The organism is Ruegeria sp. CDSA021 (genome assembly GCF_059612325.1).
This window is the reverse complement of the sequence record NZ_JBXWQJ010000012.1, coordinates 1-55,548: the sequence shown is the minus strand read 5'-3', so window position 1 is coordinate 55,548 and position 55,548 is coordinate 1. Positions and strand designations below refer to the sequence as shown.

The window sequence follows — 55,548 nt, the reverse complement described above, 5'->3', positions numbered from 1 at the left end:
GGCCTCGTTGCCGATTACGAAATCCAGCTCATTCTCGATCAGCAGCAGGAAATCGACCCGGTGACGTTCCACGCAAAACGGGTCGGAAATGGCGATACCGGCCTTGCCGCCGCCTTTGTGACAGGCTCGTGCAGCTTCAAGAAACGCGGCTTTGCCTTTTTCCTTATCGAACAAGTAGCCTTCGAGGAACATGATCTGGCTGTTGCCAGCGACGTCATCTGATACGTCCTGCGAGGACAGTTCGGACGAAATCCCCAAATAGGTGTTCATCGACCGCTCGCCATCGGGCGACACAAAGATCATCGAGCGCGAGGTCGGCAGTTCTCCACCCGGAACCGGCGGGTTCACGAAATCAACGCCGTCTTCGTTCATCGCATCCGCATAAAAACGACCCAATGCGTCATCATGCACCCGACCGATGAAGGCGGAATCCAGCCCCAGCGCACCGGCACCCGCGATCGTGTTCGCCACAGACCCACCTGGGGTCTGCACGCGACCTTCCATCGAAGCATACAGCACCTCGCCACGCTCCTGCTCAATCAGCTGCATGATGCCTTTTTCAATGCCCATCAGCTCCAGGAAACTGTCATCGGCCTGGGAAATCACGTCTACAACGGCATTCCCGATGCCAGTCAGTTGGTAAGTTTTCATAAGGTTTTGTCCTCGAATTGACAGAGATCACGGATGATGCAGGTCGGGCATTGCGGCTTGCGCGCCTTGCAATGGTACCGGCCTTGCAGGATCAGCCAGTGATGCGCATGGAGTTGAAAGTCAGCAGGTATGTTGTCTTCGATGGCGCGCTCGACCGTGTCCACATCCTTGCCGGGGCAAATGCCGGTGCGATTGCCGACGCGAAAGATGTGTGTGTCCACCGCTTGCGCGGGTTGCCGCCACCACATGTTCAGAACCACATTGGCCGTCTTGCGCCCCACACCCGGCAGCGATTGCAACGCGGCACGGGAATTGGGCACCTCGCCATTGTAATCCTCGACCAGAATACGGCTGAGTTTGATGACGTTCTTCGCCTTCTGCCGGAACAGGCCGATGGTTTTGATATGTTCGATCAGACCTTCTTCGCCCAGATCCAGCATCTTTTGCGGCGTGTCGGCGATTTTGAACAGCTCGCGCGTGGCTTTGTTGACGCCGGCATCGGTTGCCTGCGCCGACAGTGCCACGGCCACGACCAGAGTATAGACGTTCACATGCTCCAGCTCGCCCTTGGGTTCGGGGTCGGCCTCCTGAAAGCGCGTGAAAATCTCGCGGATCGTATGATAGTCGAGTTGCTTAGCCATCCCGGCCTTAATGCCGTCCGCCGAGCCGTGACACAAGCCCTAAGCCAATGCGCAAGTTCCGGGTCGCTTGGGCGTGGCGTGCGCGCTATGGTTTTGTCAGGAAATGAGGTAGAACCATGAACGTCCAGACCCCAGAAAGCGGATACCATTACAACGTCATGCGTCGGGCGATCGACCTGATTGATCAGAGCGGCGAGGGTCTCGGCCTTGATGAATTGGCCCGTCAGATGGATATGAGCCCGGCCCATTTCCAGCGCCTGTTCTCGCGTTGGACTGGGGTGTCGCCGAAACGGTACCAACAATACCTGACACTGGGGCACGCAAAGGCATTGCTGCGCGAACGGTTCACGACCTTGGAAACGGCGCACAACGTGGGTCTGTCCGGCAGCGGCCGTCTGCACGATCTGTTCCTGAAGTGGGAATCCATGAGCCCCGGCGAATACGCCCGTAAGGGCGCAGGCCTGACGATCTATTGGGGTTGGTTCGAATGCCCGTTTGGCCCTGCACTTGTCATGGGCACCGACAAGGGCATCTGCGGCATGGCCTTCGGGGCCGAGACCGGCGAAGAGGCCGCGATGGAGGACATGATCTCGCGCTGGCCGAAAGCTGAATTTGTCGAGGATCCGATGCGCTTGCGCCCTTGGGTGCTCAGTGCTTTTGGCGCCGCCAGTGACCGGCTGGAGCCAACGCCGCTTTATCTGATCGGATCACCCCTGCAGATCAAAGTTTGGGAAGCGCTGATGCACATTCCGTCGGGGCAGGTCACCACCTACTCAGAGATCGCGCAGCGCGTGGGCTCACCACAAGCCGTGCGCGCCGTTGGAACGGCGGTTGGGCGAAACCCGGTCAGCTGGCTGATCCCCTGCCACCGAGCGCTGCGCAAGTCGGGTGGTTTGGGCGGCTACCACTGGGGTCTGCCGGTCAAACGCGCCATGCTGGCCTTTGAAGCGGCGCAGGCAGATGCCTGATTGACAGATGACCTGACCGCTGCGAAAAGGCATCGCAGGTTCGGGTCCCCTGCCGTTCGCGGCCTTTGGCTTTGGTGAAACCCGGTTTGAAGAACATCTGTTGCCCATTTCTGGCGCGCGGATGGAAATGCGAACCCCGTCCAGACTTCGCGCCCGTTCAAGGAAACGAGGCACATGATGACACGAATCCAAACCGTTGCTCCGGTTGACGAACTGAAAGCGCAAGCCAAACGCCTGCGGGACATACTGAAGGCGACAGGTGTTGCGCTGTCGCACAGCGCCGCATTGGAACTGCTGGCCCATCAGCATGGCGTACGAGACTGGAACACATTGAATGCAATGGCCGGGAACCGGATGCACTTGCGTGTAGGCGACAGGGTCGAAGGGCGCTATCTGGGTCAGGTGTACACAGCGGAAATCCGCGGTATAACTATGCTGGGCGATGGTGCTCGTCGCCGGGTTACCCTGCACTTCGATACGCCGGTTGATGTGGTACGCTTCGATAGCTTCTCTGCTTTTCGACAGCGCGTTACCGGAGAGATTGGCTGGGACGGTCGATCCCTACGGCACACTTCCGATGGGGAACCCCAACTTGTGGTACGGCCTGTATAATACACTAAGGGCGAGGCGCATGAGTCGCCTCGCCCAATCCGCGCAACTCGCCGGGAAGCTTATTCCGCAGCCCAGCCGCCGACGGCTTTGACTTCAAGGAAGTCTTCCAGACCGAAAACACCGCCTTCACGCCCGTTACCGGATTGTTTCATGCCCCCGAACGGAGAGCCCGCGCTGCGTGACTGGCCATTCATCTCGACCATGCCCGACCGTAGAACCCGCGCCATGCGATTGGCGCGCGCGCCATCCTGGGTCTGAACGTAGTTGGTCAGGCCATAAGGCGTGTCATTGGCGATCTCGACCGCCTCCTCTTCGGTGTCGAAAGGGATCATGGTCAGGACCGGGCCAAAAATTTCTTCGCGCGCGATCGTCATCTGGTTGTTCGCATCGGCAAAGACCGTAGGGCGGACATAGTAGCCTTTGTTCAGCCCCTCAGGTCGTCCAGTGCCGCCAGCGACCAGACGCGCGCCTTCATCAATGCCTTTCTGGATCAGGTCTTGGATCTTGGTCCACTGGACCTCATTCACCACTGGGCCGATATGGCGGCCTTCTTCGGCGGCTGGACCGACCTTGACCATGTTGGCCACTTCAGTCGCCGTTTCCACCGCCTTGTCATAGATCGGGCGCTGCACCAGCATCCGGCTGGGGGCGTTACAGCTTTGGCCGGTGTTTTGCATCATGTGCAGCACGCCGCGCTTGACCGCTTTCTCGTCTGCGTCCTCGAAGACCACATTCGCACCTTTTCCGCCCAATTCCAGATGCACTTTCTTGAGCGTATCGGCAGCGTTCTTCGAAATCGCGGTGCCCGCGCGGGTCGAGCCGGTAAAGCTGACCATATCTACATCCGGGTGGCCGGACAGCTGAGAGCCAACGCCTACCCCGTCGCCATTCACCAGATTGAACACGCCGGGCGGGAAGCCTGCTTCGTCCATCATCTCGGCAAAGATCATCGCGTTCAGCGGGCTTTGTTCTGATGGTTTCAGCACCATAGTGCAGCCTGCAATCGCTGCCGCACCGACCTTGAGCGTGATCTGGTTCATCGGCCAGTTCCACGGCGTAATCAAAGCGGCAACGCCAACCGCCTCATGGATGATCCGGTCATTCGGCGCGTGATCACCCAGCGGGCGTTCAAATTCAAACGCTTTGGCTGCGCGGATGAAGTTCTTCAGGTGGTAGATACCTGCGCCCGCCTGTGCCGAGCGCGCCAGATCGATCGGGGCGCCCATCTCAAGCGACATTGCCTGCGCCAGATCTTCGGACCGGGCCGCATAAAGATCGACCAGTTTTTCCACCAGCGCGATGCGGGTCTCCACCGGGGTTTCCATCCAGCCGGGCAGGGCGGCCTTGGCAGCCGTAACAGCTGCATTGGTATCGGCTTCAGCGCCAAGCGAAATCACCGCGCAGGGCTCTTCGGTCGAGGGGTTGATGACTTGGAAATCATTGGGCCGCGATGGAGCGACCCACTGACCGTTAATATAGAAATCCCGCTTTTCGATCATCATGAGCCCTCCTGAAGGTTCAGCATTCATCCGGCTGTTCGCGCACACTCTGTCATCCATACCTGGATCGGGCAATAGTGGATTTGATCAAATTATTTTCTCGAGGTGTCCACGAATTCCGTATCCTTGGGCGAGGTGGATGGTTTAACCTTCGCTCAAAGTGATTAGGTTCCCAGCAACCGACTCAGGTTTTTCACAGGAAAGGAGATGCCCCATGGGTTTGCGCATCAACGACACCGTCCCGAATTTCACAGCAGAAACGGATCAGGGCACCGTTCAGTTTCACGATTGGATTGGCGACAGCTGGGCCATTCTGTTCTCGCACCCAAAGGACTTCACCCCTGTTTGCACCACCGAGTTTTCGGCTGTTGCACAGCTGAATGACGAATGGGCCGCACGCAACACCAAAGTGATCGGCGTGTCGGTCGACGGTGTCGAGGACCACAAGAAGTGGAAGAAAGACATCGAAGAATACGGCAAGGCCAATCCCGGCTTTCCGATTATCGCCGATGACGGCCTGGCCGTGTCGAAAGCTTTCGACATGCTGCCTGCCGAAGCCTATCTGCCCGATGGCCGCACACCGGCTGACAGCGCCACCGTGCGTTCGGTCTTTATCATCGGTCCGGACAAGCAACTGAAACTGTCGATGACTTACCCAATGACCGTGGGCCGGAACTTTGCTGAAATCCTGCGCGCGCTGGACGGGCTGCAAATGTCGGCCAAAGGCGTTGCGACACCGGCCAACTGGGTGCCGGGCGAAGACGTTATCATCCCGCCGGCCGTGTCGAACGAAGACGCCAAAGCCAAGTTTGGCGAGTTCGAGACAATCTTCCCCTATCTGCGCAAAACCAAAGCGCCGTCCTAAGACGGTTGCCGGGTTGGGGGGCTGTCTGCCCCCCAATCACGCCTTTCTGCGCGATTCCCCCCCCGAAGGTATTTTTTGGCCAGATGAAGCAGGTGGTTGCTGCGGACAGGGTGATCCGCAGAAAACCTAATGTAAGCTGAATTCTGTCGATTAATCAGAATGCCCCCGCACCTGAAGCGCGGGGGCAAATAGGGGAAGGAAAACCGGAGAGAAACCTAACCCCCATGTGATCAAAACTTGTAACGAAGTCCGAAATTGACGCTGAACGTATCCAGGTTATCTTCGACCGTTCCCGTCAATGCTCCATTCGGGGCCAACCGTTCCGACGAAACGTCAAAGGCCCGTGCATAGCGGGCGTCCACGGTAAAGGCGGTTGACGGGTTGATGTCATAGGCCACGCCCGCGATCAGCTGAGCGGCAAAAGTGGTGTCGCTGTCATCCAATGCCACACCGGGTCCGTAGGCAAAATCCAGATCCGAATAGGTGGCGCCCAGACCAAAACCCGCAAACGGAGTCAGCGCACCAGCCTGTTTGAAGTCGAACAGCACGTTGGCGAAGAGCGAGGTTTGCGAAACATCGCCGGAAATGTTGCCTTCTGGTGCTGGACCATTGCCCGAGAAATTTACCCCATCCACATCACTTTCGCGGTACGACAGTTCCAGTTCGACGCGCGTTCCGACCGTGTCATTGGACCACTGCGGGATCTCTTTACCGATGGCCACACCCAGTCCAAAGCCTGCATCAAAACCCGTATCGACCGATTGCGGCGCGCCACCGATCGTGCCCGTAAGGTTGCTGTCTTGCAGTTGGCTGTAGCCGATGAAGCCCTGAACATAGGTGCCATCACCCAGGCTCTGTGCGGTTGCTGCGGTTGTGCCCAGCATCAGGGCGGCGGAGGTCAGGATGAAACGACTAACCATGATCATGCCCTTTGTTCCAAAACGCTTCCCGGTGTAGATCGTGTGTCTGGCGTTGCGGGGAAAGGGTTTGGATGCTCACATCGGGTCACTCTATCTTGGGACCGCGTGACAGAATAAATCGTTTCGCCGAACTGTTGTCGCTGAACGTCAAGCCGTCGATTTCTGGTATGCGCGTGGACGTGCTATTATGTTGGAAGGGCGTTGTTCTACAGGCGATGGCCATCGGGATTTCACTGTACTTTGCAGGAGAGAACCATGGCGTTTACAGATTGGTACGTTGAAGGAGAAAGCTTTGGCAACTGCAATTGCGGTTATGCCTGTCCTTGCCAATTCGAAGAACTACCCACCCACGGAAACTGCCGGGGCTTCGAAGTGCTTGAGATTGGCAACGGGTATTTCGGTGACACAGATCTCAGTGGTACCAAGGCAGCGCTGATCTATGCCTGGCCGGGGCCGATTTTCGAGGGTGGCGGAGAAATGCAGGTGATCGTTGATCCTGCGGCGAGCCCGGCGCAACGCGCTGCGCTTGAAAAGGTCTTTCACGGTGAAGAAACAGAAGAGATGGCAACACATTGGTACGTGTTTCGTGCCATGTGCGAGAAGGTGCACGAAACGCTTTACCTGCCGATTGATTTTGAAATGGACTTGGAAGAGCGCACCGCCCACGTGTCCATCGGCGATGTGCTAAGCTCGACTGGGCGTCCCATTGAAGCCCCTCATGGCGGAGGACCGCATCGCGTGCGTATCGATATTCCCGGCGGTATCGAGTTTTCTTTGGCCGAGATCGGCAGTGCCACCACGCGCGCAGATGCGGCGATCAAGCTGGATTTGAAAGACAGCTATGGTCAGTGGCATGTCCTGAAACATGGGCCGAGCGGCGTCGCACATTAAACAGCATCAAGCGGCTCTCTTCAGCAAGTTTGGATGTACATGCCAATTTGGAACCTTCAGGTCTGCTTTCAGCATTCCGACCTCAAAAGGTCTGAGGACCGGCAGCACAGTCGGCCCGTAACCGTCCGCGCCGCGGGACAGGTTCGGAAACAGGTTGAACAACCTGCGCAGGGTGGCAGGTGCCATCGCACTGAGGGTGGTTTCGCCGGGATAGAAGGATTCGGACCAGACCCCCTCGACACTCACCAGCTCATGCTGATCAAAGAGGATGTGAATATACTCAACCCCCTGCGCAGGCAGGTCCTGCACAATGCTTTGCCCATTGATCAATGCCTTCGCCGGGGCCAGCATCACGGTCTCGCCATGCATCAGTTCCATCATGGCTGAGGTAACGGCGACCCGATGTTGCGGCGACACTAACAGATCGCGCTTGGGGCTGTTCGGCCCGAAACAGCCCGCTTTGAAGCGTACAGGGCACAGATGCGGAGAGGAGCGCAGCTCTTGCGCCGACAGATGCCGTCGACCGATCCAGCGCACCGGACGGATGTGCCCATCTGAGGATATGACCGGATCTCCGGGCACCAGCCCTTCCACCCGGCACTGTCCCGTAGGGGTCAGGATCAGTGACCCCTTGGTGAAGCACACGAAAGAGGGCAGGCTCTGGTACGGGGTAGAAGGCGCGGTGCCGTCAAAGCTGGTATCCTCGATGGTGTCATTCAGCGCCGCCTGACCCGAGGTGACGATGATGTAACGCGGGTTGGTGAACTGAATCAGGGTGAAACTGACCGGAGCGCCATCGACCGTACCAGTATATGTCTCGAACGTGCTGAAATTCTGAGAAGAGGCAGTAAAGCCCGGCAATCCGGAAAGATCCAATTGGGTGCTGTCGGGGTCAGGATCGTGCAAGATGGCGTCGTTATCCGTGATTTCAACAGAATACGCTGCCGTGATGTCGACGTCGCGCGTGCTGAACGGGTCCGCGCTGATTTCATAAACGGTAATCGAAGCCACGGTTGCACAACATCCCTGAGAGCGACAAAATCACCCTTAAGGTTGTGCTAATACGTTTAAGAAACGTTAATAGTTGATTTACCAAAGCCAGAGTGTGGGGGCTGCGTTTGGTCGCCCTGCACAAAAGAAAGGCCCCGGGCAACGCCGGGGCCTTTCGAGTTCAGCAAGAGGGGCAGATTACTCTGCGCTTTCCTCTTTCTTTTCTTTCTTCTCGGGAACGATCTCTTCGCCGGTTTCCTGATCGACAACTTTCATCGACAGGCGCACCTTGCCGCGATCGTCAAAGCCCAGAAGCTTGACCTTCACTTCCTGACCTTCCTTCAGAACATCTGACGGATGGTTCAGGCGGCGGTTTTCGATCTGGGATACGTGGACCAGACCGTCGCGTTTGCCAAAGAAGTTCACGAAGGCGCCGAAATCGACGATCTTGACCACTTTACCGGTGTAGACCTGACCTTCTTCCGGCTCTGCCACGATCGAATAGATCATGTCGTATGCCTTCTGGATCGATTCACCATCGGGCGAGGCGATCTTGATGACGCCGTCATCGTTGATGTCGACCTTGGCACCCGAGGTTTCCACGATCTCGCGGATGACCTTGCCGCCCGAACCGATCACTTCACGGATCTTGTCGGTTGGGATGTTCATGGTCTCGATGCGCGGCGCGTGGACCGAGAATTCGTTGGTCTCGGACAGGGCTTTGCCCATCTCGCCCAGGATGTGCATCCGGCCGTCCTTGGCTTGCGCCAGGGCTTTCTCCATGATCTCGGGCGTGATGCCTGCAACCTTGATGTCCATCTGCAGCGAGGTGATGCCGTTTTCGGTACCCGCAACCTTGAAGTCCATGTCGCCCAGGTGGTCTTCATCACCCAGAATGTCCGACAGGATGGCATAGTCGCCGTCATCTTCCAGGATCAGACCCATGGCCACACCGGCAACGGGTGCCTTCAGCGGAACACCCGCATCCATCATCGACAGCGAGCCGCCGCAGACCGACGCCATCGAGCTTGATCCGTTGGATTCGGTGATCTCGGACACGATGCGGATCGTGTAGGGGAAGTCGGTTGCCGCAGGCAGAACCGCCTGCAGGGCGCGCCATGCCAGCTTGCCGTGACCGATCTCACGACGGCCCGGGCCCATGACCCGGCCAACTTCACCAACCGAATACGGAGGGAAGTTGTAGTGCAGCAGGAAGTTCGATTTGAAGTTGCCGTGCAGCGCGTCGATGAACTGTTCGTCGTCGCCGGTGCCCAGCGTGGTCACGGCCAGTGCCTGTGTTTCACCACGGGTGAACAGGGCCGAACCATGGGTCCGCGGCAGCATCGAGGTCTCTGCAACGATCGAACGGATGTCGGTGGTCGAACGACCGTCGATCCGCTTGCCGCCCTTGACGACGTCGCCGCGCAGAATGCCAGCTTCCAGTTTCTTCATTGCCGAACCGAGGTTGCCGTCTTCCAGCTGCTCTTCGGTCAGTGCTTCCTTGATCGCCTCACGGGCAGCGGCAACAGCGGCGGTGCGCTCTTGCTTGTCGGTGATCGCGAAGGCGGCGCGCATCTGTTCTTCACCGGCGGCCTTCACGGCTGCAGACAGTTCGGAATAGTCGGGTGCCTGGAAGTCGAACGGCTCTTTCGCGGCGTCTTCGGCCAGCGAGATGATCAGGTCGATGACCGGCTGAATCTGCTCGTGTGCGAATTTGACCGCACCCAGCATTTCCGCCTCGGACAGCTCGTAAGCTTCCGATTCAACCATCATCACAGCGTCTTTGGTGCCGGCAACAACCAGATCCAGACGCTGTTCGGGGTTCAGGCGCAGGTCCTGCATGTCGTCGACGGTCGGGTTCAGGACGTAATCACCATCCTCAAAGCCAACGCGGCAACCGGCGATCGGGCCCATGAACGGCGCGCCGGACAAGGTCAGCGCAGCCGATGCTGCGATCATCGCAACCATGTCGGGGTCGTTGACTAGATCGTGGGACAGCACGGTGCACATCACCAGAACTTCGTTTTTGAAGCCGTCAACGAACAGCGGGCGGATCGGACGGTCGATCAGACGCGCGGTCAGTGTCTCTTTCTCGGTCGGGCGCGCCTCGCGCTTGAAGAAGCCACCCGGAACCTTACCGGCGGCATAGTATTTTTCCTGATAATGGACGGTCAGCGGGAAAAAGTCCTGACCCGGCTTTTGAGCCCGCGCAAAGGTCACGTTTGCCATGACGCTGGTTTCGCCCAGCGTGGCAATCACGCTGCCGTCGGCCTGACGGGCAACTTTGCCGGTTTCCAGTGTGAGCGTCTCTTCGCCCCACTGCATCGATTTCTTTGTTACATCAAACATATGCGTATCCTAGAAGGGAGCACTCCCGGCCCTCCGGGTCTCCCGTTTGAATGGCGGCCCCATTGCCGCCGACCCCACTTTATCTTCCATTCGAGTGCCAGGGTCAGGGCACAACGTCTCAGATACCGCGCGCATACATGAGAATGCGTTGAAAGGAAAGAGGTCTAGCTTAACGCTGGGATGGTTTCCCCACTCAGAAAGATCGCTCGCGGGACTTCCGTAGTGAGCGGATGTCCGTTGCTGTTTCAGGACCCGGTTGCGGACTGGTCGCCCGCAAAGTTGCATCGCCGCGGTGTTTCAGAAACGCCAGAGCGCAAACCGACCAGATCCAAGAGTTCAGCCAAAGCAGAGCCGCACTTGCCGCTGTTCCCTTCAGTACAAGGTCTAAATCGAAATCCGGCAGAGACTGAGTCAGGATGATCGAGATAACGGAAATGAAGATAGGCAGAAGCGCAAAAAGCGCTGTCAAAAGTCCGAAATAAAACTGAAGCAAGATCGAGAAGAAAAAAACGCAGAACAACGGGATGAAACTGCGGCCAAAGCCGTAAAAAATCCACGGCTCGGTGCGCCGAAACCCGCTTCTTGTGCGGCGCTGGCCATAGGGACGGCCATCGCGGCACTGACGGCCGCATAGATGATGTACAAAACAATGGCTGTGCTGCCGAAGGTAAGCAGAACAAACGAAGTCTGAACTGAGTCCGCAGCATCTTTTACCGCTGTCAATGAGATTGGCAGATCAAGCTTCCAGAGGGAAAAAACCGCCGAGGCAACACTCACCACTATACTCAGAGCGCCCAACACGATCAGGGAAAACACTCCGTATTTTAAAGCATTCAGAATGAGTATCTTTAGGTCAGTGCGACGCGTGTCCCCTTTGATTGCAAGGGCGGCCCGTATACCAAACAGGGTAATTATGGCAGAGTTGACCGGTTCGCTCAGGGTATCTGCATAATCGGCTGTAATGGTGTCCAAAAGCGACCAGACAATCGATGAAAGGAAATAGGTAACGATTACCGGAACGATCATCCGCAAAAAAACGCCGAATGATACGGGGACAGCTCTTAGGATGGCGAACATAAAATGGGTTCGAAAACTATGTATGCAATGGTCAGGTACAGTGACTTGACGTTTGAAACGTGAACTTTTCGAAAAGAGTGTTTCAGTAAGCTCTACTTATTGGAGAGAGATGTGCAAGGAGTATTCTGGAGGGTTGTGCGATCTGGAATCAGGACAGATCAATCACATAGCTAAAGTTGAATGCAATTGAAGAAATAGCAAGGTTGTATAAGCTCTTACGAACAAGCCCGCGGTCGAAATGACGGAAAAGCGCCAAGGGGGTAACTATCTCATAACCGTCCGCCGACCGAATACCTTGGCGTTTGCAAATAGCGAACAGAAGGGCAATCGAATGGCACAAACAAAGAAGATGCTGGATCCGGACCCTCGGATTTACGACTTCGAAACAGAATATGAACTGGGGCAGGACAACGTCCGGCCATTTGGTCTGGATATTCACAACCCGGTTTTTCTGATCTCAAGTATTTTGATCTTTGCTTTCGTTCTGATCGCATTGGCCAACCAAGAGGCGACGGCCACGTTCTTTGGCTGGCTCCGGCCCTGGCTAACCAGTACGTTTGACTGGTTTCTGGTTCTTTCGGTTGATGCAATCACGCTGTTTTGCCTGGTTCTGATTATTCTGCCGGTGGGCAGTGTTCGGATCGGTGGCAAGGATGCCAAGCCTGACTATTCCTATGCCGGATGGATCGCGATGATGTTCGCCGCCGGTATTGGTATCGGTCTGCTGTTCTTTGGCGTGATGGAGCCGGTCTATTACAACTTTGCCGAAGACGGGAATGCGCGGCCCTTGGGTATTGATATTGCAGTTCCGGGCAATGAATACATCGGCGTCGTCGGCACAATCCATCACTGGGGCCTGGAAGGATGGGCGGTCTATGCCGCTGTGGGCCTGAGCCTTGCGATTTTCGCCTATAACCTGAACCTGCCACTGACCCTGCGCTCGGCCTTTTATCCGATCCTTGGAGAGCGGGTCTGGGGCTGGTGGGGCCACGCCATCGACACGCTTGCGGTGTTTGCGACGTTGTTTGGCCTGACGACCTCTCTGGGTCTTGGGGCGCAGCAAGTTGCGGCGGGGTTAAACGAAGTGTTTGGCATCGAACCCAGCCCGACCGTGACAGTCCTGCTAATCATCGGCATCACACTGATCGCGCTTGGCTCGGTCCTGATGGGAATGGATGCGGGCGTCAAACGGCTAAGCGAGATCAACATGATCATGGCCGTGGGCCTGTTCATCTTTGTGATCGTCGTTACCGGCGTCGGCACAGCCATCGCGCGGTACTTCAACGTGATGGTGGATTACGTGACGCATCTTCCGGCCTTGTCCAACCCATTCGGGCGGGAAGACACGAGCTATTTCCACGGCTGGACGACCTTCTACTGGGCCTGGTGGATCGCATGGTCGCCGTTTGTGGGCATGTTCATCGCCCGCATTTCCAAGGGCCGCACGGTGCGTGAGTTCATCCTCTGCGCATTGTTGGCGCCAACGGCTGTCTGCGCACTGTGGATGTCGACCTTCGGCGGTGCCGCCATCGACATGCTGAATGTAGGCGGAGCGGAAGGTGTCCGCGCCACAGTGATCGACAGCTATGCCCCCGAGGGCGCGCTGTTTGGTTTCCTGAAAGAGCTGCCGCTTTACGGCATCGTGGCCCCGATCGCACTGGTTCTGATCGTGATCTTCTTTGTTACATCGTCCGACTCGGGTTCGCTGGTGATCGACACGATCACGGCAGGCGGTAAGATGGACGCTCCGGTTGTACAGCGCGTATTCTGGTGCACGCTCGAAGGTTTGGTGGCCATCGCCCTGCTGCTTGGGGGTGGTCTGTCCGCTCTGCAAGGTGCAGCGGTTTCAACAGGGATACCGTTTACACTGGTGGTCCTGATGATGTGCTACTGCTTGTGGCTGGCATTGAAGTCAGAGAAAGCGAAAATGTAGAATTGGGTGTGTTTCAACGACCCAAACGCCCACCGAACGGTGGGCGTTTTTTTGGGTTCTGTCGAGTGCGCATAAGGAACGGTGACTTTCACGGCTATATATACGCTCACCAGTATGAAAAAAGCTGCGTTAGGCGGCGCTGTGTTTGTGGCCAAGCGTTGGAAACCCAAGCTTTATGATACCGTTGAAACAGGGAAGTATCCAACTTTGCCTTAGGCAGAGAACCTTGCCCGCATTTTCAAGTATTCTCGGGCTGAGCTATTGCGTTGACGTTGAATCCTCTGAATAGGACTTTCACTGCAAAATAAACTGCTTTGAACCACTTTGGGAGGAACAAGTGTCAATTGTTGATGTTCTGGCTGCGCGCCTGATTGAAGATGTCAAATCCAATGACCTGTCAGGCAACTTCCTGATGCTTGGGCGGCAGGACTGGGTGGGCGCGCGCCGTTCGGCATCCGCAGACTTGTTCAGGGAAACCTTGCAGAAACACTTGCCCGGCGTGACCGAAGCCGATCTTTGCAACTCGGAGGATGGTTACTCGGAAACCTTCTTTCGGAAACTGGGGTTCTCTGAAGTGGACTCTTTGGATTATTCGGACTTCGAAGGTGCGAGCATTGTTCAGGATCTCGCCGGGGATTTGCCTGACACTCTGGTTGGTAGATTCGACGTCATTTATGATGGTGGCACCTGCGAGCACGTTTTCGACTTGCCGACCGCCTACCGGAACATTGACACGATGCTTAAGCCCGGTGGGGTGTTTATTGCACACTCTCCTTCGAACAATTGGATCAATCACGGCTTTTATCAGATTTGCCCAGAGATCGTGTATGGCTTCTGGGTCAATGCGATGAACTACGAGGCTCTGAAATGTGTGTGGCAACCGTTAAGGCCATATGCCGCGCGTAATGTGGTGAAAATGACGGACCCCAACAAGACAAAGAAACGTCCGCGCCCGCTTGGATCGTTTAATCCCGGATTGCCGGTGCTTTTGGATTATGTGGTCCGAAAACCGTTTGCTGATACAGGGAAACCCGCCAGCGTGTCGCAAAGTGACTATGCCACGCGTTGGGAAAAACACGCTGATAGCTAACAGCGGTGCGTCTCGATAGAGCTTCCTTGGCGTTCAATGGTTTTCCAACCGTTGTGGCACGTTCTGAGGGGTATGAAATCTTGATCCCAGTTCAGGTTAAATGCGCATGCCCTGCTGAAGCAGATCGTACCATGCCGCGTAGCAATTGAGGTTCTGTGTTGTCGTTTTTTGATTTCTGTGGAGTGTGCATAAGTCGGGGTGGTTTTCACGGTATTTTGACTGGACTTACGCGTTCGCCAATACGAACAAAGCCGCGTCGGGCTGACGCTATTGTTGTGGCCGGGCGATGGGGGACCAAGCGATAGGACGCTATTGTAACGGGGAAGTTCCCAACTTAATAACGACGTAAGACGAAATGAACTCAATGGTTTGTTTGGTTTTGAACACCACGGGTCAAGAGTGTTAGGATTGAATATTGGTTGCGATTAATTTTACCACGTTGCTGCAAAATGGTTCGCAGACTGTCGTTGATGCCGATGGTGATGTTGTTGTCGTAACTGCAACCTTCACAAGCGACTTCTTCGTCAATGGTTCCGGCGACGTACAATCCGACGACGCGGTGGATACCAATCCGGATTCGTTCACCCTGACCTTCTCGAAACCGGTCAAGAATTTCACTTTCACGGTTGGTGATGTGAACTCGAACGGGTTTGGCGGCGGTTTCAACGACCAAATCACAGTTCAGTCAACGCTTGACGGGTCGCCTGTTGTAACAAATCTGAATTTTGGAACCAGTGGAACAACCGCTGTGTACGAAGCGCCCTTTGGCACGAACGTGACGGAAACCGTGACAGTTCCAGGTCCACTTGATCAGATCACGCTCACCAATTTTGACCCGGATCAGCAGCATGGCTGGTTGTTTTTGACGACCGGCGACATTGGCGATGTCGTGTGCTTCACCAATGGTACGCAGATCGAGACTGACGATGGCCCGAAATCAGTCGAGGATCTTGTCCCCGGCGATAGGGTATTAACCCGCGACAACGGATATCAACCGCTGCGTTGGATCGGCAGGAAAGAAGTCTCGACAGATCGGCTTCGCAAAAACGAAAAGCTGCGCCCTGTGCGCATTAAGGCAGGTGCATTGTCTTCTGGTCTGCCATGCCGGGATCTGGTTGTGTCCCGCCAACACAGAATGCTCGCCGTGTCCGAAATTGCGAGACGCATGTTCGGAGCTTTAGAAATCCTGGTTCCGGCCCATAAGCTTACTGAGCTTCCAGGCGTCGAAGTCGAAGATCCGGTTCAGCCAATAACGTATTATCATCTTCTGTTCGATGGCCACGAAATCATCTACGCGGAAGGGACACCTACAGAGAGCATGCATACTGGACCAGAAGCGATGAAAACATTGCCTCCGGAAGCCTTGGAAGAAATCTTCCAGCTGTTTCCCGAGTTGGCTGAACGTGGTGCTCAGGAAAAGCTTGCAAGGTTTACACCAAAGGGGCGGCAACAGAGAAGTTTTATTGCCCGCCTCGAAAAGAACAACCGGCCGTTTGTCGCCACGGTCTGATTTGATTGGCCGGCATAGCCGATGTTGGTTTTGCGCTGTCATGCAGTTTGACCCGCAAGAAATGCGGGAATGCAACGCCAGGATTCAAATCCCCTTAAAAAGGAAAACACCCGCCAAAATGGCGGGCGTTCAAGTCAGATTATCCGGGTCTGAGGACCCGTAAAAATCGCAAAAGCGCTTAGCGGCGGATGCCCAGCTTTTTGATCAGGTCCTGGTAACGCGCTTCTTCTTTGCCCTTCAGGTAGTCCAGCAGCTTACGGCGCTGAGCAACCATTTTCAGCAGACCGCGACGACCGTGGTTGTCTTTTTTGTGGGTCTTGAAGTGCTCGGTCAGGGTGTTGATGCGCGAGGTCAGGATTGCAACCTGGACTTCAGGCGAACCGGTGTCGCCGTCCTTGGTTGCGAATTCTTTCATGACGCGTGCTTTATCAGCGGCAGTAATCGACATCGGGGTCTCCTTTATGGGTTAGAGTTGATGGCGCAGGCCGGGATGTCGTCCAGCACAGGCCCATGGAGAAAACCGCACCGATTCCGATGCGGATGGGCGCGTATAGGCGCATTTTTGTCAAATGGCAAAGGGAATCTACGGCTTCAGACCATGTGGCCGTATTGCGCAAGTTGCGCTTCTGTAATCAGTTGAATATCGGCGATGGTCATCCCCTCGGCTCCGTATACCTGCGCTACGTCCTGACCGTTGATGATCACGCGTGTCAGATTGGCGTTGTCGGTGTCGGGTTCCACTTCAATCTCGGGGGTGGTCTCATCCTCCCAGGTAACGAGCAGCTTGTCCTCACCGGGCTGGAAGCCCATGACGGTGACTTCTTCGTCACCCGGGCTCAATACGATGTCATCTGCGCCCTGACCGCCGGTCACCACATCCCCTGAGCCCGCTACAATGGTATCATCCCCATCCCCGCCGTTCAGGAAATCCTTTTCGGCAACGCCCTCTTCGATGCCGAACACAAAGTCGTCCCCGTCGCCGCCAAAGATCGCATCTTCGCCTGCGCCGCCTGACAGGACGTCATCCCCAAAGCCGCCCTGCAATGCGTCGTCATCGGCCCCGCCTGCCAGTGTATCGTCCCCCTGACCGCCATAAAGCTCATCTTCGCCATCGCCCCCGTCCAGAGTGTCGTCGCCAAAATGCCCGAACAGAGCGTCATCGCCCGTGTCGCCAAACAGCAGGTCGTCATCCGCTTCGCCATGCAGGACATCGTCGTCCTGTCCGCCATAGATGGTATCCATCCCGTCGCCACCATGCAGAACGTCATCCCCTTTTCCGCCTTGGATCGTATCGTCACCGCCATAGCCGTTGATCTGATCCACGCCGTCCTCTCCGGTAATGACATCGGGATCGTCATCTCCTGCAATCACCAGATCGCCTTCGAATTCCGAAATCACGATACCAGTGGACAGGGGTGTGACCTCGGTTTCGACGGGGTCTTCGACATTTTCGCCGATATCCAGAAATTCTCCGGTTTCTGCGTCATCTTCGGGGATGTCATCTGACACGTCCTCGTCTTCGATCAGCATGTCGCTCATCGCGTACGCTGCACCGCCAATGGCGGCCAGTCCGATCAATCCGGCCAGAAACATGACACCCCTCCAATAGCAGAATGCTCCGAGGGTGAATGTTTCATGCTGCGGGCAGCGACGTCAAAGGCAAGTTGTTGAAATGGTTAATACTTTGTCACCATCGCTCAGGCTTCTGGGTGTAGGCGATGTAAAGGGGATGCTTGGGGTGGCCGTCTTTGGTCAGACCCAGATGGAACAGTGGTTGACCCGTATTGCGCAACAGCTGTTCAACTGCCGGGCCACGGTCCAGATGCGCACCATGGGTGCCCCAGGCGGCGATGACCTGATCGGCCCAATTCACACCGTCCAGAATGGCTGCGTCATTCGCAGGCCCGACTGGGTCGGCAGCGGCACGCATCTTGCGCGGGTCGGTGTCGCGCCAGGCAAAGATGTTGGTAACCTGAAACGCGCCAAAACCCAACGCCCGCGCACGCCGTTCGCAGCGTTCCACCGTAGGGTCGTTCTGCACCTCGGTCGCGGTCGAGGGGTTCAGCATCACAAACAATGCCTTCCGCCCCGCCGCATCCCAGACGCGGGTCAGGCTATAGCGGTACTTTTCGCAATCGGAATAGATGGCGGTCGAGGGCGCGTCGCCCTTGGTATGCGTTCGGGTGATCATGCCACCCGCCTAACACGTGGTTCAGGCGACGAACACCCGGCTGGGGTGCAACTCGCCCGATTTGTAGATGCCCACTGCCACCGCCTTGCCATCCAGCGAGGCCCAGGCTTCATCGCCGTATTCGACGTCTGACGCCAATACCATACCCGGATTGCCGTTGCGCAAACGGGTGGCGCCCTCGGCAGTGCACTTCAGCTCGGGCAGGTCCGACAAGCCGGTTTCCAGAGGGTGCAGATACGCGTCCAGCGCGGTGGTCTTGGCCATCTCGTCGATCTGTTCGATGGTCATGCCATCTTCGGCCTCGAAAGGGCCGGACCAGACGCGGCGCAGTTCCTTGACGTGGCCGTGACATCCCAATGCCTCACCCAGATCGCGCGCAATCGAGCGCACATAGCCACCCTTGCCGCAAGTCATTTCCAACACCACGTGATCTTCATCGGGGCGGTCGACAAGGACCAGTTCCTCGACCCAAAGGGGCCGGGCGGTTAGTTCCACATCTTCGCCGTCGCGGGCCAGCTTGTAGGCGCGCTGACCGTTAACTTTTACCGCCGAGAACTTTGGCGGGACCTGCATGATGTCGCCCAGAAACGGGGTTAGCGCTGCTTTGATGTCCTCATCCGTAGGGCGCGCATCGCCTTGTGCGATCACTTCGCCCTCGGCATCGTCGGTATTGGTGGCCTGACCCAGCCGCACAGTGAACGTGTAGGCTTTCAGCGCATCGGTGATGTAAGGAACGGTCTTTGTCGCCTCGCCCAGGGCCACGGCCAGAACGCCAGTCGCCTCAGGATCCAATGTGCCCGCATGGCCCGCCTTTTTGGCGTCCATCGCCCAACGCACCTTATTGACCACGGCGGTCGAAGTCATGCCCGCAGGCTTGTCCACCACCAGCCAACCGGAAATGTCACGACCCTTGCGTTTACGTCCCATCTTGCACCTTGCCCTTTGCTGAGGCGCGCGAGTTAGCGGATCATACCCGCCCTGTCAATTTGCAGGCATATCCTCGACTACGCCGACGATGGGCCCCAACGAGAATCCCAGATCCGAGCGGTTACTCGCCCGGTCAAACATCCGCGAGATATTGCCATCCAGAAACAGCGCGTTCGGGGTATCCAGCACATCGCGGAACAGGCTGCCGAATTCATGGAAGGTGACATAATCCTCAGAGATTGCAAAAACGGCCCGCGTTCCATCGGCGCTGGTACCCACGCCGTTGCGGATATAGCGCGAGGTCGAATCGGGCAGAAAGCGAGGGTGCAGTGCGCCGTCGATCACCAGCATAGGGCCGGATTGGGTGGCAAAGCGGCAGGTGGGGGCTTGATCCACGAAATCCAGCGTCTCGAACACATCGGCGCGCCCGTCGCGTATGCAGAACACTCCATTGGGCAGCAGGCCGAAATTTCCAGGACCGGGGTTCGGGATTACCCGCATCTGCTCATGCCCGTCCTCGACGTAATGACCAACGGGCGAGCGGTCGTCGTGATACATACCCGCGTTCATCGCAAAAGCCAGCCGTTTGCCCTCGGGCGCAAGTGTCTCGTTGACCGAGGAGAAATGCCCCAGCACTTCGCCGTCTTCGCCATTCAGAAACAAGCGCAGGTCTGAGGCGGACGCGTCGACTTCGCAGACGGTATAACGCAGATCCTCATGGGTCAGATTTTCGCACGTAACCGCAAAGGCTTGTGCGGCGCACAAGATCGCGCCCAATGTCGTTAAAGTGCGGATCACTCGTCCAGATCGCGGCGCACCGCGTCCTGCTGGAACATGCGGCGGGTGTCGTCCAGACGGTCAAACGTGTCATCAAGACGGAATCTCAGATCGGGCGAGAATTTTAGGTTCAGTTTCTTGCCGATCACGCGCCGCAGCTCACCCTTGTTGCGGGCGAGCAGTTCGATCACGTCCTCCTGCCCCTTACCGCCCAAGGGCAGCACAAAGGCGGTTGCGATCTTCAGATCGGGCGAGGTGCGCACCTCACCTACGGTGATCGACATGCGGTTCAGGTCGGGGTCGTGGATATCTCCGCGCGCCAGAACTTCGGACAGGGTGCGGCGGATCAGTTCGCCGACACGCAGCTGTCGTTGGGACGGGCCGGGGCCATCGTGGAATTTGTTCTTTGCCATATCTCCGATCTAAGCCCAAAGCGGGGCTTTGCCAAGCGGGCGCGAACGGGGTAGGAGGCTTTGAGCCGAATTCGAGAAAGGACCAGCGCAATGACCCATATTCCGGGGATCGTCATCACAGGGGCTTCGGGCCGTATGGGGCAGATGCTGATCAAGACTGTCACCGACAGCGATCAGGCGCGTCTGGTTGGCGTGGTCGAGCGCAAAGGGCATGACTGGATCGGTCAGGATGTGGGCACGGCCATGGGCAGGCAGGCACTGGGCGTCATCGTGACCGATGACCCGTTGGAAGCATTCGCACAGGCGCAAGCGGTGATCGATTTTACCGCGCCCGAAGCGACTTTGGAATTTGCCGCTCTGGCTGCGCAGGCGCGCTGTGTCCACGTGATCGGGACAACCGGCATGTCCGACGACCAAATCGCGGCGCTGGAACCTGCCGCGCGCCATGCAGTGATCGTGCGGGCCGGGAATATGAGTCTTGGCGTGAACCTTCTGGTGCAACTGACCAACAAGGTTGCTGCGGCGTTGGATGAAGATTTCGACATCGAGATCATCGAAGGCCATCACCACCACAAGGTTGACGCGCCCTCGGGCACGGCACTGATGCTGGGTGAGGCGGCTGCTGAGGGGCGCGGCGTCAAGCTGGCGGATGTGTCTGATCGGGGTCGCGATGGCATCACCGGCGCGCGCAAGCGCGGTGACATCGGCTTCCACGCCATTCGCGGCGGCGACATTGTTGGTGAACATGATGTGCTGTTCGCCGCGCCCGGAGAACGCATCGTCCTGCGTCATTTGGCCAGCGACCGCGCGATCTTTGCCCGTGGTGCACTCAAGGCCGCGCTGTGGGGGCAGGGCAAGGCACCCGGACAATACGATATGGTGGACGTGCTGGGGTTGTGAGCCAGTTTACAACCCTGTTTCGCATTCATAACCCTTTACGATTGCAGAAAAACAAACCCAGACTGACTTCAACAAGAGAAGGTCAGGTATGGTGCCGAATTATCAGGTAGTTGAAACGGATGAAGTTGGTAACGCTGCTGCGGTCATCATAGACGGCGAACGCTATCTGGCATTCAACCCCGAATGGCTGGCGCAGTACGAGGCGGACCCCAATGCGCGCTGGCAGCTATATGGCGTCATGGCGCATGAGGTCGGTCATCACCTGCAGGGGCATACCATTACCGGTACAGGATCACGTCCGCCGACCGAATTGGAAGCAGACGAATACGCAGGCTTCATCCTGGCAGCACTCGGAGCGAACCTGGAAGAGGCGCAGTCTCTTTGGGCCACGCTGCCAGCAGAGGGGTCAGTGACGCACCCACCGCAACATCAACGCCTCGCGGCTGTTGAGCGTGGCTGGTTGCGTCGAAAAGGACAGTCACCTGCCACAGCAACTCTGGCTGCACAGCCGCCGGCTGGCAGGGCACATCTGCGCTTGCCGACTATGGTCTAGCATCGTGGGTCAACTTTGAGATCACTGAAGTTTATCCCGGAACACATTATCAGGACACGGCCATCACCGAGCTCGCATTCGATTGATCACGAGTGACTGCCGGTCGCACGGTTCAATGACGCCTCACCGCCTTTTTGAATGGGGGCTAAAACAGCAATTGCCGTGTTTGCATGTCAAGATTCGAGTTCTGACTTTTATCCTCGTAGACGGATCGTCTTTCAAAGCTAAAGTTCTGCTATGGGTATGTTGAAATCTGGAGTGGTGTCGGGCCTTCTTTTGGCGCTGTTTTATCTGACGCTACTGCCTTTTGTTGTGCATGGGTTTGGTATGATTGGTGTTGGGCTGTCGGACAAAGCAACCACGCAAAGCTACCTGTTTGCCGATGGCCAGATTGTCGCCAATACGGCCATGATGTTGCACATCCTGGCTGGCACATTGTTGCTTATGCTTGTGCCGCTTCAACTGCTGAAAGGCCTTCGCCTCAGGTACAACCGATTTCACCGCGCGTTGGGAACTAGCTTGGTTGCGCTGGCGCTGATGACCGGGGCGGCGGGCATGACATATATCCCATTACGCGGGACAATCGGCGGCCCAGTGATGTCTGCTGCCTTCTTTCTGTATGGCCTCTGCCTGTTCACTGCGGCTTTGATGGTGGCGCGCATGGCCCTGACCGGGGATCGCGCAAGACATTGGAGCTGGGGGTTACGGCTGTTCTGGCTGGCGCTGGGGTCGTGGTTGTATCGGGTGCATTACACACTTTGGTATCTGGCGACCGGTGGTCTTGGGTCAGAGCCCGATTTCTCGGGCCCTTTCGATCTGGTTCAGAGCTTTGCGTTCTACGTGCCCTATTTGCTGGCCGTGCAGGTTTGGATCGTGCGCAGACGGTCAGGGCATCAAGGGAATTTGTTTACAGGTCCCTGATCTTGTCTTCGCGCAATGGACAGGCCAGATACACGCCGAATTCTTTGCCAATATCCGCGCTGACCCGGGCATGGACGGCCCCTTGACGGTCAAGAAAGCGCTGATTGTCTTCGACCGGGAAAATCCCTTCGTGCCAGATGCCGGGGTGGATATACAAACCGCGCGATCCGTCACACCAGAATGCCACCACCTTGTCGGGGGTCAGGTTATCTCCGGGAAGGGCAGCTGGCACGATGAACGGCTTGTTGTCCAGCGGCCAGAACATCTGCCCTCCATCCGGGTGGTAGTTCATGTGCCACAGAAGCACCTGATCCCGTGGCGTGGTTTGCCGGTCCGTCTGCGCGTTCTGAGGATCGGCAGTCCAGCCAAGAACGTAGTGACCTTTGACCGCTTCGTTTTCGCCATACAGGACATCGCCCTGCCAATCGCATTTGAACGTGCCTTCGACCCAGCCACCTTCGTCACCTGTCCCTTCGTCGATGGGGCGCCAGCCTTGCTGGGGCCAGCGCACTATTTCGATTTCAAAGGATTCAGGGTCATCGACAAGGCAGCCATAACCCATAACCGTATCTTCCGTTGCCCTAATCAGGGGAACCTCATGCCCCGGCAGGGATGGCTTGGAACTGGCTTCGAAAATGTACTCGGGCGCAGTCATGTTGTGCCCAGATGTCTGTCGACCATGCGCTGCACCATCGGGGCAAAATGGGCGAAATCGGGGGTCTCCATATCCGCGCGTTTCCCGGCCTCGTCGAAATAGCGTACTTGAATGATCTCTTTCAGGTTCGGGTTGGCTTCGAATTCTGCTACTTCCTCGGCGCTCATCGGTCCACCTTGCAGTTCCAATGTATGGACCGAGGCGGCAGACAGGCGGTTGAAATATTCGGGCTTAGTGGCGCAGAGATACCTCTTGGCCGCCACGTGGTAACGGCAGCAATCAGTGATGACCGAGGGGAAGAACTGTTCCAGCACTTCGGCCCCTGCATCCTCGTGATGGCGGTCTTCGGTGTCGTCCGGGTGATAGGTGCCGAACTCGGACGTAAAGTGCCCGATGTCGTGCAGCAACGCGCCGACGATGATTTCTTCGGGTTGACCGTTCTGCTCGGCGATGGTGGCCCCTTGCAGCATGTGCTCGGCCATGGTGACGGGTTCACCCAAATATTCTTCGCCACCGCGACGATCAAAGATGTCGCCGATGAAGGCCACAATGTTTTCCCTGTTCAAAGTTGAGAAATCGGGTTTCATTCCGCTGCCTCCGGTTGGGCCATCTGCATCGCAGCCAGTGTCGACAGCAGACCATCCTTGTCGGCGTAACACCCCTGCAACCAGCGCGAACCCGCACCGGAATAGCCCAGCCGTGCGTGCAGAACGCGGGTGTTGTCGACGATAAAGCTTTCACCCGGTTCCAGTTTGAACGACACGCCCATGGCCGGGTCGTCGATGATCTCGCCTAGCTGACGATAGGCGGCATAATAAGCTTCCATCTTGTCGAATGGTACGTCCACGAAAGGCGCGGACGAACGGTTGTTGAAGCGGATGCCGATCAATTCCCCATCCGGAGACAGCTCGATCATCGGACGGCGCGACCGCAGCCAGACCCCGTCTGAACCTTTATATTCAAACCGCGCTGGGTGGCCTGCCAGTAGGGCAAAACCCTCGGGGTTCTGTTCGCGCAGTTTTTCGGCAGCGCGAAAACCATCGACCACGATCGAGTCGCCACCTTCGGCTGAGTTCTCAAGACAATAGAGGATTTGTAGCGTAGGTACCGGGTCGCGATAGGGATTATCGGTATGGGCCTGCAAACCCAGCCCGGTATAAGCGAGGTTGGTCGGGTTCACCTCGGTCCGCACTTCGAAATAGGGGCCATAGTTGGTTTCACGCACATAGCCGAACAGGCCCGCAACTTTCAGCAGCGATTCCGGCTCGGTTGGCCCGCCCGTCAGCTTGGCGAAGCCGAATTCTGCCACAGAAGCCAGCCAATTGCGCTTGGCTGCAGGGCTGGCATGGACCTCGTTCCAATCGCCGCTGGGTGCTTCGATGCCGCGTTCCCATGTCTTTATACCCGGTGAGATACGACCCAGTGCAACATCTTGATCGCGGTCGTAACTGTGTTCGGCCAGCCAGTCGGCCGGGAAGGTAACAGTCTTGCCTTCAGGCTGGAACGTGACCTGCAAACCGCCCGAAACAACCTCGGCTGCACTGACCGAGATGTTTGCAGGGATATCGCCGATGGTGATCAGACGCTGGCCGTTTCCGGGCGCGCGGGTTTCGGGGTCCAGCGCGTTGTCGCGCAGCCAGATGGCGTGAAAGCGGGCTTGGGTTCCGGTGTCAAACGCGACGGTGACGACCGAGGTGTCGTGGGTGGCAGAGCGCAGCATGGGGGTCTCCTGTTCAGCGCGGGCTTTGGTTGAGCAGATAGGCTGTTCGTGGCATTACGACAATTAATCCTTATTTCGGCTGAGGCTTGGAAAATCTTATGGCTAAAAAGAAGATCGGACTGCCACCTCTGGACTGGCTGCGCGTGTTCGAGGCAGCGGGGCGTTTGGGTGGGTTCTCGGCCGCAGCCAAAGAGTTTGGTTTGACACAGGCCGCTGTCAGCCAACGGATCGGAAACCTCGAGGCTTGGCTGGGCCGGTCTTTGTTCGTACGTGAGGCACGTGGTGTTTCGCTGACGGTGGAAGGCGAGAGCTATTTGCCGCTAGTGCAAGACAGCCTGCAAGCGTTGGAGCGCAACACAGAGGATTTGTTCGGGAAGTCCCCGCGTGAGTTGCGGGTGGCCGGGTTGTCTTCGAACATTCATGCGCTGGTCCTGCCTGCTCTGCCTGCTTTCCACCAGTTGCGGCCCAAGGCGCGGGTGATGACGGACTCGGTTGCACGGCGGTCTTCGCTGGATGAAGAACGCACGTGGCTGCAAATCCGATATGGCCGAGGCATGTGGGTGGGGCGCGATGCGGCCTTGATTGCGCGCGAGGTCCTGGTGCCCATGGCGGCCCCGGGTGTCGATTGGGGCGCACCTTTGATCGATTTGCGTGGTGAACGCCCCGGTTGGCGAGAATGGGCCCAGAAATGCGATCAACAGGATGTACCGCCGTCCCAAATCAGTTTTGATTCGATGGAGCATTCGATCTCGGCGGCGCGGCGTGGGCTTGGTGTGGTGCTGGGGTCGGTTCCCCTGGCCTCGGCCGATCTTCAAGAGGGGCGATTGCGCAGGTTGGACCAGCCTGAACTTCAAACCAAAGACGGGTATTGGCTGACATGGCCCGAAGACCGGGCAAAGTCCAAGAAACAGCGCGCATTGATCGAGGATTTCTTGCAGGCGCTGCGCGGCTGATCGTTCAGAAATCGATGGAGATCCCCTTCTTTTCCCAATCACCATAACGGGCGGGGTCCGGTCCATCGCGTCCGCCCAGTTCCTTGGGCAGTTCCTTGGCCTCGGCTTCGGCTTTGCGTCGGCGTTCTTCCGCTTCGGCCAGTGCGCGTTGGGCGGCGGGGGGCAGATCTTTGCGGTCGTCGGTCATGACATCGGCTTCCTTTCCGTGCTGGGTCTTGATATACGCCCGCGTCCGCCAATGGCAATGCGGGCGCAAGTCACATGAAGGCGGTACAATGGAAAACAGCGCAACTGCAGCACGGCGCAGCGCAATCTATCTTCTCGATCAGGTCCTTGGGGAAGGCCGCCTGTTGCCCGAATGTCTCGCAGCGGGCGCATTGGACCGGCTGGGGCCTGAAGATCGCGCGCGTGCTCAACGGTTGGCGTTGGAGACCTTGCGCGGACTGGAACGCGCCGACAGGTTGCTGGACAACCATTTGAACCGCACACCCGCCCTAACGGTTCATAACGCGCTGAGATTGGGCGCGGTTGAGCTGTGCAACGGTGAAGCCGCGCATGGCGTGGTGAATTCCATGGTCGAGATCATCGGCCGTTCGCGCAAGCATGGGCGTCTCAAGGGTCTGGTGAATGCAGTTCTGCGCAAAGTGGCAGCCGAAGGGCCGGAAGCCTGGCCCAAGATGCGTGTCCCACGTTTGCCAGAATGGCTTCGCGATCCCCTGATCATGGCGTGGGGCGCGGATGCCGTGGCCGGGATGGAGCAGGCGCATTTCGCCGGGGCACCGCTTGACCTGACCGTGAAACCGGGAGCGGCAGGCCCTTCGGGCAATGTGTTGCCGACAGGCTCAATTCGCTTGCAGGATGCCGGTCAGGTTTCGACCCTGCCGGGATACAAAGCCGGGGATTGGTGGGTGCAGGATGCGGCGGCTGCTTTGCCGGTTCGCGTTCTGGCGCCCAAGGCGGGCGAGAAGGTGCTGGACCTTTGTGCAGCGCCCGGCGGTAAAACGATGCAAATGGCCGCCGCCGGGGCGGATGTTACGGCGCTGGATGTGTCGGGCTCTCGGATGGACCGGGTGCGCGAAAACCTTGCACGGACCGGATTGAAGGCGGAGGTTGTTGTTGGGGATGCGCTGGAGCATCAAGGCCAGTACGACGCGATCCTGCTGGATGCGCCGTGTTCGGCCACGGGTACGATCCGGCGGCACCCAGATTTGCCGTTTGCCAAGGATGGGTCTGAATTCGGTGGATTGATTGAACTTCAGACCCAGATGCTCGCCCATGCCTGGGGCTTGCTGAAACCCGGTGGACGCCTGGTCTATTGCACCTGTTCCTTGTTGCCGGATGAAGGTGAGGTGCAGGTCGAAGAGGCGCTGGAGATGTATCCCGATATGAGCGTGGATCGCGACGCACTGAACATTCCGGGTGTCGAAGCCGGCTGGATGACCGACGAGGGCGGCCTGCGTCTGCGACCTGATTACTGGTCGGACAATGGTGGCATGGATGGGTTCTATATTGCCTGTCTGACCAAATCCGCCTGAGTGTACGCTTTTCGATGACTTGACGATCGGCGCGGTCTATCGTTGGGTCTCAAGCGCCAGCAGAGCGCAAGGGGCAGAGTAACGCGAGACATGTCGAACTCGGACACCATGACCAGTCGGTGGATGCGGTTTCAAAACCGTTTCTATGCGCGCCTGAGCCAACGGCAAAAGGCGGTCACGGGATTTGTAGCGCAACCTGATCCGCGCACTGTGGGCTCGTTTGCCCGCGGACGGCAGCTGGTCGCCGGAAACCTTTTGTTCGCCGGGTATCTGGTCGAGGCGGAAGATACCGGACTGTGGGATGTCACCGCCCCAAGCGCTGGCTTTGATGATGAACGCCATGGTTTCGCATGGCTGGACGATCTGGCCGCAGTCGGAGACATGCGTGCACGCGAAAAGGCGCAACGTTGGGTCTGGGGCTGGATTGAAGCGCATGGTCGCGGGCAAGGCCCCGGTTGGGTGCCTGACCTGACCGGTCGGCGGGTCATGCGCTGGATCAACCACGCGATCTTTCTGCTGCGTGGTGCAGATGAAAAGCAAAGCAAGCTGTTCTTTCGCTCGCTGGCCCAACAGACATGGTTCCTGTCCAAACGCTGGCAAGCTGCAACCCCGGGCCTGCCCCGATTCGAAGCTTTGGCCGGGCTGGTGCAGGCCGGTTTGGCGTTGGAAGGGTTGGAGCATATGGCTGATCCAGCCTTGCGCGCCCTGGCCGGCGAATGCGACAGGCAGGTGGACGCGCAGGGCGGTATTCCCACCCGAAACCCAGAGGAATTGCTGGAAGTGTTCACACTGCTCAGCTGGACCACGGCGGCACTGAATAATCTGGGGCGCGGTGCGTCTGTCGCGCAGGTCAATGCGATCAAGCGGATTGCGCCGACCCTGCGCAGCCTGCGCCATGCAGATGGTGCGCTGGCGCGGTTCCATGGTGGCGGACGCGGTGTCGAGGGACGTCTGGAACAAGCCCTTGCACAAAGTGGCGTCAAACATAAGGCGGCGACGGAATTACCGATGGGCTACGCCCGCCTGTCCGCTGCACGCACCACCGTAATCGTGGATGCCAGTGCGCCGCCCACCGGTGCCGCGTCGTTCAATGCCCACGCCTCTACTCTGGCGTTCGAGCTGACTTCGGGGCGGCGTCCGTTGATTGTGAATTGCGGGTCTGGGGCCAGTTTCGGGTTGGAATGGCGCCGCGCCGGGCGGGCAACGCCGTCGCATTCGACACTGTGCCTGGATGGATTCTCCAGCGCCCGGTTGGCCAATCCCATGCCCGGCCGCGAAAGTCAGGCGTTAGTGGATGCGCCGCAGGACGTGCCTGTTGATTTCGAAGATGCATTTGAAGGTATCCGTTTCATGGCCGGGCATGACGGGTATGGCAAAGTGTTCGGCCTGACCCATGCGCGGACCTTTGAATTGCGGTTCGATGGTCGTGAGCTGATGGTCGAGGATATTCTGCTGACTGCGACCGACAAGGCAAAGCGCCAGTTTGACAAGGCGTTGGACGCCTCGGGGCTCAAGGGGATCGGGTTTGATATCCGCTTTCATCTGCATCCGGACGTGGATGCAGCGTTGGATCTGGGCGGGGCGGCGGTGTCCATGGCGCTCAAAAGCGGTGAGATCTGGGTTTTCCGCCATGATGGCGTCGGAAAATTGTCCGTCGAGCCAAGCGTTTACCTTGAAAAAGGGCGTTTAAAGCCACGCGCGACAAAACAGATCGTTCTATCTGGCCGCGCAATGGAGTATGCGACGCGCATCCGGTGGACTCTGAGCAAGGCACAGGACACAGCCTATGCCGTGCGCGATACGCACCGGGACGAGCCAGAATTCGACTGACGCCAAAAGGACCTTTGGACCCATGACCGATCTTCACCCCGTGCGCCGCGCGTTGCTTTCCGTATCCGACAAAACCGGGCTGATCGAGCTGGGCAAGGCGCTGGCCGAGCGCGGGGTCGAACTGCTGTCGACTGGCGGCACGGCCAAGGCGCTGCGCGATGCGGGGCTTGCGGTCAAGGATGTCAGCGAGGTCACCGGCTTCCCCGAGATGATGGATGGCCGCGTCAAAACCCTGCACCCAATGGTGCATGGCGGTCTGCTGGCGTTGCGCGACAATGACACCCATGTTGCGGCCATGAACGAACACGGCATCCGTGCAATTGATCTGCTGGTGGTGAACCTCTACCCGTTCGAAGCCACTGTTGCCAAAGGCGCAGGTTACGATGAGTGCGTCGAGAATATCGACATTGGCGGTCCGGCGATGATCCGCGCGGCGGCCAAGAACCATGCGTTTGTAAACGTGGTCGTGGACGTAGAGGATTACGACAAACTGCTGGGCTATATGGATCAGCACAACGGTGCCACCTGTCCGAAATTCCGCCGGAAGCTGGCGCAAAAGGCCTATGCCCGCACCGCGGCCTATGACACAGCCGTATCCAACTGGCTGGCCGATGCGCTGGAGCTTGAAGCCCCTAAGCGCCGCGCCTTTGCCGGTGAGTTGAAACAGACCCTGCGCTATGGCGAGAACAGCCATCAGCAGGCCGCCTTCTATACGGACGGCACGAACCGCCCGGGTGTGGCCACCGCCGTGCAGCATCAGGGAAAAGAGCTGAGCTACAATAACATCAATGACACGGACGCTGCGTTTGAGCTGGTTGCTGAATTCGACCCCGCTCAGGGCGCGGCTTGTGCTATTATCAAACACGCCAACCCTTGCGGCGTGGCCACAGGTGCAAATCTGCTTGAGGCCTACAAGGCCGCGTTTGACTGCGACCGAACCTCGGCCTTCGGCGGGATCGTGGCGCTTAACCAGCCGCTGGATGCAGAAACCGCGCAAGAGATTACCGGCATCTTCACCGAAGTCGTGATTGCTCCGGGTGCTACTGACGAAGCCAAGGCGATTTTTGCGGCCAAAAAGAACCTTCGCCTGCTGACGACCGACGGCCTGCCTGATGTGACAGCAGGTGGTAAAACCGTCCGTCAGGTGGCCGGAGGCCTGCTGGTACAGGACAAGGATAACGGATTTGTCGGCATGGATGACTTGAAGGTCGTCACCAAAAAAGCCCCGACTGACGAACAGATGCGTGACCTGCTGTTTGCGTGGAAAGTGGCGAAACATGTCAAATCTAACGCCATCGTCTACGTCAAGGATGGCGCGACTGTGGGTGTGGGCGCGGGCCAGATGAGCCGTGTGGATTCGGCCCTGATCGCGGCCAAGAAAGCCGAGCGGATGGCGGATGTGCTGGGCCTGCCCCAACCGCTGACCATCGGATCTGCTGTCGCATCGGATGCGTTCTTCCCTTTTCCCGACGGCTTGATGGAAGCCGCCGAAGCCGGTGCAACCTGCGTCATCCAACCCGGTGGGTCCATGCGCGATGACGAAGTGATTGCAGCCGCAGATGAGGCCGGGCTGGCCATGGTCTTCACCGGTATGCGGCATTTCCGTCACTGATGCGGTCTCGCCTGCTTCTCTGGGCGGCTTTGGCTGCCTTTGCGATCGACCAGATTAGCAAGTATCTGGTCGTTCATGTTATGCGCGTGGCTGAGCAGCCAAGTGGCATCGACGTTCTGCCGCCGTTTCTTGTCTTCAAATACGGCGAGAATCGCGGCATCAACTTTGGCCTGTTTCAGGGCGACTCCGACACTGCGCGCTGGGTGCTGATCGGCATCTCGGTTGCAATCTGTGTCGGAGTTCTTGTCTGGCTCAGCCGCACGGCCACATCGAATCTCATGCTCTTGTGCGCTGGTCTTCTGATCGGCGGAGCGCTTGGGAATGTGGTGGACCGGGTTCTTTACGGGTTCGTTCTGGATTTCCTGAACATGTCCTGTTGCGGCATCAACAACCCGTTTGTGTTCAACCTGGCAGATGTGTTTATTTTTGCAGGGGCCATTGGGCTGGTCCTGTCTGATGGCAAAAAGCCCTCGTGACGCGCCGAATGAAATGCGATAAAAGCGCCTTAAACAGGCTGGAGACACCAATGCGGATGCCGCGCGCCATTATTGTTCTGACTGTTGCCGCTGCGGTTGCGGCATGTTCGAATCCCGGTCTGCGGGATCTGGCGCCTCCGGGACCCGGTCCGGACGAGTTTTCGGTTTTGCCGGTCAAACCGCTGACGCAGCCTCAGGATTATGCATTTCTGCCCGCGCCTACGCCCGGCGGTGAAAACCTGACGGATCCGAATCCGAACGCTGACGCCGTGGCTGCGCTGGGTGGCAATGCGTCGGCTTTGAACCCAAATACAGCTGTGCCATCTTCAGACGCGGCATTGGTCACGGCCTCCAGCCGGTATGGTGTGTCACCCGATGCGCGCCAGGTTGTCGAGGCCGAAGATGCCGCGTTCCGAAAACGCCGTGGCCGCTGGACCGGTTTGCGCCTGTTCCCTGTTGACCGCTATGGGCAGGTCTACGAGCGGCAATCCATCAATCCCTATGCGGAAACCAACGCCGCGCGTAATGCCGGGATTGAAACCCCGTCATCGCCGCCGGGTGAATAATTCTTAACTTTCCGTCATCGGGCTTGAACCCGGGCCGCACCACCGTAGTTTGAATACCAGAAACGAAACGGAGGATGCCCCATGGTTCGGGCCCTGGCCTTATCGGCTGCCCTGATCGCCGCCACCCCGGTTTTTGCCGAGGGCGGAAAAGAAGCGGTCACCACATTCACTCTGGACAACGGTATGGATGTCGTCGTGGTCGAAGACCACCGCGCCCCGGTCGTGCAACACATGGTCTGGTACCGCGCCGGATCCGCGGATGAGCCGATCGGGTCGTCCGGTGTGGCGCATTTCCTGGAACACCTGTTGTTCAAAGGCACCGATACGCTGGCCCCGGGCGAGTTTTCGGCCACCGTCGCGGCCAATGGCGGCAATGACAACGCGTTCACCTCATATGACTACACGGCGTATTTCCAGCGTGTTGCTGCCGACCGTCTGGAACTGATGATGCAGATGGAATCCGACCGGATGCGGAACCTGCGCCTGAGTGAAGGGGATATTCTGACCGAACGTGACGTGATCCTTGAAGAACGCAACCAGCGCACCGAGAACAACCCACGTGCATTGTTCGGCGAACAGATGAATGCCGCGCAGTATCTCAACCATCGCTATGGCGTGCCGATCATCGGCTGGATGCACGAGATGGAAGAACTGGACATGGAAGATGCGCTGTCGTTCTATCAGACCCATTATGCGCCCAATAACGCCATTCTGGTGGTCACAGGCGATGTTGAGCCTGTTGAGGTCCGCGCCCTTGCCGAGCAGTATTACGGTGTGATCCCGGCCAACGCGGACCTGCCCGAGCGGGTGCGGTCGCAAGAACCGCCACACACGGCCGAACGACGCCTTACCTACAAGGATCCGCGCGTGGCGCAGCCCTATGTGCAACGCAGCTATCTGGCCCCGGAACGCGATCCGGGTGACCAGGAAAAGGCCGCAGCCCTGTTTCTGCTGGCCGAGTTGTTGGGTGGCAGTACTACGTCGTACCTGAACGAAAAGCTTCAGTTTGATGAGCAAAAAGTTGTCTATGCAGGGGCGTTCTATCGCGGCGTCTCGCTGGATGACACGACCTTCGATCTGTTGGTTGTTCCGGCCGAAGGTGTTTCTCTGCAAGAGGCGGAAGATGCCATGGATCAGGCCGTGGCCGACTTTATTGCCGAAGGTGTGAACGAAGACGATCTGAACCGTATCAAGATGCAGCTACGCGCGTCACAAATCTATGCCCGCGACAATGTGGATGGGATCGGCAACCGGTATGGTCGTGCCCTGACCAGCGGCCTGACGGTAGATGATGTGCAAGCTTGGCCCGATATTCTTCAGGCCGTGACCGGTGATGAAATCATCGCCACCGCCCGCGAAGTTCTGCAACCGGAGACATCGGTCACAGGCTGGCTGATGCGCGATGATGAGGTGACGCAATGAAACGGTTTCTTGCAACTCTGATTGCCTGTCTGGTTGCGCTGCCAGCCTTGGCTGAGATCGAGATCGAAGAAGTGACTTCGCCCGGCGGTATCAAAGCCTGGTTGGTCGAAGATCACTCGATTCCCTTCACGGCGCTGGAACTGCGGTTTCGGGGCGGCACCTCTCTGGATGATCCGAATAAGCGCGGTGCCGTTTATTTGATGAGCGGCCTGATCGAAGAAGGCGCAGGCGATATGGACGCCCAAACCTATGCCCGTGAACTTGAAGCGCTGGCCGCGTCCTTCAAATATAACGCGGGCGACGATACCGTTTCGATCTCGGCGCGTTTTCTGACCGAGAACCGGGATGATGTGGTCGACCTTTTGCGAACCACGCTGCACGAGCCGCGATTCGATCAGAATGCCATTGACCGCGTGCGCGCGCAGATTCTGTCGGGATTGCGCTCGGATCAGACTGACCCGAATGAGATCGCGGGCCTAAACTTTGCAAGGATGGCCTATGGCGACCATCCATACGGGTCCGAAGGGAAGGGCTCGATCGAAAGCGTTTCGACCCTGACTCGGGATGACGTAGTGGCCGCGTATGACAGCGTGTTTGCCAAAGACCGCCTGTATGTCGGAGCCGTGGGCGACATCACCGCGGAAGAACTGGGTGCGTTGCTTGATACCTTGCTTGCCGATTTGCCCGAGAGCGGTAAGCCCATACCGGACAAAGCGGATGTGACTATTCCCGGTGGTGTCAGTGTCGTCGAGTTTGACACACCGCAATCGGTTGCCCTGTTCGGTCAGGCTGGCATTGATCGGGACGACCCGGATTTCTTTGCGGCGTTTGTCCTGAACCACATCCTCGGCGGTGGCGGGTTCGAAAGCCGCCTGATGCAGGAAGTGCGAGAAAAGCGCGGCCTGACCTATGGCGTCGGAACCTATCTGGTACCCAAGGATCTGGCCTCGGTCTATCTGGGGTCTGTGTCCTCTGCGAACGATCGTATTGCCGAAGCGGTTGAGGTGATCCGGGATGAATGGGCTCGTGCGGCCACTGAAGGCATGACGCAGATGGAACTGGACGACGCCAAGACCTATCTGACCGGCGCCTATCCGTTGCGCTTTGATGGCAACGGACAGATTGCCGGGATCATGGTTGGTATGCAGATGGAAGGTCTGCCAATCGACTATATTGCTACCCGGAATGACAAGGTGAACGCGGTGACTTTGGAAGACGTGAACCGGGTCGCTGCCGAACTGCTCGACCCGGATGGCTTGCACTTTACTGTCGTTGGCAAACCGGTTGGTCTGGACACAACGAACTGAACTGGAAGGGGTGAGCGTGGCTCACCCTTTTTTCATACTGCGCAGCATCTCACCCATCATTTGGCCGAATTTGCCTGAGCCGCGTTGATACAGCGCGCCATCCACGGCCAGAACCGTTCCGCTGATATAGCTGGCCATGTCCGAGCTAAGAAACAGGCAGGCATTGGCCACGTCCTGCGGCTGACCCCAGCGGCCCAACGGCACGTCGCGGCGCAACGCTTCTCCGGCATCTGGGGTGGGGGCCAGACGTTTCGCACCCTCGGTGCCTTCGATGAACCCCGGCACGACCGAGTTCACGCGGATGCCCTCGACCCCCCATTCCATCGACAGCGTGCGGGTGATCTGATCGACGCCTGCCTTGGCGGCGCAGACATGGGCTTGGCCCTCATAAGGCAGATAAGATTGCGGGGCCGAGATGTTGATGATGCTGGCACCGGGACGTTTCAGGTAGGGGTAGGCCCCTTTCATCACGTGGATGGTGCCCATCAGGTCGATATCGATTACCGTCTTGAACGCATTCACCGACATCTCAGCTGCCAGCGCCGGGAAGTTGCCTGCTGCGCCTGAGATCAGCACGTCGAAATCACCGAAGGCGTCGTGAAATTGCTTCAATCCATCGGTTACAGCATCCGGGTCACGCACATCAAATGCCGCGCCGATCGCGTCTTGTGCGCCCGCTTGTTTCAGTGCGGTGACGGTATCATCGACTTTTTCCTGCGACCGGCTTGCGACCGCCAGTTTAGCGCCCGAGGCCGCAAAGGCCTCGGCAATGCCGCGATTGATACCGCTGGTTCCGCCAATGACAATGACGGTTTTTCCTGAAAAATCCATGTAGGCCTCCCGTGGCGGGAGCCCTACTCGCCGTAGGGCACCCAGATGTTCTTCACTTCGGTCGCAGCCTGCAGGAAGCGGCGCGATTGGTCCATGCTCCAGTCAAATGTCGTCGCGTTATTAACCCAGGTCCGTTTCAAGTTCCCGGCCGAGACCGCTTCGATCTCTTTCGACAGGTCAGTGGACGAAAATGACCAGACCGCGTCCACGTTCAGGTGCGAGGCCAGCGGTTTCGCCAGTTCCGCATGACTGCCGGTCAGGATGTTGACCACGCCTGCGGGGACGTCCGAGGTCTCAAGGATCTGGTAGAAGTCCGTCGCTGCCAGCGGATAGGGTTCCGAGGAAACCAAAACCGTCCGGTTGCCCATCGCAATCGCAGGCGCCATGGCTGAAACCAGTCCCAACAGGGGCGCTTCATCGGCACAGAGGGCACCGATCACGCCAACCGGTTCTTTCATCGCAATCGCTACACCCCGGATCGGAACGCCATGGACCTGACCGTCATATTTGTCGGCCCAGGCGGCGGCGGTGAACAGGCGTTGAATCGAGGCCTCGACCTCTTTCGCGCCGTCGTTCTTGCCGGTCATCGCGTCGATCCGAGCCGCGAATTCATCTGCACGCGCCGAGAGGTTTTCGCCGATGAAATACAGGATCTGCGCCCGCAGGTGGCCGGTGGTTCTGGACCAGCCTTTGGCACCTGCGGCGGCCTCAACAGCGTTGCGCACGTCTTTCCGGTTAGCCAGCCCAACGTGACCCAGCAGGCCGGTTTTGCCCCAGACAGGCTTCGAATATCCACCATCAGGCCGCGCCTGTTTGCCACCGACATACATCTTGGCGGTGCGGTCAATCGGGTCGACCGGAGCGCCTTCGCCCATGGTTGCATCGACCTTCGACAGCGGTTTGGCCTTGCCTTTGGGCTTGGTATAGGCGGCCAGACCTTCCCAACCGCCTTCTCTGCCAAAGCCACTCTCGCGCACACCACCGAAACCGGCGGCGGCGTCGAACAGGTTGGTCGCATTGACCCAGACCACGCCCGCAACCAGTTTGGGCGCGATATCCAGCGCGAGGTTCACATTCTCGGTCCAGACGGTCGCGGCCAACCCGTAACGGGTGTTGTTGGCCAGTTCGACCGCTTCAGCAGGCGTACGGAATGTCGAGGACACCAGAACCGGGCCAAAGATCTCCTCCTGCATCAGTGGGTCAGAGGTTTCGAGGCCAGAGATAAGCGTCGGCGGATAGTAGCAGCCATTTTCGGGTAGCTGGCAGGCCGCCTGATGCACGTGGCCAGCTGTGTTGCTTTCGACCATGCCCTTGATGGTCTGCAACTGGACCGGGTCAACGACCGCGCCCACGTCGATGCATTTGTCCAGCGGATCACCGATGCGCAAGCCGTCCATCCGGGCGCGCAGTTTCTCGTGGAAGCGATCAGCGATACCTTCCTGAACCAACAGACGGGAACCAGCACAGCAGACCTGACCCTGATTGAACCAGATCGCGTCCACCAGTCCTTCGATGGCACTGTCAATATCGGCGTCGTCGAACACGATGTAGGCGGATTTACCACCCAGCTCCAATGTCAGTTCCTTGCCCGAACCCGCAGTCGCCTCGCGGATACGGCGGCCCACAACGGTCGAGCCGGTGAAGGCGATCTTGTCCACGTCCGCGTTCACGATCATCTCGCCCACCGCACCGTCTCCGGTGACGATGTTGACCACGCCCTTCGGCAGCCCGGCCTGCGAACAGATATCGGCAAACAGCAGTGCGGTCAGCGATGTATACTCGGCTGGTTTCAGTACCACCGTGTTACCCATCGCCAGAGCAGGCGCGATCTTCCAAGCCAACATCAGCAGCGGGAAGTTCCACGGGATGATCTGGCCGCATACGCCAAGCGCCTGCGTGTCCGGCAGTTCGCTCTCCATCAATTGCGCCATGCCCGCGTGATAGTAGAAGTGCCGCTGTGCCAGCGGGATGTCGATATCGCGCGACTCGCGGATCGGTTTCCCGTTGTCCATGCTCTCCAGCACCGCGAACAGACGCGAATGCTTCTGCAGCAGGCGCGCAATGGCATAGAGATACCGTGCGCGGCCTGCGCCGCCCAGCTTCTCCCACTTTGGCTGTGCTTGTCGCGCAGCGCCAACAGCAGCGTCTACGTCGGCCTGTTTCGCCTGTGTCAGCTTGGCAAGCACTTCGCCATTAGCTGGGTTGCGGCTGTCGAAGCCTTTACCGGGCTTGGTGAAGGCGCCATCGATATAGTGACCGAACTTGTCACCCTGATCGACCAGCCAGGCCAGCGCCTCGGCAGCACTTTCGGGGGCGGGGCCGTAATCCATGGTCTCGAAAATCTCTTTGACTGTCATTGTTCTTGTCCTCAGCCCATGGAGTGACGGTAGCCAGCCGAGTAGGTCCCGGTGACATAGTGTTCCAACTGCCGCTCGATGTCGCCCAGCAGCGATGACGCTCCAAAGCGGAACAGATCCGGCTCCAGCCAACGGTCGCCCAGCTCGTCCTTGATCAGCGACAGATAGACCAGCGCATCCTTGGCTTTCGAAATGCCACCCGCAGGCTTGTACCCTACGCGATATCCGGTGCGATCATAGTAGTCGCGGATGGCGCGGATCATGACCAATGAGACAGGCAGGGTGGCGTTGACGCTTTCCTTGCCGGTCGAGGTTTTTATGAAATCCGCCCCCGCCATCATGCAGACCAGCGAGGCGCGCGCGACGTTGCGCAGGCTGCCCAGTTCACCGGTCGCAAGGATGGCTTTGACATGGGCATCGCCGCAGGCCACGCGGAAAGCCTTCATCTCTTCATACAGCGCCTGCCAATCGCCCGACAGCACATGACGGCGCGAGATCACGATGTCGATCTCTTCTGCACCGGCTTTCACGCTTTCTTCGATCTCTGCCACGCGCAGGTGGAAAGGGGACAGGCCCGCCGGGAAACCTGTCGAGACAGCAGCAACCGGAATGCCGGTGCCGTTCAGCGCGTTCACGGCGGTTTCGATCATGTCGTGATAGACACAGACGGCGCCCGTGGTGATCGGCGGCATTTCCAGCGTTTGGAGGACTGAAGGCGCGACGGGCTGGCGCGCCTTGGCGCACAGACGGCGCACGCGACCCACGGTGTCATCGCCGGACAAGGTGGTCAGGTCGATCATCGTGATCGCCTTCAGCAGCCACGCGGCCTGATACTCTTTTTTCACTGACCGACGCCCGGGCAGGGTGGCTGCCCGACGTTCAATCGCGGAAGTGTTGGCCTGAACAGCGCGGACCCAATCCAGATCAAGTTCCATGCCGGGATTCCGGGGTTCGGTCACTTGCGGCAGATGCGCGGTGCGCACGGGGCTTTCTGAGCTCTGCGTATCCATAGTCACGTCCTTTGGGAGGTTTGCGACAAAATCGCATGGTAGGAAGTGGAATGGAAGGTGTTGAGAGGATTTGATTGGGAAATTTTTGACCAAACGGACAAATAAACATGACTTTCTTGCGAATAATTCGCATTAGCGTTGACTTAGTTGCGAGTGGTTCTCATATTTATCCTAATCAGGACGCGAAATTGAGGTCTAAGATGATTCGTCGGAGTTTTCTTTGCGCATTGGTGCTGGCGGTTTCACTGCCACTGGCAGCTTGGGCCGAGGCACCGCTCAAAGTGGTTGCCACGACGGGTATGATCGCGGATGCGGCGCGTCAGGTCGGTGGTGATCAGGTTGAGGTCAAAGGGCTGATGGGCCCCGGCGTGGACCCGCATGCCTATCGCCAGACCCGCAGTGACATCGCGGCCATGACCCGCGCGGATCTGATCCTGTGGCACGGTCTGTATCTGGAAGCGCAGATGGAACACTTCTTCCATGATCTAGGGCGCAAACGGGCCGTGGTCGCGGTTGCTGAAGGGGTCGATAAATTCAAACTGCGTGCGCATGATGATTACGCCGACAAGTTTGATCCACATGTCTGGATGACACCCAAGTTGTGGCGTGATGTTGTACTGGAAATCCAGACTGCATTGACTGAAGCACGCCCCGAAGCGGCCGAGGTTTTTGCCGCAAATGCAAAGGCCCATCTGGCTGATATCGATCGTCTGGCAACGTATGCCAACAACGCGTTGTCTTCCGTTCCGGAAAGCAGCAAGGTTCTGATCACCGCCCACGACGCCTTTGGTTATTTTGGCGAAAGCTTCGGGTTCGAGGTTCTGGGCATTCAGGGAATCTCGACCCAGTCCGAGGCTGGTCTGAACCGGATTGGTGAACTGGTCGATTTGCTGGTTGACCATCAGGTCACGGCTGTCTTCGTTGAAAGCTCGGTCTCGGATCGTTCGATCCGCGCGCTGATCGAAGGTGCGGCTGCCAAGGGGCATGACGTGAAAGTCGGGGGCGAGCTGTTCTCGGATGCCATGGGTGAAGAGGGTACTTATGAAGGTACCTATGTCGGAATGTTGGACCATAACATCACTGTCATTGCTGGTGCTTTGGGTGGCGATGTGCCGGGTCGTGGCATGGACGGAAAACTGTCGGCGGGATTTTGATTGATGTTGGACCTGATCAGCAATGAAGGCGTGACAGTTGAGGCGCAAAGGTTGGAAGACAGCCCCCTTGCTGTGCGCGGACTGACAGTATCATACGGGCAAAAGCCTGCGGTCTTTTCGGTTGATATGACTGTCCAGCCCGGTGCGATGACTGCGATCATCGGACCGAACGGGGCCGGGAAGTCCACTTTGCTCAAGGCGGCGCTTGGTATCGTTTCGCCTCTGTCAGGTCAGGTAACCGTTTTTGGTCAGCCATTGGACAAGCAGCGTGCGCGCATTGCTTATGTCCCGCAGCGGGCCAGCGTAGATTGGGATTTCCCGACTCGTGTGATTGACGTGATCCTGATGGGTCTGTCGCGTGAGCTTGGGCTTCTGGGGCGTGTCCGCGCCCGTCACAAGGCGTGCGCGATGGACTGTCTGAACCGTGTCGGAATGCGGGACTTCGCGGATCGTCAGATCGGGCAATTGTCCGGTGGCCAGCAGCAGAGGGTATTTCTGGCCCGCGCTTTGGCGCAAGGGGCGGATCTGTACCTTCTGGATGAACCTTTCGCCGGGGTGGACGCCGCCACCGAGAAGGCCATTATTGCGGTGCTGAAATCCCTGAAAGACGCGGGCAAAACAGTTGTGGTGGTGCATCACGATCTGGCGACCGTGACCGATTACTTCGACCACGTTTTCCTGATCAATACCCGCAAAGTGGCCGAAGGGCCGGTGTCCGAGGCTTTCACTGCGGAAACGTTGCAATCCGCTTATGGAGGGCGGCTGGCAACCGCGCAGATTGATCAGATTTCGCGCGCACTGGGGTAACACATGATTTGGGACGCTCTGACCCTGCAGCTTGGCTATAACGCCACGCTGGTCGCCATTGGTGCGACTTTGCTGGGTGTATCGGCGGGTGTGACGGGGACGTTCCTGTTCCTGCGCAAGCGCGCTTTGGTCAGCGACGCAATCAGCCATGCAACCCTGCCGGGTGTTTGTCTGGCCTTCATGGTTTTGGTCGCGCTGGGCGGGGATGGGCGCAACCTGTTGGGCTTGCTGGCAGGGTCAGCGATTTCGGCCTGGGTTGGGCTTCTTTGCATGAATTGGCTGACGCGCCGCACCCGACTGGCCGAAGACGCAGCGATCGGCGCGATCCTTTCCGTCTTCTTCGGTTTTGGTATCGTGCTTTTGACAATCATCCAGACCATGGGTGTAGGGCGTCAGGCGGGGTTGGAGGGCTTCTTGTTGGGCTCGACCGCCGGAATGCTGTGGGCGGATGCGATGATCATTGCCATCGGTGGCGCGGCGACGCTGCTGCTGGTTCTGATCCTGCGCCGTCCCATGACTCTTGTTGCCTTCGACCCGGAATATGCTGCGGCCCGTGGCTTGCCAATCCATCGCATCGACCTTGCGATGATGGGGTTGGTCATGGCTGTCACTGTGGTCGGCCTGAAAATCGTAGGCTTGATCCTGATTGTGGCTCTGCTGATCATTCCGGCGGTCACGGCGCGGTTCTGGTCGGAGCGTTCCGAACACGTTGTCCTGCTTGCCGGGTTTGCCGGAGGTCTGGCCGGATACATCGGCGCTGCTATTTCCGCTTCTGCCCCCAACTTGCCGACAGGCCCGATCATCGTTCTGGTCAGCTTTGCATTTTTTATCTTGTCCCTGTTCTGCGCCCCAAAGCGCGGGGTGCTGGCGGCGGTCTTGCGGCATTTACGTTTTCAACGCCGGGTGCATATCCGTCAGGGTCTGTTGGCGCTGGCGCAGGGTCAGAAGATCTACGAACCGCTCACGCTGCGCTTGCTGCGCCGTGCGGGTCTGGTCCGGCCAGACGGGGTCGCCACTGAAACCGGCAAGGCGCGGGCCGCCAAGGCGCTGCGCGACGAAAAACGCTGGGAGATCGTGCGCGGGGATCAGGCGCATGAGGCGACGGCTGCGCTGTATGACGGGTTGCGGGATATCGAAACCGTCATGACCCATGATCAGATCGCTGAAATCGACCGTCAAATTGGTAGACCGCAGGGGGTACCGGCATGAGTGGTGAGGAGTTTGTACCGCTGTCGCTGACGCCGCTGCTGATTGGCACATTTGCGGCCATTGCTTGCGCCTTGCCCGGCAATTTTCTGGTGCTGCGCAAACAGGCGCTGATCGGGGACGCGATCAGCCATGTGGTGCTTCCGGGTATTGTTGTGGCGTTCCTGCTGACCGGGGCAATATCAACCTGGCCGATGATGCTGGGTGCCGCGGGCGCTGCAATTGTGGCTGTGGTTCTGATCGAGGCCATTCGCCGACTGGGTCAGATCGAACCCGGTGCAGCCATGGGCGTTGTCTTTACCACAATGTTTGCGGCGGGTGTTTTGCTGCTTGAACAGACGGACACCTCGACCGTGCATCTGGACGTGGAACATGCGCTTTATGGCAACCTTGAAAGCCTGATCTGGTTGGATGCAACTGGCTGGGGATCATTGCTGGATGTCGAAGCCCTTGCAGGTCTGCCGCCTGAACTGTCCCGGATTGCTCTGACGCTGGTGGGTGTGTCTGTGTTCACCTGGCTGTTCTGGCGACCGCTGAAGATTTCCACCTTCGATGAAGGCTTTGCGCGCACGATCGGCATTCGAACGGGAGCCTTGGGCATGGCACTGGTCATTACCGCGGCCATCGCGGCGGTGGCCGCATTCGACGCGGTGGGATCAATCATCGTGATCGCCATGTTCATCTGCCCTCCGGCTGCGGCCAGAATGTTGACCAACCGGCTCGAGGCGCAGATTGCCTGGAGTATTGTGTTCGCCACAGCCTCGGCAGTGTCGGGCTATGTGCTGGCAGGCTACGGCCCTTTATGGCTGGGCGGGTCGGATGCGGTCAGCGCGGCGGGCATGATAGCCACGATGTCAGGTTTGATACTTGCCGCAGCCGCTATGTTCGGACCCTGCCGTGCGCGTATCGGTGCGCACACATCTGCGTGATCCGGCATGTTCCTGCCACACCTGCCCGTGCGTCGTCGGCCAATCTCTGCCCAGATGCCCAAAAGGTTAATCTTAAGAAGATTATTGGGCAGGCACATGTTACACGCCCACTATTCATTAACTGACTCACACCACTCACTTGGTGCGTCCGGGTGGACCTGAAGGCAAAGCCGTTCACGGCCCCCCGGACACCTTTTTTCTGATCAGAAAACTTGCGCAAACCAGTGGCAGAATCGTGTGCGATTGTGCTAGGTCTAGCGGTATGGCGCAAACAAACCCCAATATCGGCGAAAATCGCCCGGTGATCCGACAGCTGGACGACGCTGCAATCAACAGGATTGCTGCCGGTGAGGTGGTGGAACGTCCGGCCTCTGCTGTGAAGGAACTGGTCGAGAACGCTATCGACGCAGGGGCCACGCGGATTGCCATCGATATTGCAGATGGGGGCAAGACCCTGATCCGTGTCACGGATGATGGTTGCGGTATCTCGCCCGATGATCTGCCGCTGGCTTTGTCCCGCCATGCCACGTCAAAGATCGACGGGTCAGACTTGCTGAACATCCACACCTTTGGTTTTCGGGGTGAGGCGCTGCCCTCTTTGGGCGCGGTCGGGCGCCTGACCATTACCAGCCGCGTGCCGGGCATGGATGCGGCGCAGATCCACGTTGCGGGCGGCAGGATGGACGCCGTCAAACCCGCCGCCCTACGCGCAGGCACAGTGGTCGAGCTGCGCGATCTGTTCTTCGCCACACCCGCCCGGCTGAAGTTCATGCGCACTGACCGGGCCGAAGCACAGGCCATCAGCGACACAGTGAAACGGTTGGCGATGGCCGAACCTTCCGTGACCTTCACCCTGCGCGATGTGTCGGGCGGTGGCGAGGGTCGTGTCACTTTCCGTGCGGATCGCGAGAACGGAGACCTGTTCGACGCGCTCCACGCCCGTCTGGCCCGTGTGATCGGGCGTGAATTTGCCGAAAACGCTCTGCGGATCGACGCCACACGTGAGGGCATCCGGCTTTATGGCTATGCTGCCTTGCCGACCTACTCGCGTGGCGCAGCAGTCGCACAGTATCTGTTCGTCAATGGCCGCCCCGTGCGCGACAAGATGCTGACCGGCGCTTTGAGGGCCGCATATTTCGACTTCCTCAGCCGCGATCGTCATCCGGCGGCGGCTTTGTTTATCGACTGTGAACCGACGCTGGTGGATGTGAACGTTCATCCCGCCAAATCCGAGGTTCGGTTCCGCGACCCCGGCGTTGCACGGGGTTTGATTGTGTCCAGCCTGCGCTATGCACTGGCCGAGGCTGGACATCGGGCGTCCTCGACCGTGGCCAACGCGACCCTGGGCGCGATGCGGCCGGAACCGGCGCAACCGACCCCGGCGCGGGTGTATCAGATGGACCGTCCTTCGCCCGCTGCGCGGCAGGCGGCCTATCGGGCGCAGTCTCCGGGCTTTGCTGAACTGGCCCATGATTACAGCGGCAGCATTGTCGAACCGAGCCCAATTACCCCGGTAGCGGAAGCACAAGACTCCCAACCGCAGGACTTGCCTTTAGGGGCCGCGCGGGGGCAGGTGCACGAGAATTACATTATTGCGCAAACCGCCGACGGTATGGTGATTGTGGACCAGCACGCCGCACATGAACGGTTGGTCTATGAGAAACTCAAAACTCAGATGGCCGAGAACGGCGTCGCGGCGCAGGCGCTTCTGATCCCTGAAATCGTGGAACTGTCGGAAAGTGACTGCGCACGTCTGATGGCCGTTGCGGATGATTTGACGCGCTTTGGCCTGACGGTTGAGCCTTTTGGTGGCGGAGCTGTCGCTGTGCGTGAAACCCCGGCCATTCTGGGTGAGGTCGATGCCCGCGCGATGATCCTCGATATCCTCGACGAACTGGCCGATCAGGGCGAAAGCCAGATGGTTCAGGCAAAGATCGAGGCGATCCTCAGCCGGGTGGCCTGCCACGGTTCCGTCCGGTCCGGCCGCCGGATGCGCGCCGAAGAAATGAACGCCCTGCTGCGCGAGATGGAGGCGACACCGCATTCCGGTCAATGCAACCACGGTCGCCCGACCTATGTGGAGTTGAAGCTCAGCGATATCGAAAGGTTGTTCGGACGCAGTTGATCCGTCGTTCAGAACCTATTAAGAAGATAGAAACAAAACGAGAACATAAAGACTGACATGATCCAGATAGCAGGCACCCAGATCCCACTGAACGACCCGGTTCTTCTGACCGGCGGCGGGGTTGTCCTGCTGATCCTGCTGCTTTTGTTCCTGTCTTTACGGGCAGCCAATCGCTCGGCCCGGATGGCGGAACCTCTGGCGCGGCAGATGGCGCATCTGGGCCAGCATGTGCAGCAATTGGGGCAGGGGCAAGAGCAAATGCGAGGTGGCTTGCAGCATGTCTCGGACACGCAGGCCAATGCGCAGGTGCAGGTGATCCAAACGGTCGAGGCGCGTCTGTCCTCGGTCCAGCAGCAGATGAATGACCGGCTGGCTGATAACGCCATGAAGTCTGCACGTGCGCTGGCCGAGATGCAGGAGAGGATGAAAGAATCCCTGCATGGGTCATCGAAACAGACCGCGACATCCTTGACCCAATTGCAGGAGCGTCTGGCCGCGATCGACAAAGCGCAGGACAATATCACCAAACTGTCTGGCGATGTTCTCAGCCTGCAGGATATCCTGTCAAACAAGCAGACGCGCGGTGCGTTTGGGGAAATTCAGCTGACTGACATTGTCTCAAAGGCACTGCCCCGGGACAGTTTCAAGTTGCAGGCCACGCTGTCCAACGGGCGTCGTGCGGATTGCCTGATCCATCTGCCGAACCCTCCGGGCCCCATCGTGATAGACAGCAAATTCCCGTTGGAGGCGTATGAGGCATTGATCGGTGCGACCAATGACGCTGAGCTGAAAGCGGCCTTGCAGATGTTCCGCAGTACGGTCCGCAAACACATCACCGACATTGCCGAGAAGTACATCCTGGACGGTGAAACCGCCGATGGTGCGCTGATGTTCCTGCCGTCCGAGGCCGTTTATGCTGAACTTCACGCCAAGTTCCCTGAGCTGGTTCAGGAGAGTTTTGCCAAGCGCGTCTGGATCGTTTCACCCACCACCTGCATGGCGACGCTGAACACGATGCGCGCGATCCTGAAAGATGCGCGCATGCGCGAACAGGCCGGTGCGATCCGCAAAGAACTGGGGTTGCTACACAAGGATGTGGATCGTCTGGGGGATCGTGTGACCAATCTGGATCGTCATTTTGGTCAGGCGGCCAAGGATATCTCGGAAATCAAGATCAGTGCGGAAAAAGCTGGCCGACGGGCGCAACGTCTGGACAATTTTGATTTCGAGGAAATCGCACCTGATGCCGCGTCAGACGTTGTGCCGTTGGCGCGTCACGAAGGCTGAAATCACTGGATAGACAGGTCCAGATTGTACCCCACGGTTTTGCCTGTATCCCTGTCATTGCCCATCAGGTAGACGCGGATCGTGTAATCTCCTTCGTCTGACAGGTTGATCCGGGCCGTATTGCCGTTAATCGATCCATTATAGATCGCAACGCCGTCGCTTCCCGGTGGCAGGATATTGAAGTAAATCACGCCGTTTCCATTGGTGACACTGACCTGAAGGTCGGCCAACATCTCCTGTCCGGCTTTGGCGCCCAGCACATAGTCGAAATATTCATCGCCAGTGACAGTCCCGCTGACCATGGTGCCATAATTTCCGGACTCAAACTGTACCTCAGCCGTCATTTGGGCTGATGCGCCAGCTGCAACGCCCAGCAAAAAGGTCGACAAAAGTAGTTTTCCTGTCATGTCTGTGTCCTTTCAAGTCGGGCCTGAGGTGGAAATCGCCAGCAGGTCAGATGCGTAGGAAGGGCTGGAACAGGCGCGGCATGAGCTTGCTGAACTTCAGCGGCGCATCCGTGACCGCAAGACAAATGCAGTCTTCCGAGATATCAGCAACGGGTGAGTGTTCCAGGTTCTCGTCAGCGATTTCAACATCACCGCGAGCGAAGTGATCAACCTCGTCCGAAAACGCGCCTTGCAGTACCATTGTCAGTTCCATGCCCTGATGACCGTGGTCCGGGACCGCCGCACCGGCTGGAATGAACAACAACCGCGCTGTGGCCTCTTTGGTGGTCGGCAGGATGGCCTGCTTCACGCCCATGCCAATCGATTTCCAGCGAATGTCTGCGACGGTTCCACCCACGTAGTCCTGCAAGGGGGTTGGCAAAACGGAGCAGCCAGCGCGCGCGGGTTTGGGGGTCGGTGCGCCCTTAGCTATCAAGGCCATAGTTGCCGCCAAAGAGGCATCAGAAATGGCGACTAAACCTGCTTGATCGTCCAGAACTTGCCCACCAACGGCGTCAAAGCTCTCGGCCCGTGCGCGGCAATGGTTACACAGGGACAGATGGGTCGCGACCATTAGATCGAAGGCCTCGGGCAAATTCCCCGCAGCATAAGCCATCAGCAGGTCATCTGTCAGGTGATGTTTAATCGACTTGCTCATCTCACTCATCTCAGTTCATTGCATGGCGCAAGCGGTCCAGCGCCAGCCTTATACGTGATTTGATCGTGCCCAGGGGCAACCCGGTCTGTGACGCAATTTCCCCGTGGCTCAGATCCCCGAAATACGCCTTCTCGATCAGCTCTCTCTGCGCTTCCGGCAACGCCAGCATGGCGGTGCGCAGCTGCGCGGTTTCCTGTTGCAGTGCGATGACGTCTTCCTGGTCAGGCTCGGCCTCGGGTCCCCATCCCAGTTCCTCGGGTTCGGGGCGGCGTTGCTTGCGCAGCACGTCGATGCGCTTGTTCCGAGCAATTGTGAACACCCACGTGGCCACGGTGGCCCGTGTTGGATCGAACAGATGGGCCTTGTGCCACAAGGTTGCCATCACCTCTTGCGCGCATTCTTCGGCCATGGTGGCATCAGACCCTGACTTCATCAGGAACCCCTTGATGCGTGGCGCGAAGTGCTGGAACAACTCGGCAAAGGCCGACTGGTCCTGCGCATCCCGGATGCGCTTGACGTGTTCCACCCACTCGGATCTGGTGTCGCAACTGTCTTTTGTTCCGTTCACCTGTCTACCCTTGATGCGTTTCTTCCCGCGCCAAGGCTGAGGGGCGGCTGTGTCAACCGCAGGTTCGTCCAAGGTCGCAGTATTGATCTCGGTAAACATAACCACATTACGGGCCGCACCCCAAGCCGGATCACTTTATCAGGACATTATGATCCAACCTGCGCCAAATTCCGTACTATAAATGTATGCATTGGACAGAAAACGATGCTGTTTTAGGCAGTTATGGGCAGGTCTGAAAACAAACAATGGCAAAAGAAATAGATCATATCGCTGGCCACACCTATCACGGGCGCAAGGGCGGGATCGAAAATGCGTTTCGGTATTCGATCGATTACATTTTGTTCGACCCTGAGGCACAGCTGAAAACGCCGCTACTATTTTCACGTGACCGCGCAAATGTCGCCAACTGGCGCACGAGCGATCATGGTGGCGCGCCCGGTAAAGGTGAAGGTGCCGCGTGGTTGCGTGCCCGCTTTGACAAGATGGCTGTGCCGCAACCGGCGCACATCATGTTGCTGACTCAGCCAAGGGTTCTGGGGCATGTCTTCAACCCGGTGAGCTTCTGGTTCTGTTTTGACGACAACGGCCAATTCTACGCCGTTGTAGCCGAGGTGACGAACACCTATGGGACGCGACACAGCTATCTGTGCCACAAGCCTGGTTTTGCAGCCATCGAGCCGTCAGACCGGGTGGTGGCCGATAAGCTGATGCATGTCTCTCCGTTCCAGAAGATCGAAGGCACCTATACGTTCCGGTTCGATTTTCGCGTGGACAGGGTCGGTGTCTGGATCGACTATACACGGCCCGACGGTGGGCTGATCGCCACACTGACCGGACCGCGCCAGCCACTGACAAATCGTTTGATCCTGTGGTCTTTGCTTCGGCGTCCATTTGGGGCCCGGCGGACCTTTACGCTGATCGTTTGGCAGGCGTTGAAACTGTGGGTGAAAAAGGCATCCTTCCGCCCGTTTCGATCCGAGCCTGTACCAGAACAACCGATATCCCGAGCGCGGGACTGATCGCTGGTTTGCTTAAGATCAAAGACTCAGGCCCCCTTCGATGGTTGTGATGGCATGACAACCGCGAACAACAGGAGCTGAGAACATGTTGGAAATTTCGGCAAGGAAAGTTGCCCAAGTGGCCATGATGGGCCGCGAACTGAACCGGGCCGAGGGTGAGCTGCGGGCGTTCATCGGCCGCATGGGCGAAGACGAGCAGGCCGAGCTGGTCGCCATCATGTGGATCGGCCGCGAAAGCTTTTTCGCAGAAGACCTGGCCGAGGCCATCGCTACCGCCAAGTCCGAAGCCTCGACCCCCTGCGCCGACTACCTGATCGGCACCCCGCATCTGTCGGACCACCTTGAGAACGGACTGGATGCGTTGGGCATCTCGGCTGAGGATGTTGAGAACGACCTGATGTAATTCACCTCGTCGACCAAGTGCCATGGGTGGCGGTTCGCCCGCCATCTGATTTTAATCATTGAATAAGATGCGTGTTGCGGATGCATTTAGCAGATACGCTTCGGCGGATCTGATCCACCGCGCGCTTCCTCCGAACCTATCTAAACAAACCTTAATGAAGCGCTTTGATAACGTTAAGGCAGCGTTCCCAAATTTGATGTCAGGAAGACAACGCACATCAAATTCAGGAGGACAAAGACATGGCACATACCCAGACAGCAGACACCCGGAACGGCCTTTTTGATGGCCTGTTTTCGAAATACGCCGATGGAAAGGTCGAACACTTCCGTCGCCGGATTGTTGCAAAAACTGTGCGCGATCTCGAAAGGCTGGACGACCAGCAACTTGCCGATATCGGTATCCAGCGGGACCAGATCAAACGGCGCGCGTACGAGAGTGTTTATTACAACAAGCCTTACCGGCAGTGATACCGAACTCAGCCGGATTTCAAGTTACCCAAATGAACCAGTCAGTGAGGTTATCAGTATGTTTGACGTTATCCCGCCCATCAATCAACCGGCCCCTGCGGCTAGCGCATTGCTGCTGTTCGACCGTGCCATGCGCATCCGAGCGATCAGCCCTGACATTGTCCGCGCGGCCCAGCATCTGAACGCTTTGAACGATCACCAATTGTCAGAGCTTGGCATCAATCGCTGCGATATCGAAGACACGATTGAGCGGTACATCTGAAGGCCCGAATAGGGAAAGCTAGACATGCCTAAAGAAGAACAATGAAAGCCATTCCAGCAAACCTGGGATGGCTTTCTTCTTTCCACTAGTTCAGATGATCGACGATCTGCAAATGTTGCGCCAGTTTATCGATCTCACCCATCCAATCCTTCACAAGCTTCGGGTCGCTGGGTGCTGCGTGAACCCCGGCTGGAATCGCGCGGTTCAGGACGGCCTCAATAGCCATTGAGACGGGGATAGACACCAGACGCGCCATCGCGGTGCCGCGCGCATCACCCCACGCGTCCATGACATAGGTTTTGTTCCAAACCTCGATGCCGTCCTTCTCGGCCTTCAGGCCAACGCACAGCACAACACGGTCAGGCTCGCCTTCTTCATAGGCGTTTTCGTCCCAGAACTGATCTGACATCTCTTTCAGACGTGCATCGCCTTCAGGCCCCGACAGGGTTTCAATCTCGGTGAACACATCCGACCATGCATCGGCCCAGCCGTTCAGGCGCAGGGTGCCGCGGACGAATTCCTTGACCGGCCAATGATCCTCGAAATGGTATTGCGCCGTGAACGGGATCGAGTCGCGGTTCGGGTAGACTTCGAAGCTTTCCGGGGTCGGAAGCGGTGCAACATAGCTGCTGATCGCGTCCCACGGGCGGGCTACGTCCAGCGGAGCATAGTCACGGATTGATTTCGAAGGCGACCGCAGCGCCTTGAGCACACCCAGAGGCGACCAGCTGAATTTGTAGCGGAAGGGGTTTGGGGTTTTGGGGATACCACCGCAGTATGAGATAAAGCTTAGGTGGTTTTCCGGGTCAAATGCTTCTGAGGCACGATAGTCGTCGACCAACGCATGGGCCATCAGGTGGTCGATGCCCGGGTCCAGCCCGACTTCGTTGACCAGAACCACACCGGCTTCGCGCGCCTTGTCGTCCAGTGCACGCATCTCGGGAGCGATGTACGATGACGAGACGAAGTTGGCCTGTTTCGAGATCGCCAGTTCTGCCAGTGGAACATGCCAGTCGCCCGGCAGCATCGAGACGATCACGTCGCCTTTTCCAAGCACCGCGCCAAGTGATTCAATGTCGAAGGCTCGGATATCGTCGGTCAGATCTCCGACCTCGGCCTTGGCCTTTTCGATGGTTCGGTTCCAGACGGTGACCTTGTGCCCGCCCTCTATCAGGCGGCGCAGGCCGGGAATGGCCGACAGGCCGGTGCCACACCAGTGAATCGTCATCGTTCAGAGTCCTTCGATATGGGTATTGTAGGTTGCTTCTGCCCGACCCCAGACACCGCTGTCCAGATCATTCAATGTCAACAAAGAAGGCAGCAGTTGTGCGGCATAGTCTTCCGAACTTTCGACCGGCAGCATCGACGGCAGATTGTCGATGGCCATCACGTCCATCACCGGATCATTCGCCACACGCAGGGCCGGCGCGTCCCATGTGGTTGCGCGGTCATAGACCGGAACTGGGTTGTAATCACTGTCCGGGTCGCAGGCCACGTCACCAATGGCGGTCAGGTTGCGCGGGGCGGTCAGGGCCTCTTGCGGGACAAAAATAGGCGTACCGGGGCGCGCGAAAATGCAATTCAGGAACAGATCGTGGTCCAGGATCTCCGGGAAAGGTCCACCGCTGGAAGTTTCAGCCATATCCCATTTGGTGACAGCGACGCCCATCGCTTCGCACAGATCGGCAGCACCAGTGCCAACGCGGCCCAAGGCCCCGATGACGATGGCGCGCGGTCGGGCGGTTCCGGTGGCGTCCAGTTCAGCCAACAGTTCGTCATTCAGCACGTCCTTGCCCGCGTAGACACCTACGGGCGGGCATACCTCGCCCCGCAGCTGCACGGCCCATGCTTTCAGGGTAACTGCCGCACCGGCATACCCGGCCCAATAGCCAAAGGCGGCAACCCGGCGGCCGTTTTCATCCACCAGATATTCCAGATCATACAGCGTACCGCGCCCGGCTTTGAACCGTTGCAACAGCGCGCGACCAGAATGCTGGCCCTTGTAGGCATGGCCGAACATGATGTGGCGATGGGGCAGGGGCGTGCCGTCCTCGGGCAGTTCCTTGAGACCGAAGATGATCGCGTCCAGCGGGGCTTCGGGCCAGGAGTTTTCAGCCGCGATCTCGCAGCCTGCGTCCTTGTAGCCGTCAATCGGAATGGCACGGATATGGCTTTCCTCGACCGTCACGCGGATGCCAGCCGCGATCAGCGCTGCGGCGCCTTCATGGGTCAACCCAACCCGTTCCTCGTTCGGGCGCTGTTCTGCCCGGACCCAGAGATGTGTCATCGTATTTCCTTTTGTCAGAGCATTCCGGCGGCACGGACCGCCTGAACCGAAGGCCGTGCCTCCATCGCTTCGCGGAAGGCGAGAATTTTGGGGAAGGCCGTGACATCGACGCCGTCACCTTCCAGCCAACTGCAAACCACATAAAGGTAGGCATCTGCCAGCGAGAACGCCTCACCCAGCACAAACGGACCACGCAACCCGTTTGAACAGATATAGTCACAGGACGCAGTCATCGTCTGCGCCACCTTGTCTTTCATGTCCTTCCAGCTGGATTTCTTGTCGGCCCAGCGGTGGCCCCGCATCTTGTGGGCGTGGTTCACATGCATGGTCGAGGCCAGGTAGAACATCACCTCGCGCATCCGCGCGGCCATGACCGGATCGGCGGGCACCAGCCCGGCTTCAGGTGCTTTGGCCGCGATATACTCCAGCAACGCTCCGGTTTCGGTCAGGATGCCGCCATCAACAACCAGCGCCGGAACGCGGCCCTTTGGGTTGATCTGCCTGTAGGCAGGTTTCGTCTGCTCGCCCCCGGCAAAATCAAGCATGATCGCTTCATACTCAAGTCCTGCCTCTTCCAGGGTAATCGCAACAGCGACCGAGATGGTGCGGGGGGCATAGTAAAGCTGCATCAGAGGTCTCCGATCAAATTACAGGTGTGTCTGCGCGAACTGCCGGTCGGGTGCTTCCAGATGCGGAACGGCGTTGAACAGAACCGGGCTTAGCTGAGCCCCAATCGGGTGCAGACGATGCATCGACGTGTTCATGATGGCAAGGGCCACCCGCGCCATGGACGGGATGTCCAGCCCCATTGCCTGCCGCACCACCATCGAGATCAGCGCGCCTGATGTCACCACGATGGCCGGTCCGCCTGCGGTCCCGATCTCGTGCAGCGCGTCGCGGACGCGGGTTTCGAATTCGTCAAAGGTTTCGGGCGTGTCCTCGATTTCCCCACTGGCCCACGCTGTAAATGTCTTTGGCAGATGCTCGACAAAGCCCTCGCGATCCGTTGGGATCGCAACACCGTGCTGTTCTTCGAACAGTTGCGCAAGCGTGAAATACTCAATCTCATTGAGCCGGGCATCTTGCACCGGATTGACCAACCCCATGCTGGCGGCTGTTTCGGCATGGCGAGTCAGAGTGCCGCAAAAGACGCGGGGATAGTGGCTGCGGGTGTCACGAAGATGCGCGCCCAGCCAGCGGGCTTGCTGATGCCCCAACTCGCTTAGCCTGTCATAACTTACTTCGTCGCGCGCTGCGGTGTTGGCCTGTCCGTGACGCACCAATGTAATATGTGACATGTTAGTCCCTCTTGCGCAGACGTCTTAGGGCAGGTTCCACCCCGGGACCAGAGGGGTTTCATGTGCCATTGAAAAAATCCTCGCTGTGACCCGGTTTGTGGCTATGGTCTGCCCAAGGAAAACTCGGAGGATGTCATGTCGGTCAATCACACGCGGTTCTTGGCAGATTTGCATAAGTTACGCGAATTTGGGGCCTCGGGTGTCGGCAAGGGCGTGATCCGACCGGCATACTCAGAAGCGGATATTGCTGCGCGCAAATGGCTTGCAGAGCGCATGTCTGACGCCGGGCTGACACCACATTTCGATCGGGTCGGAAATCTGTTCGGGTTGGCCGAAGGCCCTTCGTTGCTGATGGGATCGCATTCCGACAGCCAACCCGAAGGCGGCTGGCTGGATGGCGCGCTGGGTGTCATTGCCGCGTTGGAGATCGCGCGCTCCAGTGAACGGCCCATCTCGGTCGTCAGCTTTCAGGACGAAGAAGGGCGGTTTGGTGTGACCACTGGCTCTGCCGTATGGTCCGGTGGCCTGCCGTTGGATCAGGCGGATGGGCTGACGGATGGCGCGGGTGTCAGCTTTGGTGCCGCCCGTGCCTCAATGTCCGGGATGTCCGGTGACTTTGTGGACCCTTCCCGGTTCAGCGGCTTTGTTGAGATGCATATCGAACAAGGCCCTTCCCTGGACGCGGCGGGTGAGCAGATCGGCGTTGTTACCGATATTGTCGGCATCCGCGACATGTCGATTACTTTTGAGGGTCAGCAGAACCACGCAGGCACAACACCGATGCACCTGCGCCGCGATGCGTTTCAGGCACTGTCCCTTTTCAACACGCGTCTCAATGACCGTTTCCGCAATGTAGTGACGCCTCAGACCGTCTGGACCATCGGGCGTGTTGACGTGCATCCCAATGCTTCGTCCATCGTTCCGGGGCGGGTTCGGTTTTCGATGCAATGGCGCGATGGCGATGCGGATCGGCTGGTCCGGATGGAAGAGATCATTCGCGCGACAGCTTTGGAGGTCGCCGATGAACAGGGGATGGCGCTGGATTACGGCCCGATGCTGGGGCTAGAGCCTGTTGCCATGGACCGGACACTGCGGGAAGCTTTGGAAAGCGGCGCGCAACAGGTCGCTCCGGGGAAATGGCGCCGGATGCCCTCGGGCGCGTTGCATGATGCAACAAACGTGTCGCGCCTGATGCCGGTTGCAATGTTGTTTGTTCCTTCGATCAACGGAATCAGCCACGATTTCGCCGAAGACACCGCAGAAAGCGATCTGCTTGCCGGACTGAACGTGCTCGACACCGCCCTTCAGGTGCTTGGGGGGCAATGGTAAAAGGAGAAGGCAAAATACTGTTTTTTCTGATCCTTGCGGCCAAGTAGGCTGGAGCAAAACAGCGGAAACATTTCCGGGGTTTTAGGGTTCGAATAAGGCGTGTTGCTTAAGGGAAAAAAGTTTCCTATAGGAACATTTATGTGCATACCTCCGTATGCAGTGCTGTCCAAAGCCGGTGTGTCGGGTGTAAACTGTCTGGAATCGTTGCAATCCGCGCAGCTTGGGGCAGACTGACGGGGATGCGTCAACCCACAGGTACGAAAAGGTATCCGCAATGACTTCACTTAAACGCACGCCTTTGCATTCGTTGCATGTTGAGTTGGGTGGTAAGCTGGTTGATTTTGCTGGGTG

At 58.2% G+C, this 55,548-nt stretch carries 56 protein-coding genes (1 of these 56 only partly in view); 29 read left to right on the top strand and 27 right to left on the bottom strand.

Features of this window, described 5'->3' with window-relative positions; translation table 11 throughout:
* Together AC2FLD_RS16000 and nth are read right to left on the bottom strand one after the other, a co-directional pair.
* Positions 1 to 651, bottom strand: the 5' portion of a protein-coding gene (locus AC2FLD_RS16000; RefSeq protein WP_496670573.1) for an adenosine kinase. It extends 339 nt beyond the left edge of the window; 651 of the gene's 990 nt are visible here — the first part of the coding sequence; its start codon is at positions 649 to 651; its stop codon lies beyond the left edge, outside the window.
* A complete protein-coding gene (gene nth, locus AC2FLD_RS15995) occupies positions 648 to 1,292 on the bottom strand; it encodes an endonuclease III (RefSeq protein ID WP_496670579.1) in 645 nt (214 codons plus the stop codon). Before nth ends, AC2FLD_RS16000 begins: the two co-directional genes overlap by 4 nt.
* A gap of 116 nt (positions 1,293 to 1,408) precedes the next feature.
* On the opposite strand from nth, the gene AC2FLD_RS15990 reads away from it, so the two are divergent.
* Together AC2FLD_RS15990 and AC2FLD_RS15985 are read left to right on the top strand one after the other, a co-directional pair.
* Positions 1,409 to 2,260, top strand: coding sequence for a bifunctional helix-turn-helix domain-containing protein/methylated-DNA--[protein]-cysteine S-methyltransferase (locus tag AC2FLD_RS15990; RefSeq protein ID WP_050605092.1), 852 nt, complete (start codon positions 1,409 to 1,411; stop codon positions 2,258 to 2,260).
* A gap of 174 nt (positions 2,261 to 2,434) precedes the next feature.
* On the top strand, positions 2,435 to 2,872 hold the full coding sequence (locus AC2FLD_RS15985; protein WP_496670585.1) for a glyoxalase superfamily protein: 438 nt from the start codon (positions 2,435 to 2,437) through the stop codon (positions 2,870 to 2,872).
* Positions 2,873 to 2,931: 59 nt separating this feature from the next.
* Here the strand turns inward: AC2FLD_RS15985 and AC2FLD_RS15980 are convergent, their stop codons facing one another.
* Positions 2,932 to 4,371 carry an aldehyde dehydrogenase family protein gene (locus AC2FLD_RS15980; RefSeq protein ID WP_496670760.1) on the bottom strand — a complete coding sequence of 480 codons (1,440 nt, stop codon included), beginning with the start codon at positions 4,369 to 4,371 and terminating at the stop codon, positions 2,932 to 2,934.
* A 214-nt stretch (positions 4,372 to 4,585) separates the two neighbouring features.
* Between AC2FLD_RS15980 and AC2FLD_RS15975 the strand changes: the two genes are divergently transcribed.
* A complete protein-coding gene (locus tag AC2FLD_RS15975) occupies positions 4,586 to 5,236 on the top strand; it encodes a peroxiredoxin (protein WP_050605090.1) in 651 nt (216 codons plus the stop codon).
* Between the two features lie 230 nt (positions 5,237 to 5,466).
* Here AC2FLD_RS15975 and AC2FLD_RS15970 read toward each other — a convergent pair whose 3' ends face one another.
* On the bottom strand, positions 5,467 to 6,156 hold the full coding sequence (locus AC2FLD_RS15970; RefSeq protein WP_496670589.1) for an outer membrane protein: 690 nt from the start codon (positions 6,154 to 6,156) through the stop codon (positions 5,467 to 5,469).
* A 255-nt stretch (positions 6,157 to 6,411) separates the two neighbouring features.
* Here AC2FLD_RS15970 and AC2FLD_RS15965 point away from each other — a divergent pair, with 255 nt between their 5' ends.
* Positions 6,412 to 7,047 carry a DUF1326 domain-containing protein gene (locus AC2FLD_RS15965; protein WP_496670592.1) on the top strand — a complete coding sequence of 212 codons (636 nt, stop codon included), beginning with the start codon at positions 6,412 to 6,414 and terminating at the stop codon, positions 7,045 to 7,047.
* A gap of 6 nt (positions 7,048 to 7,053) precedes the next feature.
* Here AC2FLD_RS15965 and AC2FLD_RS15960 read toward each other — a convergent pair whose 3' ends face one another.
* From AC2FLD_RS15960 to AC2FLD_RS15950, 3 genes are all read right to left on the bottom strand, one after another.
* Complete coding sequence (locus tag AC2FLD_RS15960) at positions 7,054 to 8,058, bottom strand: Hint domain-containing protein (protein WP_496670595.1); 1,005 nt, start codon at positions 8,056 to 8,058, stop codon at positions 7,054 to 7,056.
* Between the two features lie 177 nt (positions 8,059 to 8,235).
* Positions 8,236 to 10,386, bottom strand: coding sequence for a polyribonucleotide nucleotidyltransferase (gene pnp, locus AC2FLD_RS15955; protein ID WP_050605086.1), 2,151 nt, complete (start codon positions 10,384 to 10,386; stop codon positions 8,236 to 8,238).
* A gap of 465 nt (positions 10,387 to 10,851) precedes the next feature.
* On the bottom strand, positions 10,852 to 11,463 hold the full coding sequence (locus AC2FLD_RS15950) for a hypothetical protein (protein ID WP_496670600.1): 612 nt from the start codon (positions 11,461 to 11,463) through the stop codon (positions 10,852 to 10,854).
* Positions 11,464 to 11,794: 331 nt separating this feature from the next.
* Here AC2FLD_RS15950 and AC2FLD_RS15945 point away from each other — a divergent pair, with 331 nt between their 5' ends.
* The 3 genes from AC2FLD_RS15945 to AC2FLD_RS15935 all read left to right on the top strand — a co-directional run bounded on the left by AC2FLD_RS15945 (position 11,795) and on the right by AC2FLD_RS15935 (position 15,996).
* Complete coding sequence (locus AC2FLD_RS15945; protein ID WP_496670604.1) at positions 11,795 to 13,396, top strand: BCCT family transporter; 1,602 nt, start codon at positions 11,795 to 11,797, stop codon at positions 13,394 to 13,396.
* Between the two features lie 337 nt (positions 13,397 to 13,733).
* Complete coding sequence (locus AC2FLD_RS15940; protein ID WP_496670607.1) at positions 13,734 to 14,486, top strand: class I SAM-dependent methyltransferase; 753 nt, start codon at positions 13,734 to 13,736, stop codon at positions 14,484 to 14,486.
* Positions 14,487 to 14,901: 415 nt separating this feature from the next.
* Positions 14,902 to 15,996, top strand: coding sequence for a Hint domain-containing protein (locus AC2FLD_RS15935; RefSeq protein ID WP_496670609.1), 1,095 nt, complete (start codon positions 14,902 to 14,904; stop codon positions 15,994 to 15,996).
* A 178-nt stretch (positions 15,997 to 16,174) separates the two neighbouring features.
* Here AC2FLD_RS15935 and rpsO read toward each other — a convergent pair whose 3' ends face one another.
* The 6 genes from rpsO to rbfA form a co-directional block, all read right to left on the bottom strand.
* The gene (gene rpsO, locus AC2FLD_RS15930) at positions 16,175 to 16,444 is read right to left on the bottom strand and encodes a 30S ribosomal protein S15 (protein ID WP_050605082.1); all 270 of its coding nucleotides are present in this window, start codon (positions 16,442 to 16,444) and stop codon (positions 16,175 to 16,177) included.
* Positions 16,445 to 16,587: 143 nt separating this feature from the next.
* Positions 16,588 to 17,589, bottom strand: coding sequence for a calcium-binding protein (locus AC2FLD_RS15925; protein WP_496670612.1), 1,002 nt, complete (start codon positions 17,587 to 17,589; stop codon positions 16,588 to 16,590).
* Positions 17,590 to 17,683: 94 nt separating this feature from the next.
* Positions 17,684 to 18,187, bottom strand: a complete 504-nt coding sequence (locus AC2FLD_RS15920; protein WP_050605081.1) for a DUF1643 domain-containing protein — start codon at positions 18,185 to 18,187, stop codon at positions 17,684 to 17,686.
* Positions 18,188 to 18,208: 21 nt separating this feature from the next.
* A complete protein-coding gene (gene truB, locus AC2FLD_RS15915) occupies positions 18,209 to 19,114 on the bottom strand; it encodes a tRNA pseudouridine(55) synthase TruB (protein WP_496670615.1) in 906 nt (301 codons plus the stop codon).
* Positions 19,115 to 19,168: 54 nt separating this feature from the next.
* Complete coding sequence (locus tag AC2FLD_RS15910) at positions 19,169 to 19,912, bottom strand: phosphodiester glycosidase family protein (protein WP_496670618.1); 744 nt, start codon at positions 19,910 to 19,912, stop codon at positions 19,169 to 19,171.
* A complete protein-coding gene (gene rbfA / locus AC2FLD_RS15905) occupies positions 19,909 to 20,304 on the bottom strand; it encodes a 30S ribosome-binding factor RbfA (RefSeq protein WP_050605078.1) in 396 nt (131 codons plus the stop codon). The genes AC2FLD_RS15910 and rbfA overlap by 4 nt, the downstream gene beginning before the upstream one ends.
* A 90-nt stretch (positions 20,305 to 20,394) precedes the next feature.
* Here rbfA and dapB point away from each other — a divergent pair, with 90 nt between their 5' ends.
* The 3 genes from dapB to AC2FLD_RS15890 all read left to right on the top strand — a co-directional run bounded on the left by dapB (position 20,395) and on the right by AC2FLD_RS15890 (position 22,678).
* Positions 20,395 to 21,204, top strand: coding sequence for a 4-hydroxy-tetrahydrodipicolinate reductase (dapB, locus tag AC2FLD_RS15900; RefSeq protein ID WP_496670621.1), 810 nt, complete (start codon positions 20,395 to 20,397; stop codon positions 21,202 to 21,204).
* An 88-nt stretch (positions 21,205 to 21,292) separates the two neighbouring features.
* Positions 21,293 to 21,757, top strand: coding sequence for a M48 family metalloprotease (locus AC2FLD_RS15895; RefSeq protein WP_496670624.1), 465 nt, complete (start codon positions 21,293 to 21,295; stop codon positions 21,755 to 21,757).
* Positions 21,758 to 22,000: 243 nt separating this feature from the next.
* Entirely contained in the window at positions 22,001 to 22,678 is a 678-nt protein-coding gene (locus tag AC2FLD_RS15890; RefSeq protein WP_496670629.1) for a DUF2306 domain-containing protein, read from the top strand.
* On the opposite strand, the gene AC2FLD_RS15885 is transcribed toward AC2FLD_RS15890, so the two are convergent.
* From AC2FLD_RS15885 to tmpA, 3 genes are read right to left on the bottom strand one after another with little or no spacing between them, the layout of a single operon-like run.
* On the bottom strand, positions 22,665 to 23,333 hold the full coding sequence (locus AC2FLD_RS15885) for an ureidoglycolate lyase (protein WP_496670632.1): 669 nt from the start codon (positions 23,331 to 23,333) through the stop codon (positions 22,665 to 22,667). The two genes, AC2FLD_RS15890 and AC2FLD_RS15885, sit on opposite strands and share 14 nt — an antisense overlap.
* Entirely contained in the window at positions 23,330 to 23,920 is a 591-nt protein-coding gene (gene tmpB, locus AC2FLD_RS15880; protein WP_496670635.1) for a (R)-1-hydroxy-2-trimethylaminoethylphosphonate oxygenase, read from the bottom strand. The genes AC2FLD_RS15885 and tmpB overlap by 4 nt, the downstream gene beginning before the upstream one ends.
* Positions 23,917 to 25,053: a 2-trimethylaminoethylphosphonate dioxygenase gene (gene tmpA, locus AC2FLD_RS15875; RefSeq protein ID WP_496670638.1), complete on the bottom strand. Its 1,137-nt coding sequence runs from the start codon at positions 25,051 to 25,053 to the stop codon at positions 23,917 to 23,919. The genes tmpB and tmpA overlap by 4 nt, the downstream gene beginning before the upstream one ends.
* 98 nt (positions 25,054 to 25,151) lie before the next feature.
* On the opposite strand from tmpA, the gene AC2FLD_RS15870 reads away from it, so the two are divergent.
* The gene (locus tag AC2FLD_RS15870) at positions 25,152 to 26,006 is read left to right on the top strand and encodes a LysR family transcriptional regulator (RefSeq protein ID WP_496670642.1); all 855 of its coding nucleotides are present in this window, start codon (positions 25,152 to 25,154) and stop codon (positions 26,004 to 26,006) included.
* Positions 26,007 to 26,010: 4 nt separating this feature from the next.
* On the opposite strand, the gene AC2FLD_RS15865 is transcribed toward AC2FLD_RS15870, so the two are convergent.
* On the bottom strand, positions 26,011 to 26,193 hold the full coding sequence (locus AC2FLD_RS15865) for a DUF1674 domain-containing protein (protein ID WP_496670645.1): 183 nt from the start codon (positions 26,191 to 26,193) through the stop codon (positions 26,011 to 26,013).
* Between the two features lie 88 nt (positions 26,194 to 26,281).
* On the opposite strand from AC2FLD_RS15865, the gene AC2FLD_RS15860 reads away from it, so the two are divergent.
* The 7 genes from AC2FLD_RS15860 to AC2FLD_RS15830 all read left to right on the top strand — a co-directional run bounded on the left by AC2FLD_RS15860 (position 26,282) and on the right by AC2FLD_RS15830 (position 34,754).
* Entirely contained in the window at positions 26,282 to 27,541 is a 1,260-nt protein-coding gene (locus tag AC2FLD_RS15860; RefSeq protein ID WP_496670648.1) for an RsmB/NOP family class I SAM-dependent RNA methyltransferase, read from the top strand.
* A gap of 90 nt (positions 27,542 to 27,631) precedes the next feature.
* Complete coding sequence (locus tag AC2FLD_RS15855; protein WP_496670650.1) at positions 27,632 to 29,371, top strand: heparinase II/III family protein; 1,740 nt, start codon at positions 27,632 to 27,634, stop codon at positions 29,369 to 29,371.
* Between the two features lie 22 nt (positions 29,372 to 29,393).
* The gene (gene purH, locus AC2FLD_RS15850; protein ID WP_496670653.1) at positions 29,394 to 30,983 is read left to right on the top strand and encodes a bifunctional phosphoribosylaminoimidazolecarboxamide formyltransferase/IMP cyclohydrolase; all 1,590 of its coding nucleotides are present in this window, start codon (positions 29,394 to 29,396) and stop codon (positions 30,981 to 30,983) included.
* On the top strand, positions 30,983 to 31,459 hold the full coding sequence (lspA, locus tag AC2FLD_RS15845; RefSeq protein ID WP_050605067.1) for a signal peptidase II: 477 nt from the start codon (positions 30,983 to 30,985) through the stop codon (positions 31,457 to 31,459). Before purH ends, lspA begins: the two co-directional genes overlap by 1 nt.
* A 50-nt stretch (positions 31,460 to 31,509) precedes the next feature.
* Positions 31,510 to 32,025 carry a DUF3035 domain-containing protein gene (locus AC2FLD_RS15840; RefSeq protein ID WP_496670656.1) on the top strand — a complete coding sequence of 172 codons (516 nt, stop codon included), beginning with the start codon at positions 31,510 to 31,512 and terminating at the stop codon, positions 32,023 to 32,025.
* Positions 32,026 to 32,106: 81 nt separating this feature from the next.
* Complete coding sequence (locus AC2FLD_RS15835; protein ID WP_496670659.1) at positions 32,107 to 33,447, top strand: M16 family metallopeptidase; 1,341 nt, start codon at positions 32,107 to 32,109, stop codon at positions 33,445 to 33,447.
* Positions 33,444 to 34,754: a M16 family metallopeptidase gene (locus AC2FLD_RS15830; protein WP_496670661.1), complete on the top strand. Its 1,311-nt coding sequence runs from the start codon at positions 33,444 to 33,446 to the stop codon at positions 34,752 to 34,754. The genes AC2FLD_RS15835 and AC2FLD_RS15830 overlap by 4 nt, the downstream gene beginning before the upstream one ends.
* Before the next feature lie 21 nt (positions 34,755 to 34,775).
* Here the strand turns inward: AC2FLD_RS15830 and AC2FLD_RS15825 are convergent, their stop codons facing one another.
* From AC2FLD_RS15825 to deoC, 3 genes are read right to left on the bottom strand one after another with little or no spacing between them, the layout of a single operon-like run.
* Positions 34,776 to 35,585, bottom strand: a complete 810-nt coding sequence (locus AC2FLD_RS15825) for an SDR family oxidoreductase (RefSeq protein ID WP_496670664.1) — start codon at positions 35,583 to 35,585, stop codon at positions 34,776 to 34,778.
* A 23-nt stretch (positions 35,586 to 35,608) separates the two neighbouring features.
* Positions 35,609 to 37,942, bottom strand: coding sequence for an aldehyde dehydrogenase family protein (locus AC2FLD_RS15820; protein ID WP_496670671.1), 2,334 nt, complete (start codon positions 37,940 to 37,942; stop codon positions 35,609 to 35,611).
* An 11-nt stretch (positions 37,943 to 37,953) separates the two neighbouring features.
* Entirely contained in the window at positions 37,954 to 38,952 is a 999-nt protein-coding gene (gene deoC / locus AC2FLD_RS15815; RefSeq protein ID WP_496670679.1) for a deoxyribose-phosphate aldolase, read from the bottom strand.
* A gap of 200 nt (positions 38,953 to 39,152) precedes the next feature.
* On the opposite strand from deoC, the gene AC2FLD_RS15810 reads away from it, so the two are divergent.
* The 6 genes from AC2FLD_RS15810 to AC2FLD_RS15785 all read left to right on the top strand — a co-directional run bounded on the left by AC2FLD_RS15810 (position 39,153) and on the right by AC2FLD_RS15785 (position 46,460).
* Positions 39,153 to 40,106, top strand: a complete 954-nt coding sequence (locus AC2FLD_RS15810; RefSeq protein WP_496670685.1) for a metal ABC transporter solute-binding protein, Zn/Mn family — start codon at positions 39,153 to 39,155, stop codon at positions 40,104 to 40,106.
* A gap of 3 nt (positions 40,107 to 40,109) precedes the next feature.
* A complete protein-coding gene (locus tag AC2FLD_RS15805) occupies positions 40,110 to 40,913 on the top strand; it encodes a metal ABC transporter ATP-binding protein (protein WP_496670692.1) in 804 nt (267 codons plus the stop codon).
* 3 nt (positions 40,914 to 40,916) lie between these two features.
* Entirely contained in the window at positions 40,917 to 42,122 is a 1,206-nt protein-coding gene (locus tag AC2FLD_RS15800) for a metal ABC transporter permease (RefSeq protein WP_496670696.1), read from the top strand.
* On the top strand, positions 42,119 to 43,048 hold the full coding sequence (locus AC2FLD_RS15795; protein WP_050605057.1) for a metal ABC transporter permease: 930 nt from the start codon (positions 42,119 to 42,121) through the stop codon (positions 43,046 to 43,048). The genes AC2FLD_RS15800 and AC2FLD_RS15795 overlap by 4 nt, the downstream gene beginning before the upstream one ends.
* 262 nt (positions 43,049 to 43,310) lie before the next feature.
* Entirely contained in the window at positions 43,311 to 45,173 is a 1,863-nt protein-coding gene (gene mutL, locus AC2FLD_RS15790) for a DNA mismatch repair endonuclease MutL (RefSeq protein ID WP_496670700.1), read from the top strand.
* A 57-nt stretch (positions 45,174 to 45,230) separates the two neighbouring features.
* Positions 45,231 to 46,460: a DNA recombination protein RmuC gene (locus AC2FLD_RS15785; protein WP_496670705.1), complete on the top strand. Its 1,230-nt coding sequence runs from the start codon at positions 45,231 to 45,233 to the stop codon at positions 46,458 to 46,460.
* A gap of 2 nt (positions 46,461 to 46,462) precedes the next feature.
* Here the strand turns inward: AC2FLD_RS15785 and AC2FLD_RS15780 are convergent, their stop codons facing one another.
* Genes AC2FLD_RS15780 through AC2FLD_RS15770 form a run of 3 tightly spaced genes read right to left on the bottom strand, consistent with a single transcriptional unit; the run spans position 46,463 to position 48,090 of the window.
* Positions 46,463 to 46,867: a hypothetical protein gene (locus tag AC2FLD_RS15780; RefSeq protein ID WP_496670712.1), complete on the bottom strand. Its 405-nt coding sequence runs from the start codon at positions 46,865 to 46,867 to the stop codon at positions 46,463 to 46,465.
* 46 nt (positions 46,868 to 46,913) lie between these two features.
* The gene (locus tag AC2FLD_RS15775; RefSeq protein ID WP_496670715.1) at positions 46,914 to 47,564 is read right to left on the bottom strand and encodes a ChrR family anti-sigma-E factor; all 651 of its coding nucleotides are present in this window, start codon (positions 47,562 to 47,564) and stop codon (positions 46,914 to 46,916) included.
* Between the two features lie 10 nt (positions 47,565 to 47,574).
* Positions 47,575 to 48,090, bottom strand: a complete 516-nt coding sequence (locus AC2FLD_RS15770) for a sigma-70 family RNA polymerase sigma factor (protein ID WP_496670764.1) — start codon at positions 48,088 to 48,090, stop codon at positions 47,575 to 47,577.
* Positions 48,091 to 48,377: 287 nt separating this feature from the next.
* On the opposite strand from AC2FLD_RS15770, the gene AC2FLD_RS15765 reads away from it, so the two are divergent.
* The 4 genes from AC2FLD_RS15765 to AC2FLD_RS15750 all read left to right on the top strand — a co-directional run bounded on the left by AC2FLD_RS15765 (position 48,378) and on the right by AC2FLD_RS15750 (position 50,283).
* Positions 48,378 to 49,151 (top strand): DUF1365 domain-containing protein, encoded by a 774-nt coding sequence (locus AC2FLD_RS15765; RefSeq protein ID WP_496670724.1) that lies wholly within the window; start codon positions 48,378 to 48,380, stop codon positions 49,149 to 49,151.
* An 85-nt stretch (positions 49,152 to 49,236) separates the two neighbouring features.
* Positions 49,237 to 49,554, top strand: coding sequence for a DUF3775 domain-containing protein (locus tag AC2FLD_RS15760; protein ID WP_050605050.1), 318 nt, complete (start codon positions 49,237 to 49,239; stop codon positions 49,552 to 49,554).
* Positions 49,555 to 49,793: 239 nt separating this feature from the next.
* Positions 49,794 to 50,021, top strand: a complete 228-nt coding sequence (locus AC2FLD_RS15755; RefSeq protein ID WP_496670728.1) for a DUF1127 domain-containing protein — start codon at positions 49,794 to 49,796, stop codon at positions 50,019 to 50,021.
* 58 nt (positions 50,022 to 50,079) lie between these two features.
* Positions 50,080 to 50,283 carry a DUF1127 domain-containing protein gene (locus AC2FLD_RS15750; protein WP_050605048.1) on the top strand — a complete coding sequence of 68 codons (204 nt, stop codon included), beginning with the start codon at positions 50,080 to 50,082 and terminating at the stop codon, positions 50,281 to 50,283.
* Between the two features lie 85 nt (positions 50,284 to 50,368).
* Here the strand turns inward: AC2FLD_RS15750 and AC2FLD_RS15745 are convergent, their stop codons facing one another.
* From AC2FLD_RS15745 to AC2FLD_RS15730, 4 genes are read right to left on the bottom strand one after another with little or no spacing between them, the layout of a single operon-like run.
* Positions 50,369 to 51,511 (bottom strand): saccharopine dehydrogenase family protein, encoded by a 1,143-nt coding sequence (locus tag AC2FLD_RS15745; protein ID WP_496670732.1) that lies wholly within the window; start codon positions 51,509 to 51,511, stop codon positions 50,369 to 50,371.
* 3 nt (positions 51,512 to 51,514) lie between these two features.
* Positions 51,515 to 52,570 (bottom strand): saccharopine dehydrogenase, encoded by a 1,056-nt coding sequence (locus AC2FLD_RS15740; protein WP_496670736.1) that lies wholly within the window; start codon positions 52,568 to 52,570, stop codon positions 51,515 to 51,517.
* 14 nt (positions 52,571 to 52,584) lie between these two features.
* Positions 52,585 to 53,199 (bottom strand): glutathione S-transferase family protein, encoded by a 615-nt coding sequence (locus AC2FLD_RS15735; protein WP_496670739.1) that lies wholly within the window; start codon positions 53,197 to 53,199, stop codon positions 52,585 to 52,587.
* A gap of 18 nt (positions 53,200 to 53,217) precedes the next feature.
* A complete protein-coding gene (locus tag AC2FLD_RS15730) occupies positions 53,218 to 53,868 on the bottom strand; it encodes a histidine phosphatase family protein (RefSeq protein WP_496670742.1) in 651 nt (216 codons plus the stop codon).
* A 135-nt stretch (positions 53,869 to 54,003) separates the two neighbouring features.
* On the opposite strand from AC2FLD_RS15730, the gene AC2FLD_RS15725 reads away from it, so the two are divergent.
* Positions 54,004 to 55,197, top strand: coding sequence for a Zn-dependent hydrolase (locus tag AC2FLD_RS15725; protein ID WP_496670745.1), 1,194 nt, complete (start codon positions 54,004 to 54,006; stop codon positions 55,195 to 55,197).
* Positions 55,198 to 55,548: the final 351 nt, after the last annotated feature.

Bases quoted from the DNA above. Each gene is read 5' to 3' on its own strand.
- deoC (WP_496670679.1), bottom strand. From the start codon at position 38,952: ATGGATACGCAGAGCTCAGAAAGCCCCGTGCGCACCGCGCATCTGCCG.
- AC2FLD_RS15740 (WP_496670736.1), bottom strand. From the start codon at position 52,570: ATGACACATCTCTGGGTCCGGGCAGAACAGCGCCCGAACGAGGAACGG.
- tmpB (WP_496670635.1), bottom strand. From the start codon at position 23,920: ATGAAACCCGATTTCTCAACTTTGAACAGGGAAAACATTGTGGCCTTC.
- AC2FLD_RS15735 (WP_496670739.1), bottom strand. From the start codon at position 53,199: ATGCAGCTTTACTATGCCCCCCGCACCATCTCGGTCGCTGTTGCGATT.
- purH (WP_496670653.1), top strand. From the start codon at position 29,394: ATGACCGATCTTCACCCCGTGCGCCGCGCGTTGCTTTCCGTATCCGAC.
- AC2FLD_RS15825 (WP_496670664.1), bottom strand. From the start codon at position 35,585: ATGGATTTTTCAGGAAAAACCGTCATTGTCATTGGCGGAACCAGCGGT.
- AC2FLD_RS15810 (WP_496670685.1), top strand. From the start codon at position 39,153: ATGATTCGTCGGAGTTTTCTTTGCGCATTGGTGCTGGCGGTTTCACTG.
- nth (WP_496670579.1), bottom strand. From the start codon at position 1,292: ATGGCTAAGCAACTCGACTATCATACGATCCGCGAGATTTTCACGCGC.
- AC2FLD_RS15920 (WP_050605081.1), bottom strand. From the start codon at position 18,187: ATGATCACCCGAACGCATACCAAGGGCGACGCGCCCTCGACCGCCATC.
- AC2FLD_RS15945 (WP_496670604.1), top strand. From the start codon at position 11,795: ATGGCACAAACAAAGAAGATGCTGGATCCGGACCCTCGGATTTACGAC.
- AC2FLD_RS15780 (WP_496670712.1), bottom strand. From the start codon at position 46,867: ATGACAGGAAAACTACTTTTGTCGACCTTTTTGCTGGGCGTTGCAGCT.
- AC2FLD_RS15755 (WP_496670728.1), top strand. From the start codon at position 49,794: ATGGCACATACCCAGACAGCAGACACCCGGAACGGCCTTTTTGATGGC.
- tmpA (WP_496670638.1), bottom strand. From the start codon at position 25,053: ATGCTGCGCTCTGCCACCCACGACACCTCGGTCGTCACCGTCGCGTTT.
- AC2FLD_RS15860 (WP_496670648.1), top strand. From the start codon at position 26,282: ATGGAAAACAGCGCAACTGCAGCACGGCGCAGCGCAATCTATCTTCTC.
- pnp (WP_050605086.1), bottom strand. From the start codon at position 10,386: ATGTTTGATGTAACAAAGAAATCGATGCAGTGGGGCGAAGAGACGCTC.
- dapB (WP_496670621.1), top strand. From the start codon at position 20,395: ATGACCCATATTCCGGGGATCGTCATCACAGGGGCTTCGGGCCGTATG.
- AC2FLD_RS15805 (WP_496670692.1), top strand. From the start codon at position 40,110: ATGTTGGACCTGATCAGCAATGAAGGCGTGACAGTTGAGGCGCAAAGG.
- AC2FLD_RS15730 (WP_496670742.1), bottom strand. From the start codon at position 53,868: ATGTCACATATTACATTGGTGCGTCACGGACAGGCCAACACCGCAGCG.
- AC2FLD_RS15750 (WP_050605048.1), top strand. From the start codon at position 50,080: ATGTTTGACGTTATCCCGCCCATCAATCAACCGGCCCCTGCGGCTAGC.
- AC2FLD_RS15765 (WP_496670724.1), top strand. From the start codon at position 48,378: ATGGCAAAAGAAATAGATCATATCGCTGGCCACACCTATCACGGGCGC.
- AC2FLD_RS15840 (WP_496670656.1), top strand. From the start codon at position 31,510: ATGCGGATGCCGCGCGCCATTATTGTTCTGACTGTTGCCGCTGCGGTT.
- AC2FLD_RS15760 (WP_050605050.1), top strand. From the start codon at position 49,237: ATGTTGGAAATTTCGGCAAGGAAAGTTGCCCAAGTGGCCATGATGGGC.
- rpsO (WP_050605082.1), bottom strand. From the start codon at position 16,444: ATGTCGATTACTGCCGCTGATAAAGCACGCGTCATGAAAGAATTCGCA.
- AC2FLD_RS15800 (WP_496670696.1), top strand. From the start codon at position 40,917: ATGATTTGGGACGCTCTGACCCTGCAGCTTGGCTATAACGCCACGCTG.
- AC2FLD_RS15785 (WP_496670705.1), top strand. From the start codon at position 45,231: ATGATCCAGATAGCAGGCACCCAGATCCCACTGAACGACCCGGTTCTT.
- AC2FLD_RS15775 (WP_496670715.1), bottom strand. From the start codon at position 47,564: ATGAGCAAGTCGATTAAACATCACCTGACAGATGACCTGCTGATGGCT.
- AC2FLD_RS15870 (WP_496670642.1), top strand. From the start codon at position 25,152: ATGGCTAAAAAGAAGATCGGACTGCCACCTCTGGACTGGCTGCGCGTG.
- AC2FLD_RS15970 (WP_496670589.1), bottom strand. From the start codon at position 6,156: ATGGTTAGTCGTTTCATCCTGACCTCCGCCGCCCTGATGCTGGGCACA.
- AC2FLD_RS15820 (WP_496670671.1), bottom strand. From the start codon at position 37,942: ATGACAGTCAAAGAGATTTTCGAGACCATGGATTACGGCCCCGCCCCC.
- AC2FLD_RS15885 (WP_496670632.1), bottom strand. From the start codon at position 23,333: ATGACTGCGCCCGAGTACATTTTCGAAGCCAGTTCCAAGCCATCCCTG.
- rbfA (WP_050605078.1), bottom strand. From the start codon at position 20,304: ATGGCAAAGAACAAATTCCACGATGGCCCCGGCCCGTCCCAACGACAG.
- AC2FLD_RS15975 (WP_050605090.1), top strand. From the start codon at position 4,586: ATGGGTTTGCGCATCAACGACACCGTCCCGAATTTCACAGCAGAAACG.
- AC2FLD_RS15830 (WP_496670661.1), top strand. From the start codon at position 33,444: ATGAAACGGTTTCTTGCAACTCTGATTGCCTGTCTGGTTGCGCTGCCA.
- AC2FLD_RS15965 (WP_496670592.1), top strand. From the start codon at position 6,412: ATGGCGTTTACAGATTGGTACGTTGAAGGAGAAAGCTTTGGCAACTGC.
- AC2FLD_RS15835 (WP_496670659.1), top strand. From the start codon at position 32,107: ATGGTTCGGGCCCTGGCCTTATCGGCTGCCCTGATCGCCGCCACCCCG.
- AC2FLD_RS15990 (WP_050605092.1), top strand. From the start codon at position 1,409: ATGAACGTCCAGACCCCAGAAAGCGGATACCATTACAACGTCATGCGT.
- AC2FLD_RS15895 (WP_496670624.1), top strand. From the start codon at position 21,293: ATGGTGCCGAATTATCAGGTAGTTGAAACGGATGAAGTTGGTAACGCT.
- AC2FLD_RS15795 (WP_050605057.1), top strand. From the start codon at position 42,119: ATGAGTGGTGAGGAGTTTGTACCGCTGTCGCTGACGCCGCTGCTGATT.
- truB (WP_496670615.1), bottom strand. From the start codon at position 19,114: ATGGGACGTAAACGCAAGGGTCGTGACATTTCCGGTTGGCTGGTGGTG.
- mutL (WP_496670700.1), top strand. From the start codon at position 43,311: ATGGCGCAAACAAACCCCAATATCGGCGAAAATCGCCCGGTGATCCGA.
- AC2FLD_RS15950 (WP_496670600.1), bottom strand. From the start codon at position 11,463: ATGTTCGCCATCCTAAGAGCTGTCCCCGTATCATTCGGCGTTTTTTTG.
- AC2FLD_RS15980 (WP_496670760.1), bottom strand. From the start codon at position 4,371: ATGATCGAAAAGCGGGATTTCTATATTAACGGTCAGTGGGTCGCTCCA.
- AC2FLD_RS15985 (WP_496670585.1), top strand. From the start codon at position 2,435: ATGATGACACGAATCCAAACCGTTGCTCCGGTTGACGAACTGAAAGCG.
- AC2FLD_RS15855 (WP_496670650.1), top strand. From the start codon at position 27,632: ATGTCGAACTCGGACACCATGACCAGTCGGTGGATGCGGTTTCAAAAC.
- AC2FLD_RS15925 (WP_496670612.1), bottom strand. From the start codon at position 17,589: ATGTTTCTGGCCGGATTGATCGGACTGGCCGCCATTGGCGGTGCAGCG.
- AC2FLD_RS15725 (WP_496670745.1), top strand. From the start codon at position 54,004: ATGTCGGTCAATCACACGCGGTTCTTGGCAGATTTGCATAAGTTACGC.
- AC2FLD_RS15865 (WP_496670645.1), bottom strand. From the start codon at position 26,193: ATGACCGACGACCGCAAAGATCTGCCCCCCGCCGCCCAACGCGCACTG.
- AC2FLD_RS15890 (WP_496670629.1), top strand. From the start codon at position 22,001: ATGTTGAAATCTGGAGTGGTGTCGGGCCTTCTTTTGGCGCTGTTTTAT.
- AC2FLD_RS15745 (WP_496670732.1), bottom strand. From the start codon at position 51,511: ATGACGATTCACTGGTGTGGCACCGGCCTGTCGGCCATTCCCGGCCTG.
- lspA (WP_050605067.1), top strand. From the start codon at position 30,983: ATGCGGTCTCGCCTGCTTCTCTGGGCGGCTTTGGCTGCCTTTGCGATC.